This is a genomic window from Cupriavidus sp. 05L310 (assembly GCF_056398185.1).
Genome location: NZ_JBFTOX010000070.1, coordinates 1 through 53,581 on the forward strand (window position 1 = coordinate 1; position 53,581 = coordinate 53,581).

The following is a 53,581-nucleotide window of genomic DNA, read 5'->3' on the forward strand; positions in this document are numbered from 1 at the left end:
GCCGGATGGGGCGACACCCCCTCGGGATCCGGCGAAAAGAGCGGCCGGGACCCAAACTCGCATCGCCTTAAGGCGATACTCAAACATGGGTCCCTCTTTTCCGCTCTTTTCGCCGGATCCCGAGGCGCCCCATACGGCCTGGTACACCTACACGGCTCGCTTCGCATCGCGGGTTGGTGTGGCCCGCCCTTGCGGGCGCTCCACACGGCTATACCGAATCGGTGATCTGACGACAGCGCGTGTCCTTGAAATTTCTCGGCTCTTCGGGGTCTCAAACTCTGTCTCCTGTCTCCTGTCTCCTATCTCCGCTCGCTAGCCGCGGCTGGTGATGCATGGCTTTTCCCTTCCCCAATTTTTGGGTGAAGGGGAAAAAACCGTTGCCAAATAGGCAACAAAATTCCGACAAGCTTACATTGATTCGGGGGGCTGGAATTGCGAATAATGTGCCTGCGGCAAATTCGCCCGGTTGCCAGTCGATACAGCGCGCTGATTTCGATTGCCACGGCAGACCACGTTCCCCTTTCGAGCAAACAAGCATGAAACCCTTCGCTTCAATCCTGGCAGCCGCGACCCTGGGCGTGATCTGCCACCACGCAGCCGCCGCGCCACAGGATCCTTCGTATCCGGCCAAACCCGTCAAGATCGTGGTCGGCTATGCGCCCGGCGGTTCGTCCGATGCCGTGGCCAGGCTGGTGGCTAACCGGCTGTCGGAGAGGCTGGGACAGAGCTTTGTCGTGGAGAACCGGCCCGGCGCTGCCAGCAATATCGCGGCGGCCGGCGTGGCGCGCGCGCCCAACGATGGCTACACGATCCTGCTGGGTTCCAACGCCAGCACCATCAATGTCTCGCTGTACAAGAAGCTGCCTTTCGACTTCCAGAAGGATTTCGCGCCGGTGGTGCTGCTCACGCGCTTCCCCAATATCATGGCGGTGAACCCCTCGGTGCCGGCGACCACGGTGGCGGAGTTCATCAGCTATGCCAAGGCGCACCCGAAGGGGGTGTTCTTCGCTTCGTCCGGCGCGGGATCTTCGACGCGCTTGTCGGCTGAGTTGTTCAAGACCATGGCGGGCATCCAGATGGAGCACGTGCAGTACAAGGGCAGCGCACCGGCGCTGACGGACCTGATGGCGGGCCAGGTGCAGGTGATGTTCGATACGGCGCCATCCGTCATCCCGCTGATCAAGAGCGGAAAGCTGCGCGCGCTGGCCGTCACCAGCGCGAGCCCGCAACCGTTCGCGCCGGAGATCCCTACCGTCGATGCGAGCGGGCTCAAGGGGTATGAGGTCACTTCGTGGTACGCCTTGTTCGTGCCCACCGGCACGCCGGCGGGCATCGTCGATACGCTGAACAAGGAGGTCAACGCGATCATGGGCGAGAAGGACACGCGGGATAAGCTCGCTGCCATGGTGGCCACGCCGGGCGGCGGTACGCCGGAAGCGCTGCGCCAGCACGTCGCGGCGGAAATCACCAAGTGGGGCGCGGTGGTCAAAGCCTCCGGCGCCACCGCGGACTAGGCCGGCGGATCATGCGTGTTTTTACCGGCTCGCTGGCTACCGAGACCAATACTTTCGCCCCCCTGCCCACCTCGCTGGATGCTTTCGTCGACCGGGGTTACTATCCCGCCGGCACGCATCCGCCGGAGATGACCGTATTCAGCGGGCCACTGTGGGCCGCCCGCCAGCGTGGCCGCGAGCGCGGCTGGGCAGTGATCGAGGGCATGGCCGCCGGCGCGCAGCCGGGCGGCATCACCACGCGCCATGCCTATGAAACGCTGCGCGACGAACTGCTTGGCGACCTGCGCCGGGCGCTCCCCGTCGATATGGTGGTGCTGGGGCTGCATGGCGCCATGGTGGCCGATGGCTATGAGGATTGCGAGGGCGACCTGCTGGCCCGCGTGCGCGCGCTGGTTGGCCCCGGCGTGGTGGTCGGCGCCGAACTGGATCCGCATTGCCATCTGTCTGATGCCATGGTGGCGAACACCGACATGCTGGTGGCCTACAAGGAATATCCGCACACCGATATCCGCGAGCGCGCGCTGGAGCTGGTGGATTTTTGCGCGGCGCAGGCCGAGGGACGCATCGCCCCCGTGGCGGCGGTGGTGGACTGCGAGATGGTCGTCACCATCCGGACCAACCAGGAGCCGGCCAGGAGCTATGTCGACCGGTTGATGGCGCTGGAGGGCCGCGACGGCATCCTGTCCATCTCCGTGGCGCATGGTTTCCCGTGGGGCGATGTGCCCGACATGGGCACCAGGCTGCTCGTGTACGCGGACGGCGACGCGGGTGCCGCACAACGGCTGGCGCGGCGCCTCGCCGACGAGCTGATTGGCATGCGAGCGCAGCTGACGCCAGCCTGCCCCGGACCGGACGAGGCCATCGACCAGGCGCTGGCTTACGGCGACGCGCCCGTGGTCATCGCGGACGCGGCCGACAACCCCGGCGGCGGTGCCGCGGGAGATGCCACATTCATGCTGCATCGCCTGCGCCAGCGCGGAGTCCGCAACGTGGCGGTGGGCCCCCTGTGGGATCCCGTCGCCGTGCGCATTGCCTTTAGCGCCGGCGTGGGCGCGCGCCTGCCGCTGCGCATCGGCGGCAAGGTCAGCCCGATGTCGGGCGAGCCCATCGACCTGGTGTGCACTGTAAAGGCGCTGGTCCCGGACATGGTCATGACAGGGCTGTCAGGGGCGCCGGCCGCGGTGGGAAACGCGGCGCTGGTGGAAGCGGAGGGCATCGAGATCGTGCTGATCACGCTGCGCGCCCAGGCGCTGGATACCGATGTGTTCACGCAGCTTGGCTGCCGGCTGGAGGACAAGACGCTGATCGTGGTCAAGTCCGCGCAGCACTTCCACACCGCGTTCTCGCGGATCGCCCGCCATGTCATCTATGCGGACGCGCCGGGCTCGGTATCGCTCAACCTGAGCGCACTGCCCTATCGCCGCGCGCGCCGTCCCAAGTGGCCAATCGACGGATAAATGAGCGCTCGAACAGCCGCGCGAATGGCCGCTTGGATGTACGCTTGACCGGACACGCAGACGCACGCCTGGATAAAAGAAAACGGCGGACGCACCCAGACCGCGCGCCCGCCGCTTTCACCGTATCAGGCCGCTATCAAGCCTTCTTTACCCAAGCGCTGCACCAGCCTTTGGTGGCAACCTGCTTGCCCGCGAAGAGCGGGCAGCCGCCGCTGGCATCGGTCGCCTTGCCCTGGAAGAGCTGGCAGTTGCCGCAGTGCTGGGTGGCGTCATGCTTGGGATATTTGGCTTTATCGACTTTGGTGGTATCCGCCTTGTAGCCAAGGCCGACCGCCTGCGGGTCTTTTTCATCGACCATCGGGCCGCCGCCCTGGGCCCGGGACGCCAGGGAAACACCCAGGGCGCCTGCGGCCGCAATAATGGGAATGCCTTTCAGGAAATGACGACGAGTTGACATCTTTCTATCCTTTTTGTGGGGGACAAACTGGGCGGGACACGCGCCGCGCGCAACAACGCAAGGCATCGGCCCCAGCCATCGGCGCACCCATGAAGGCGCGCGCCGGATACCGGCCCGGACGCAGCCACATCACAGCAAGGAAACAAGGTGTCGGACACGTTGGCTCGAGGCTCGCATGGCTCGCACCAGCAGCCGCCGTCCTGGCCGGCTCCTGGCCTGTATCCCGATTGAGTTTAGACGACGGCGATTACATGGACATTGCGCGTAGTCATGAACGCTGAGGATCGGTGGCGCATGCGCCCTGCGCGGATGCCCTGGGTCAAGCGGGCAAAAACGCCGGCAGAAACACCCTAGCTGCCGCCGCCTACCTCGACGATCGAGCCATTGGGCGCGACGAGGTAGAAGTTCGCGCCCACCCCGACCCAGTGACGGCCTTTGGTTGGCTGCGGCAAGTCGTACTGACGCCAGTCATCCACCACATATTGGCGATCGCGGTACTCGGCGGGAAGCTTGTCGCCCTTTTTCCATTGGCTCGGCACGCTGCGCGTGTTGTTGCCGGCCGGAGCCATGCCCGCATCCTTGGATGACGGCGACTGGTATTGATACCCACCGCCGGCGCCGGAGGCCGGCTGCGCAAAACAAGAGGCCGAGACCAGGAACCCGCCGGCAAGCAATACGCCCGGCAGCAGTCTGCTTCTCATGGTTTTCTTCATTGAGCACTCCTTTTTATTGGCCGCAATGGCCCTGACAGGTCATCTCCTACCGGGCGATGCCACAGGCAGCCCACGCGATCGGTGTGTCGCGAAACAGGGGCCCGCAACTTCAATGCCCGGATTAAGGATAGTGGCTATGGGGGCGGATGGGGACGGCAAGCGCCGGAACAGACGCCCGCCAGCCGTGCGCAGGCTTGCAGGGACAGGCTGGAGAAGGGCTGCGGGAAAGCGAAACGGGGAAATACCTGCCGGGAATGTAAAGATTTCTGCCAGGATGGAAATGCAAAGGAGCGCCGGCATCACAAAAAAATGACGCCTGAGGCGTCATCATCGGCGCGTGGCGGAAGGCTGCGGGAAGCGGCGGGAAGCGGCGGGAAGACACGAACATGCCCTGCACCCCCGCTCCACGCGCAGCAAATACTACAACGGCCTTGCCTACGCGTGTGCGCCCCGTGGCACGCCGGCAAAACGGGCTTGCGCGGATGCCATGTCGTCTGGCGTGGCGTCCAGCTTGAACTCGTCCACCGCGGCCTGCAACTGGTGGGCCTGGTCCGCCAGGGCCGACGAGGCAGCAGCGGCCTGCTCCACCAGCGCGGCGTTCTGCTGCGTCACCGCGTCCATTTGCATCACGGCTTGATTGACCTGTTCGATGCCATCGCTCTGCTGCCCCGACGCCACCGCGATCTCGCCGAGGATGGTGGTGACCTGCCGGGAGGCGGTCACGATCTCGCGCATCGTCTGGCCAGCGTGCTCCACCCGCGCCGCGCCGTTGCGCACCTGCTCCGCGGAGTCGCCGATCAGCCCGCGGATTTCCTTGGCCGCCGCGGCGCTGCGCTGCGCCAGGGTACGTACCTCGCCCGCCACCACCGCAAAGCCCCGCCCCTGCTCGCCCGCGCGCGCCGCTTCCACGGCGGCGTTGAGCGCCAGGATGTTGGTCTGGAACGCGATGCCTTCGATCACATCGATGATGTCGACCACCTTCTTGGAGCTGGCGCTGATCGCCTGCATGGTGTCCACCACCTCCCCGACCACGGTGCCGCCGCGTTGCGCGATATCCGAGGCATTGGCCGCCAGTTCGTTGGCCGCGTGCGCGCGCTCGGTATTCTGTTTGACCATGGCCGTCAGTTCGCCCATGCTCGACGCGGTTTCCTGCAGCGCCGCGGCCTGTTCCTCGGTGCGCTGGGACAGGTCGGTGTTGCCGGCCGCGATCTGCTTCGAGGCATCCGTGATCGAATCCGTCGAGTCCTTGATCCGGCTCACCAGGTCGGTGAGCATGTCTTCCATCTCGCCCATGCCGCGCAGCAGACGGCCGAACTCGCCCTGGCGCTCGGTTTCGAATTCCTTGCTGAGGTCGCCGGAGGCCACGGTTTCGGCGATATAGACGGCCTCGCCCAGCGGTTGCTCGATGCTTCGCGCAATGCCGTGGGTACAGGCGGCGCCGACCAGCAGCGCGGCCAGCCAGAGCCCGAACATCCAGGCGCGGGCGGAGTCGGCGCCCTGCCCGACATTCCCGGCCGCCGCGTCCGGCGGGGCATTGAGCCCCATCGCGATCGCCGCCGCCATCAATATCAACACCACCGCGAAACCAGCGCCAAGGCGCATACGGGTGCTCAGGTTGGCCAGTGCCATCATTGCTGCATCTCCCCTTTTTAGTAGACTTCGCCTGCCTCGTCGTCTGGGTAACGGCGACGCGCGGAGAAACTTTAGGGGAATTCCCAGATGCCGCCTTCCAGTGGCATTCAGGCGGGACGCCGCTCCGGCGCCATCCCGCCATCCGCCCGGCTACCGGCGGGGAAATGCACGCCGGCGCGCTGGGCGGCCCGCACGATGTGATCGGACATGGCGCGCTGCGCGAGGCTGGCGTCGCCCGCCGCCAGGGCGTCGATGATGGCGCAATGCTCGGTGTAGGTGGCGTGGCGGCTGCCGCGCTGGTAGAACGGCAGGCGCTGGCTTTCCTGCATGACGTCGGTGCTGTTGCGCAGGATATCGGCAATCGCGCGGTTGCCGGCGATGGCAATGATGCGCATATGGAATTCGAAATCCAGCCGGGCGGCCTGGGTAAAGTCGGACGCATCGATGCACGCCCGCATGGCTTCGGCGTTCTCGCGCAGGGCGCCGACATCTTCCGGCAACAGCGCCGCCGCGGCCAGCCCCACGGTGAAGCTTTCCAGCGCGAAGCGCAGCTGGTAGATATCGGTCAGCGAATGCGATTTCGAGAAACGCCACTGCGGCGGCGCGCCGTCGGTGGCATCGGCGGCCACATACACGCCTTTACCGGGTCGCGAGACCACCAGCCCCAGGCCCTGCAGGGTGGACAGCGCCTCCCGCAGCGAGGTGCGGCTGATACCGAGTTGCTCGGCCAGGTCGCGTTGTGAGGGCAACAGCGAGCCGGCCGGATACTTGCCGCCTTCGATCCACTCGCGGATGAGGGTCGCGGCGTTGGCGGAGATGGCGGTGGCTGTGACCATGGCGGTGATGGAAACTCCTGCGCTGGATGGTGTTGATGGCAAAGGGCAAGGGAAATTGCCGCGGGCGCCAGCGCTGGCGCCGGATCGACGGCAAATTGTACTCGACCGCTACCTGGAGATCTAACGGCAACCACAACCGCCTGACGTCAGGATCAAAGACCCGAAGGCTGATAGCCAAAGGCAGTGACTACCCTGTTTTCGCAGGATTGCGCATCGCCTCCCCCTGGTCCGTGACAGCCTACAGCGGCGGCACCGCGGAAAGCTTGTCGGGATTGCGCACGACATAGACTGCGGTGATGCGGCCCGCCTCGATGGTGAAGGACTGCGCCGACTCGATCTTGCCATCCACATAGCGAAGGAGCCCAGGCATGCCATTGATCCGGGCCAGCCGGTAGCGTACCTTGCCTGGCTCTGCGTGCCCGAGCGACCAGAAGACGCCGGCGATACGCGCGGCGCCGCGCAGGATGCGCCCGAACGACGGCACCTTGCCGCCACCGTCGCCGATCAGCTCGGCATCCGGGCTGAGCATCGTCTTCATGGCGGTCCGGTCGCCGGTGCTTGCGGCCTGCATGAAGCGGGTCAGCAGTTCGCGATGCTCCTGTGGCGATACGTCGTAGCGCGGGCGGCCTTCCCGCACGCGCTCACCGGCGCGGTGCACGATCTGGCGGCAGGCCGCTTCGGTCTTGCCGAGGATCGAAGCGATTTCCGCATACTCCAGATCGAATGCCTGCCGTAGCAGGAACGCCGCCCGCTCGTCGGGCGAGAGGCGTTCCAGCACCCAAAGGAACGCCACCGACACTTCGCTTGCCAACTCCGCCGCCGCCTCCGGCGTGTCCTCATGCGACTCGACCAGCGGCTCGGGGAGCCACCAGCCGATGTATTTCTCCTGCTCGCTCTTGCGCGCGCGCAGGCGGTCGATCGCGAGCCGCGTCGTGACCGTGACCAGCCACGCTTCCGCCGAGCGCAGCTCGGCCTGGTCTGCCTCGTGCCAGCGCAGCCAGGCGTCCTGGACCACGTCCTCCGCGTCGGAACGCGTACCCAGCATGCGATAGGCAATCCCGAAAAGACGGGGCTTCAGTGCGGTGAAAGGTTCGGCGGAATCCATAAGTCATATGCGAGAAGATCACCCCCAGACGTTCCGGCAACGCGTTTTGTGACATCCAGGCGAATGACTGGTACGGCGCAGGGTTAACACCGGGCGTGAAGAGAACCGGAGAAGATATATAGCAAAAAAATTGCAGCCGCTGTCACAAGCCGGTTGCCGCCGCCGTCTTACGGTCATGGCAGGCGCGCAGGGCGCCTGCCGGACCCGTCGAAACGGATTGAAAGGCAAAAATCATGACTGCTGCACGTATCAACTTTTTCCAACTCGCCCCGGCCAACCTGAAGGCGATGATCAATTTCTCCGCCTCCGTCAAGCAAAGCTCGCTAGGGACCCGGCTGGTGGAGATGGTGAACCTGCGCGTCTCGCAGATCAATGGCTGCGGCGTCTGCATCGACATGCATTGGCGCGACCTGATCAAGCAGGGCGCGGAACCGCGCCACCTGAATGCCATCGCCGGCTGGCGCGAGGCACCGTTCTTCAGCACTCGCGAGCGCGCCGCGCTGGCCTGGGCGGAAGCCGTCAACGCGCTGCCGCACCGCGACGACACGGATGCCGTCTATCCCGAATTGCGCGAGCATTTCAGCGAGAACGAAATCGCCGAGCTGTCCTACGCCATTGCAGCGATTCGCGGCTGGAATGTGATGAACCTGAGCCTGCGCAACCAGATTCCGGAAAATCCGGCTCCGGGCTTCTGATCGCGCTGCCGGTCCACCTTGTGATGGCGCGGCGCCGCCGCGCCTTGCCCGGAGCGCCGCCTGCGCCATGCAGAGCGGAGCCATTGCGTCGCGCAAATGCTCGATCTGCCAGCTCGCCGATGCCTGTGCAAAGCGCTGTGGCCAGCGGCATGGACCGGGCCATGCCGTACCTTACTTGTTAACCAGCCGCGCAGGGACGGTATAGGTGAGCGCCGCGCCACAGAGCAGCACGCCGGCCAGCACGAACATCGCCAGGTTGGTGCTCTGCGTCGCATCCTTGATCAGGCCGATCATGTAAGGGCTGACAAAGCCGGCCAGGTTGGCGAACGAGTTGATCATGGCGATACCGGCAGCGGCCCCCGCGCCGGACAACAGCGCGGTGGGCAGGCTCCAGAACAGCGGCGAGGTGGCCAGGCTGCCGCCGGCCGCCAGCGCCAGGGCCGCGAGCGACAGCGCCACGTTGTCGCTGAAGACCGCACTCAGCGCCAGCCCGGCGGCGCCGCAGCAGAATGGCACGATCAGGTGCCAGCGGCGTTCGCGCATGCGGTCGGAGCTGCGGCTGACCAGGATCATCGAACACACCGCGACGGAAAACGGGATGGCGGTCAGCAAGCCGATATTCAGCGCGCCGGTCACGCCGGACTGCCGGATCAGCGACGGCAGCCAGAAGGTCAGCCCGTACTGCCCCATCACCGTGCAGAAGCAGATGCAGGCCATCTTGATGATGCGGCTGTCCGAAAAAAGCTGCCGCATGGTCATATGGCCACCCTTCGCCGCGTTCTCGCTGGCGATATTGCGCTCCAGCAGTTCCTTCTCGGATTGCGTCAGCCAGCGTGCCGAACGAATATTGTTATCGAGATAGGCCAGTACCGCGAAGCCGACCAGCAAGGAAGGCAGCGCTTCGATCAGGAACATCCACTGCCAGCCGCGCAGCCCCGCGACGCCCTGCATCGACTCCATGATGAACCCCGAGAGCGGGCCGCCGAAAATGCCCGACACCGGGATGGCGCACATGAACAACGCCACCATGCGAGCGCGGCGGTGCGACGGGAACCAGTAGGTCAGGTACAGGATCATGCCGGGATAGAAGCCGGCCTCGGCCGCGCCAAGCAGGAAACGCAGCACATAGAACTGCGTGGTGGTCTGCACGAACACCATCGCCGCCGAAATCAGGCTCCACATGATCATGATGCGCGAGATGGTGGCCTTGGCGCCGATCCGGTGCATCAGGATATTGCTCGGCACTTCGAAGAAGAAGTACCCGATGAAGAACAGCCCGGCGCCCAGCCCGTAGGCGGACTCGCTGAACCGCAGGTCGCCCAGCATGTGCAGCTTGGCAAACCCCACATTGACGCGGTCCAGGTAGGCCACGACATAGCAAAGCATCAGGAAAGGCAACAGGCGCCATGCAACCTTGCGGTAGACGGCGTTTTCCCGCGCCGCCGCCGCWTTGGCGGCGGCCGGCTCGGGGGCTAGCGATGGGGCAGTGGTCAGGGACACAGCAGTTTCCTCCTCGGGTGGCGTGGCACTTCGTTCAACTGGTATTACCAGTATGATTTCTAATGGATGGCGAAGAATACGTCCGCATCGCGCTATGGAAAAGCAGCGTAAACCCGGAATTTAAGTGCCTTGACGCGGGGTCTGGCTAACGCGATACTAGCCCTACTGGTATTACCAGTCGGATAAGCCCATTCGGAAAGCCGCCTTTCACGGCTTCCCCATCACCCTGACCAAGAGGAAAAACGTGTCTGCTCCCGACGAGACGGCGATCGTGCGCCCAACACCCGCCCACGCGCCGGTGCCCTTGCGAGTCGAGCCGCTGACCGCGGCTGCCTTCGCCCCCTTTGGCGACGTCATCGAAAGCGAAGGGCACGTGCCGATGGTCATCAATGGCGGCATGACGCTGCGCTATCACGACCTCGCCGGGATCGACGTCGGCGCGCTGGACGGCCGTGCGCTGATCAACTTCTTCGACGCGCAGCCCTATGCCCTGCCCCTCGCCATCGCATCGATGGAACGGCATCCGCTGGGCAGCCAGGCCTTCGTGCCATTGGACGAAACCGCCTTCCTCGTCGTCGTGGCGCCGGGCGGCGGCCAGCTCGACGAGTCAGCCATCCGCGCCTTTGTCACCAATGGCCGGCAAGGCGTGAACTACAAGCGAGGCGTCTGGCATCACTCGTTGATCGTCACGCGGGGACCGGCGCGATTTCTGGTGGTGGATCGTGGTGGGGAGGGGCACAACTGTGATATCACTGACTTGCTCGGCAAGTATTTGATTGCGGAGTGAGTGGGCTGGAGTGTTGCCATGCAGGGCGGCAATGGCTTGCTTCCGGCACCTCTGGCACGTGAGGGCTACGGCTTAACGTCAAAGTCAGAACCCTAAAGTCAACGGCAGTTTCACCTCCCCTGCGGGGAGGCGACCTACTTTCTTGTCTTGCCAAGAAAGTAGGCAAAGAAGGCGCGCCGGATGGGGCGATACCCCCTCGGGATCCGGCTACCAATCGTTGGTTTGGCAGGCTCGCTCCTGCAAATGGCCGCCCTCCTCCGCAGGCGAGGGAGCAACCCAACGCATAGCAAGTGGCAGCTGGCGCATGGAGACTGGAGACTGGAAGTTTGGCGTCCGAATAGCCGAGAGATTTTGGCGATGCGCGATATCGCCAGACCAGCGATTCGGTGTAGCCGTGTGGAGCGCGCCCAAGGGCGGTCCACACCCCAGCGCGATGCGAAGCGAGCCGTCAAGGTGTACCAGGCCGTATGGGGCGTCCTCGTCGGCAGGTGAAAAGAGCGGAAAAGAGGGGGCCATGTTTGAGCATCGCCTTAAGGCGATGTGAGTTTGGCCCCCGGCCGCTCTTTTCGCCTGCCGACGAGGAGGGTGTCGCCCCATCCGGCGCGCCTTTTTTGCCTACTTTTTTGGCAAGAGAAAAAAGTAGGTCACCTCCCCGAAGGGGAGGTGAAACTGCCTTTGACTTTAAGGTTTTAAGCCTTTGACGTTAAAGCCCCTAACAACAGCCCCCGCCCCCCAAAAAAAACTCACTCCACCCCCCGCCCCTCCCCAAACCCATCCCTCAACTCCCTCTTAAGCACCTTCCCAATCGCACTCCGCGGCAGCCCCTCAACCAACTCCACCACAGCAAGCCGCTGCGTCTTCCCCACCTGCCCATTAGTCCAGGCCATCAAGTCCTCCCCCGACACCCCGGCCCCTTCCCTACGCACCACAAACGCCACCGGCGTCTCCCCCCATCGCTGCGACGGCACCCCTACCACGGCGCAGTCCACCACTTCGGGATGCTGCAGCAGAATGCCTTCGAGATCGCTGGGGTAGATATTGAAGCCGCCGCTGATGATCATGTCCTTCTTGCGGTCCATCAGCGTGAGGAAGCCATCTTCGTCAAAGCGGCCGACATCGCCGGTGCGGATAAAGAGCTTGCCGGTGGCGTCGCGCCATTCCGCGGCCGTGGTCTTTTCCGGCTGCTTGTGATAGCCCGCCATGATGATGTTGGAATGCCCGACAACCTCCCCGATCTCGCCCACGGCAACCTCGACGCCGTTGTCGTCGATCAGCCGGATGTCGTGCCCTTCCATCGGCTTGCCGACGGTATGGAGCTTGTTCGGGAATTCGTGCGCCGCCAGCACGCAACTGCCGCCGCCTTCGGTCATGCCGTAGTACTCCACCAGGCCGCCCGGCCAGCGCTTGAGGATCTCGCCCTTCAGCGCGGCCGCGAGCGGTGCGCTGGTGGAGAACTTCATCTTGAATGCCGACAGGTCGTATTCGCCGAAATCGCCGCGGGCCATCAGGCGCTGGTATTGCACCGGCACCAGCATGGTGTGCGTGACGCGATGCCGCGCCGCCAGTTCGAGATAGCGTTTCGCATCGAACTTTGGCATCAGCACCGCGGTGCCGCCCAGCGCCAGCGTGGGGATGAAACTCACCAGCGTGGTGTTGGAGTAAAGCGGCGTGGAGATCAGCGTGACCGCCTCGCGCCCGTAGCCGCCGCTTTCCTGGACACGGCGAATCTGGTTCCAGCGCAGGGCGTGGCCGTGCACGATGCCTTTTGGCGTTCCCGTCGTGCCCGACGAGTAGATGATGTTGAACACTTGCTCCGGCCTGACGGGATGCTCCCGCGGGCGGCTGCCTTGCGGCGCCAGCCAGGCTTCGAAGGACAGCCCGGCGGGCGCGCCGCCCAGGCCGACGAGCCGGGCCTGGATGTCGTCCCTGACCGGCGCGATCTCGCGCAGGACATCCGCATCGGCGAAGAGCAGCCGTGCATCGGAGTCCTGCACCATGCCCGCCAGGCTGGCCGGCGTGGAGGACGGCGCGAGCGGCACCAGGGCGACGCCGGCGCGCAGGCCGCCGATCAGGATCGCCGCGTACTCGACGGAAGCTGCCGCGCACACGGCAAGCGCAGCGCCGGGCTCCAGGCCGTCACGCTGCAATGCGGCCGCAACGCGGTCAACCAGTTCGTCGAATTCGGCATAGGTGAGCGAACGGCGGTCGTCGACCACCGCAACATGCCCGGGTTGCTCGACCGCGTGCAGCCGGACGCAGCCGGCCAGGTTGCCAATCGGCTGCGCCAGAAGTTCTGTGATGCCCATGGGAATTTCCTGTCTCCACTTGACGTCGCGACCGGCCGTTCTGGATGAGCGGCCGGTCGCGCGCAGATTTATTGTCCTGAACGGCCGGGCACCCGGCGTTCATCCATGTGCCCGCCGGTTTTACGGCTGGCCGGGGAGAATTCTCGCATGGACGCGGCAAGGCTGCCGCGGGTGATGCCCGGCGCGCGGCGGGACCGGGCGCATCCCCCGCACGCTTGCAGGAAAACAGGAACCTGTCGCGGCGCCTGATGCGCGGCGTTTAGAGCGGGCCACTATCCCCGATCCAGTATGGCGCGCGCCCATAGTACTCGTGCAGCGTGGCGCCCCACTGCGGGTCGGCCATGGACGGCCAGTTGTCCTTGTCGAAGCCCGGCGCGTCCTTGATCCGTTGCGCGGTCACGCCGATGCGGAAGCACTTCTCGTCGGCGTCCAGGGTGAGCGCGCCCCAGGGAATGGCGTGGAGGGTGTCGCCCATCCCGAGAAACCCGCCGCTGGTCAGCACCGCGTAGGCAATGCGGCCGCCACGTACGTCGAGCATGATCTCCGAAATCTTGCCGACATGCTCGCCGTCGGAGGAATAGACTTTGTCGCCTTCCAGCGTCGAGGCCGCCATGACGTCCGGGCCGGGGCCGTCGCCGATCCCGCCTCCGACAATGGCCGCGCCACGGCCGGCGGCGGTCGCGCCACGATTGAGTGCATTGCGATCGAGTTCATTCATGTTCGTCTCCTGATAAGGGTCGTGCCGAAGTGCGCGCAACGAACATGCCAGGACGGCGTTGCCGGCGGCATCGCCTTTCCGGCCTCCGGGTCACGGGAAGAATTACAAAGCCGGTAATTTTCCATGCCTTGCGCCGGCCCGGCGGCATGGCTGCCCACCGGCCTTGCCGGCGGCACGCGCGCCGCGTCACCAAGGCTGGCGCATGGCACGGAACATGCGCCGAGCATATGACCTCGCTTGCGCCGACCCAGGACGCGCAGGCGAATGAGCCGCCAGGTCCACGCTGCGTGCAGCGCACGCGGCACCCTCGCCCGAACGCCCCCCCTCTCAGGAGCACCACGAATGGAAACCCAAGGCAATACCCAATTCCCCGCCCAAAACGATTCGCCGGGTTTCGCCGGCAAGGTAGGCGCGGCAACCGCAAACGTCATGGACGCGGCTAAAGACGCCGGCAAACAGGTCGGCACGGTCGCACGGACCGAAGCCTACGGCCTGAAGCGGGAGCTCGATGACCTGATTGCCCGTATCCCCACCTTGTCGGGGGCTGCGCTGGATCAGGCCAAGGAAGAGTTCCTGAACAAGATGAACGCTACCCGGGACGCCGCGAAAGGCATTTCCGATAACGTGCGCCAGCAACTCTCCCAGCGCGCCGAAGACACCGCCGCCTACGTCAAGGCGCAACCCCTGCGCTCGATGGGCATAGCGGTCGGGGCCGGCATCATCCTGGGCCTGTGGATGTCCAACCGGAGCGGCCGCGCCACAGGCTGAAACCCGGACCACGCCCGCTTGCGCCCGGCCGGGCATCCCGTGCCGGGCGCCATCATGCGGACGCTTCGTAGTCCACCTGGTGCCGCGCGATGCGCAGGTCGCCAAGCTCGGCCTTCACGCGCAGGTGCTCCGGATGGCTGGCGTAGCCTTCCAGCGCCGATTGCGACTCGAACTCGGAGTACAGGACCACGTCGCAGGCGTAGTTGACCCTGCTGGCGTCCACGCCGACCTCCAGGTGGCGCAGTCCCGGGATCCGGCCGCGCAGCCCTTCGAAGGCAAGCTTCAGCCGGGCCACGCCGTCCTGCTTGTCCACTTCGGTTTCCCCGCGCAGGTTCCACATCACGATGTGTTTGACAATGGGCACGTCTCCTCCTTTCCGGATCTCAGGCCGGCGGAAAACCGGCCTTCTGCGGCCACAGGTTGGCAAAGGCATGGACGGTCGACTGCCCATACACACCGGCCTTGGTAAAGGGCTCGGCTTCCAGCCACGCCTGCGCTTCCGCCCGCGAGGCAAAGTCGATCACCAGCAGGCTGCCGACCATGGTGGCGCCGTCGTCGCCCAGCAGCGGGCCCGCAAAGGCGACGCTGCCCGCCCTGGCGCCCAGATAGGCCTTGTGCTCCGGGCGCACCCGGGCGCGCAGTTCGCCGGTGCCGGGCTTGTCGAGAAGATGGAATACAAACAACATGCGGGCTTACCTCCGTGTTGACGATGACGTTGACGATGAAGCCGGCGCCGACGGCGCCGGGTTGAGGATGAAATCGAAGTCCAGCGTGTAGAACGGCCTGGCGGATGCCGTACCGTCGGGCGCGATGCCGGGCTCATGCCGCACCCAGTCTCCGATCAGGGAACTGCGCACACCGAAGACCGCATCCGAATCCAGGTACTCGCCGCCCTCGCGGAACACATGGGTGATGAGCGTCTCGTACCCCGGTGCGGTGATCATGAAGTGCAGGTGGGCCGGGCGCCACGGGTGGCGGCCCATGGCGTCGAGCATGCGCCCCACCGGCCCGTCGTGCGGGATCGGATAGCACTCCGCGACGATCGACTTGAAGTGAAAGCCGCCGTTGGCGTCGGCGGTCAGCGCGCCGCGCCCCTGGTGGCCGTCGCGCCCGGCCTGCTGCACGTCGTAGAAGCCATCCGAATCCGCCTGCCACACTTCCAGCCTGGCATGGGGCACCGCCTCGCCCGTCACGCTCCTGACCTGGCCGCTGACGTAACACGGCTCGCCGGTCATGCCGTTGCCCACATCGCCGCCCAGTTCATACTCCGGCGCGCCATCCACATAGAAGGGCCCGAACACCGTGGCCTCGGTGCAGCCGCGCGGCTTCTTGTGGTTCTGCGCCGTGACCAGCGTGGACAGGCCCAGCGTGTCGGACAGCAGGATGAACTCCTGCCGGCTGTCGGTGCAGGTATGGCCGATTTCGGTCAGGAACCTGATCCCTTCGGCCCATTCGGCCTCGGTGAGACGCACCTCGCGGGCAAAGGCGTGCAGATGCTGGACCAGGCTGGTCATGATCTCCTTGAGCCGCCCGTCCGGCATATCGGCGTGCCGCGCCAGCACCGCCTGGGTAATGGTTTCTTCGTCTAGATTGCGCATGGTGTCTGTTCTCTGGTTGTCGATCTGTCGATCGTCCCGGCGCCGGGCTGTGAATCTCAGGCCTTGGCCGCATCCTCCCAGCGCGGGCAGCTGCGCTTGCTCGCCGGGACATCGATCGATTGGTAGTTCGTCTTGTCCACCACCGTGGCCGGCAGCACGATGCTCTGGATGACCGGCATGCCGCGCAGCTTGCGAATGGCGGCCATCGTGCCCAGGCAGCCCTGGGCAAATCCATTGTAGTCACCGGTCGCGAGCAAGGTACCCGCCTTGATGGCATCGATCGCCTCCTGGGTGCCGTTGATGCCGGACACCAGTGCCTTGCGGTTGGCGCCCTGCAGCGCCTCGATGGCGCCGATGGCCATGGCGTCGTTGGCGGCGAAGATGCCGTCGATCTGCGGGTACGACTGCATCAGGTTTTCCATCACCTGCAGCGCCTGCAGGCGCTGGTAGTTGGCCGGCTGCGACGCCAGCAGCTTGACGCCGGGGAACGCCTTGAGCGCGTCCTGCATGCCCCTGACGCGGTCGATATTGGTCAGCGAGCCCTTGATGCCCTCGAGCAGGATAACGTTGCCTTTGCCGCCCATGGCCTTGAACAGGTGGGAGGCGGTCTTCAGGCCGAGGTCGTAGTCGCTCGCGCCCACGAAGGAGACGAAGTTGCCGACCTCGCTCTTGTCGGTGACGTTGACCACCGGGATGTTCGCCGCGTTGATCTTCTTCACGCCCGGCCCCATCGCCTTGTAGTCCACCGGAACGAAGACGATGGCGTCGGCCTTCTTGACGATCACGTCTTCGACCTGGCTCATCTGTTCCGGGATGCTGTCCGGCTTGGTCGGGATGTAGTGGGTGACGCGGGCGTTCATGCTCTTGGCCGCCGCGTCCGCGCCCTGGCGCACCACCTGGAAGAACGGATTGGTCTGGTTCTTGGTGAATACCGCGATGCGCTCGCCGTCCGCGTGGGCCGGCGCCGCCAGCATGCCGAGGGCCAGCACGCCTGCCAGTTGTTTCAGGTTACGTAGGTTCATGTTGTCTCCTTGGTTTTTGATGAAGGGCCATGCGCGGCGGCGCCCGCCGCCGCGCCGGCAGGATTGCGGCCTGACTTACGGCCTGACACCCAGCCGCTTGCGCGACAGCGTGTCCAGGAATACCGCCAGCACGACGATCACGCCGGTCACCAGGGGCTGCCAGTTGGCGCTCACGGTCAGCAGGTTCATGCCGTTGAGCACCAGCGTCAGGATGATGGCGCCGACCAGCGTGCCGGATACGCGGCCCACGCCGCCGAACAGCGAGGTGCCGCCGATCAGCACCGCGGCAATGGCGGGCAGCGTCAAGGCCTCGCCGATGTCGCCCTCGGCCGAGTTGAGCCGGGCCAGGAACACCAGGCTGGCGATGCCGGCCATCGCGCCGCTCACCAGATACACCAGCACCAGCCGCCGCTTCACCGGAACGCCCGAAAGCCGGGCTGCCACGGGATTCGCGCCGATGGCGTAGATCTCCTGCCCGTAGACGGTCTTCTGCGACATGGCGGTGCCGGCCACCAGGAACAGCAGCATCAGGTAGACCGGGACCGGCACACCCAGCAAGTAGCCGCTGCCGATGGCGCGGAACGCCGGCGGAAAGCCATGGATGGTCTCGCCCGCCATGAACCAGTAGGTAACGCCGTGCAGCACCCACAACATGCCGTAGGTGGCAATGAAGGGCGGGATGCGCAGCATGGCCACCAGCAGCCCGTTGGCCAGGCCGATCAGCGCGCCGGTGCCAAGCCCCGCGCCCACGCCGAGCGTGGTCGATCCCGTGGCCTTCATCACGGTGGCCGCCACGCAGGCCGACATCGCCACATTGGCGCCCACCGACAGGTCCAGTCCGCCGGTGAGGATCACCAGCGTCACGCCGGATGCCAGCAGGAACAGCAGGCTGGCCTGGCGCAGCACATTGAGGATATTGCTCAGCGTCAGGAATGCGTCGGACGCCACGGCAAGCAGCAGGCACAGCAAACCGAGCGCAAACAGCCGGTAGGCAAACGAGCGGGCATCCGCCGAGAGTGGCGGGAACAGAGTCGCCGTGTTCATGCTTTCCCCTTGAAGGATTCGATCAGCAGCACCACCAGCACCAGCACGCCGATCGCCGCCACCTGCACCGACGACTGCACGCCGACGAGGTTGAGCCCGTTGCGCAGCACGCCCACCGCCAGCACGCCCACCACCGTGCCGGGCAGCCAGCCGTTGCCGCGGTCGAAGGTGGTGCCGCCCACCGCCACCGCGGCGATGGCATCGAACTCCAGCCCGATGGCCGCCGTGGGATGCCCCGCGTTCATGCGTGCGGTGAGCAGCAGCGCGGCCACGCCGGCCATCAGCCCGCCCAGCACATACACCGCGATGAGACAGACATTGATGCGCACGCCGGAGAACTTGAGCGCCTCGCGGTTGCCGCCCAGCGCGAACACATAGGCGCCGAAGCGGGTGCGGTACAGCAGCCAGTGGAACAGGCCGTAGAACGCCACGGCGATCCAGATGGGAAAGGGAATGCCCAGCAGTTGCCCGGAATAGATCAGCGGGATGGTGTCGCCGATGCCCACCACGCTCTGGCCATCGGTGGCCACCAGCGCCAGGCCCTGCGCGGCGCCGAGCGTGCCGAGCGTCGCCACGAAGGGCGGAATCTCCAGCCACGACACCAGCGCGCCGTTGAGCAGCCCGAACGCCAGCCCGGTCAGGAGCGCCGCGCCCAGCGCGAGCGGCAGCGATCCGGTGGACACCATCACCATGGCCAGCACCACGCCGCACAGCGTCAGCACGGCGCCCATCGACAGGTCCAGGCCTTCGGTCATGATGATCAGCGTCATCGGCAAGGCGATCAGCAGCAGGATGGTGGATTGCGTGCCGATGTTCAGCAGGTTGTCCACGCTCAGGAAGCCCGAGCCCGTGGCGCTGAATACCAGCGAAAGCAGCAGCAGCACCCAGACCGAGCCGGGCAGCTTGCCGAACGGCCGGCCCGGCTGCCGCGGTAGTGCGTTGGTATCAAGCATCGTTCATCCCCAGTTGCAGAATGCGTTCTTCGGTCATCTCGCCATGCGCGACCTCGCCGGCGATGCGGCCGCCGCGCATGACGTAGGTGCGGTCGCAGACATTGATGATTTCCGGCAGTTCGGAACTGATCAGCAGCACGCCCGCGCCCTGCCTGACCAGGCTGTCGATCAGCGCAAAGATCTCCGCCTTGGCGCCCACGTCGATGCCGCGCGTGGGCTCGTCGAAGATGAACAGCCTGGCTTGCGCCACCAGCCACTTGCCGATCACGATCTTCTGCTGGTTGCCGCCCGAGAGGAATTGCGCAAGCTGGTCGCCATCGGGCGTGGCGATGCGCAGCCGCGCGATCTCGCGCGCGGCCAGCGCCTCGGCCTTGTCGGCGCGATACCAGCGCGAGGGAAACGCGCGCCGCAGGCCGGCCAGCAGCAGGTTGTCCCGCACCGTGCGGATCAGCGCCAGCCCTTCGGACTTGCGGCTTTCCGGGATCAGCGCGGCGCCCAGTTCGCGGGCGCGGTCCGGCCCCCCGGCGAGCCGCTGGCCGAAAATCCTGATTTCGCCCTGCCGGATCGGGTCGGCGCCAAACACGGCGCGCGCCACTTCGCTGCGCCCCGATCCCACCAGCCCCGCCAGGCCGACGATCTCGCCGGCGCGCACTTGCAGGTTGATCTCCGTGATGCCGCTGTCAGCGCTGACGTTGCGCACATCGAGCGCCACCTCGCCCGGCTGCGCGCCGCGCTCGCGGCTATAGCTCATATCGACCTTGCGGCCCACCATGCGCGCCACCAGCTCGTCCGGCGAGGCGTCGCCGGGCAGGCAGGCGCCCACCTTGCGGCCGTCGCGCAGGATGGTGATGCGGTCGCCGAGTGCGAAGACCTCGGCCATGCGGTGCGAGATGTAGATCATCGAGACGCCATCCGCCTTCAGCCGTGCGATCACCGCGAACAGCTTCTCGGTCTCGCGGTCGGACAGCGCGGCGGTGGGTTCGTCCAGCACCAGGATGCGGGCGTTCTGCGACAGCGCCTTGGCGATCTCCACCATCTGCTGCTGCGCCACGCCCAGTTCATGCACCGGCGTGCGCGTGCTCACCTCCATGCCGAGGATGTCGAGGATGCGGCGCGCTTCGGCGTGCATTGCGGCGGTGTCGACGGAGCCGGGAATGCGGCCTGCGGGCTCGCGGCCGAGGAAGATGTTCTGCGCGATGTCCAGGTAGGGCACCAGCGAGAATTCCTGGAAAATCACCGCAATGCCGAGCCGCATGGTGTCGGCCGGGCTGGCGATCGTCACGGGGTTGCCCTCGTGATAGAACTCGCCGGCATCGGCCACATAGACGCCGCACAGGACTTTCATCAGCGATGACTTGCCGGCGCCGTTCTCGCCCAGCAGCATATGCACTTCGCCGGGATAGATGCTGAACGACACGTCGTCCAGCGCCTTCACGCCCGGAAAGTGCTTGCTGATTCCACGCATCTCGAACAGCGGCGTGATTTCCGTGATGGCGTTCATGATGCGAGCCTGTGGATCGCGCCGGCGCCGATGCCGCGCGTGGCAGGTTGTCGATGCATGGTCTCCTCCTTTTCTGGTTGGTGGTTCTTCAGGCGCTGGTGGCGGATTGATGCGGCCGCCGTCCCTTTCGCCCCGGGACATCCCTTGTTCCCTACCGCCCCGCCGCCAGCCGTTCGCCGGACTCGCGCAGCCTCTCAAGCTTGCCCGCCAGCCCGTCCACCAGCAGCCGCCCGTGGCGCTTGCGCGCCCGGCCCGCCACGAACACGCTGTCGATGTTGGCCAGGCTCGCCTGCATCACGATGGCGCTGACGGGGTCGTGCAGCGGCATCATGTTGAGCTTGCGCGCGTCGATCAGGACCACGTCGGCCTGCTTGCCCACGGCCAGCGAGCCGATGCGGTCTTCCATGCCGAGCATTCGCGCGCCGGCCAGCGTGATCCAGTCCAGCGCGTCGCGGCAGCTCGCCGCATGGGTGGGGCCGATGTCACCGTGCTGTTGCCGGTAGGCGGCATGGTCCAGCGCACGCTGTACGCCCAGCGCAATCCGCGCGGCAATGAACATCTCGCCGGACAGACCCGATTCCAGGTCCACGCCAAGCGACGGCGCCGCGCCCAGCCGCATCAGCCGGCCGGTGATCGGGAAGCCATGGCCCTGCGTCAGTTCGTTCTCCGGCGTCACGGAGAAACTCATCCCCAGGCCGACGAAACGGGCAAGCTGTTCGTCCGTCAGGTTGTTGCCGTGCACGATATTGATATGCGGCCCGAGCAGCCCCGCCCGCTCCAGCCGCTCCCACCCATCCGGCGTGCGCGCGCTGCCGCCGCCCTGGTGCAGGCTGGCCAGCAGGCCGAACTCGCGCGCCAGGGCAAAGTCGTGCAGCGCCACGTCCAGCGTCGAGTAGTGCGGGCCCAGGATGGCCAGGCCGAGGCTAAGCAAGGACGAGCCTTGCAGCCGCTTTGACAAGCGCTCCACCTCGCTGCGCGGGTGCGGCATTTCCCAGAACGGCATGGCGCCGGGCTTGGGGTCGGGCTTGGGCGAGCCGTGCAGGAAGGCCGCGCGGATGCCGGACTGCGCCAGCGCGTCCAGCGCGGCATCGCTATGCGCCGGGGTGGGATTGTTATGGCACCAGTCCACCAGCGTGGTGGTGCCGCAGTCCAGCTGGTTCCAGGCGCCGGCGAGCGTGGCGATGCCAATGTCTTCCGGTGTGAAGCGCGTGGCCAGCCCCGCGTGCATCTGCCGGAAATACCCGGTCAGCGTCCAGCCGGAAGCCACCCCGCGCAGCGCGGTCTGCCAGGTGTGCATATGCGCGTTGACGAAGCCGGGCGCCGCGATAAAGCCGCGCGCGTCGATCCGTTCCGCGTCACCCGCGTCGATGCGCGGCGCGATCGCGGCGATGCGCTCGCCTTCGATCAGCAGGTCGCCGGTGAACTCGCCAAGGGTGGGCTCCATCGTGACCAGGGTCGCCCCGCTTACCAGGATGCGTGACATGAGCGCTGTCCTCCTTAACGCGAAAGGCAAACAAGACGCGGGGGACAAGCGAAGCGGAATGCGAGCATGGAATGGTCTCCTTGGCGCGGCGGCGCTGCCGGTATCCGGCGCGCCACTCTGGCTTTCTTCGGGTGGGCTGTCGTGCCGTGCGCATTCGCCGCCAGCGGCGGAATCAAGCACCTGACATCCGTTGGAACAAACTCTATACTCCCGGAAAACGGAAAAAAACGACGGATCAGGAAATCTTCTTTCCACCTGGCGAGGGAATCCGGCCAGGACAAGGGAGGAGAAGCCGCACACGGGGAGACGCAAGATGGACCGCTGGACCGAATTCGAACTGTTCGTTCAGATCGCCGAACTGGGCAGCATCACCAAGGCTGCCGAGAGCCTGGACATTTCCAATGCGGCGGCAAGCCGCTACCTCGCTTCGCTTGAGGAGCGCCTCTCGGCGCGGCTGATCGAGCGCAACACGCGGCGGCTGTACCTGACCGACGTGGGGCACGAGTTTTTCCGGCGCTGCAAGGGTGTGCTGGCGGAAATGAAAGAAGCGGAGGCGGCCGTGAACGCCAATGTGCTGGAGCCGGGCGGCACGCTGACCATCACCGCCTCGCTGTCGTTTTCCATGAAACACCTGGCGCCGCTGCTGCCCGACTTCACCGCGCTCTATCCGAAGGTGGACGTCAATATCCTCGCGGCCAACCGCTACTACGACATCATGGACAGCGGCATCGACCTGGCCATCCGCACCCGCGAGTTCGAGCCCGACTCCGGCCTCACGGTGCGCCGGCTGGCGGAGACGCGTCGCATCCTGGCCGCTTCGCCGCGCTACCTGGGCCGCATGGGCACGCCGCGCGAGGTCGAGGACCTGCTGCGCCACCAGATGCTGATCTACTCCTACGCGAACCGGCCGCACGAGATGACCTTCACCCGCAACGGCGAGGAGAAATCAGTCACGGTGCGCAGCAAGCTGGAGTCCAACGACGGCCAGGTGATACGCGCCGCCGCGCTGGAAGGCCTGGGCATCCTGGTGCAGCCCAAGTACATCGTCTATGACGATATCGTTGCCGGCCGGCTGATCCCGGTGCTGGACGACTGGGACCTGCCCCGGCTCACCATCAATATCGCCTTCCAGAGCCGACGCTACCTGGCCGCCAAGGTGCGCTTGTTCATCGATTTCCTGGTGGCGCACTTCGAGCGCATGGACTACGAGCGCAAATGGACGTCGTGAGGCCGCCGCGCGCTAGGCACTCACCGCCGGCAGGCCGGCGGTGAGCCGCGCCGACTTGATCACCGCCGCGTAGTCGTCGGCGGCCATGCCCTGCGCCGCCGCGCCCTGCAGCATCTGGCCGAGCAGCGCCGTGAGCGACAACGGCACGCGCAAGCTGGCGCCGGCGTCCAGGATCAGCCCAACATCCTTGAGCATCTGGTCCACGGTGAACGTCGGCGTGTAGTCGTTCTCCACCAGTTGCGCCGACTTGGCCTTGACGATAGGCGCGGCCACCGCGCTGGCGGTGATCACGGACCACATGTCCTGCCATTTGAGGCCGCCCTTGGCGCCCAGCGCCAGCGCTTCGGCAAGCATGCCGGAGGTCAGGCCGATCATCAGGTTCACCACCAGCTTCATCAGGCGAGCTTCCTCGGCTTCGCCGAGGTAGAACTGCGTCGGCCCGAGGGCCGCCAGCAACGGGCGCGCTATCTCGTACGCCGCCGCCGGACCGGAGACCAGCGCCGTCAGTTGCGCGGCTTCCGCCATCTTGTTGTTGCCCGATACCGTCACGCGCAGGTATTGGATGTTCCGCTGCGCCAGCATGGCGGCAACGCGGGCGGACGCTTGCGGCGACACCGTGCTGGTATCGATATACAGCGTGCCCGGCGCGGCCAGTTCAGCCAGCCGGGCACCGACCGCCTCGAAGGCCGCGTCGTGCGGCAGGGAGCTGATTACGACATCCTTGCCGGCGATTGCCTCCGCCAGCGAGCCTGCCACCCCGAGCCCTGCCTGACGGGCAGCTTCCAGCACCGCGGGGGACTGGTCGAAGCCTTCGACCGAGTGGCCGGCCGCGGCCAGGTGGCGTCCCATGGGCAAGCCCATCTTGCCGGTTCCGATGAAGCCGATCTGCATGGTTTGTCTCCAGTTCGTTGTGTGCTTGGCGTGATTGCGCGGCGGTTGCGCGCCGGTTGCGTCTCAGTCCGGGCGCAGGCCTTCAAAGGCAGCCTGCAGCAATTCGCGAATCGGCGCGCTTTCGATGGGGCGCGGATTCCAGTAGGGGTTGGCCAGCGCGATTTCGGCGGCACGGTCCAGGTCCTCTCGTTTCATGCCGATATCGCGCAGCGCGGTGGCCGCGCCGTGGCGGGCAGCCAGGTCATGGAGCCCGCGCGCCGCTGAAATGTGCTCGCTGCCAAGGGCACGCCGGATCCTCGCCATCGCTTCCGGGGCGGCACCGGCGTTGTAGGCTATGGCGTGCGGCAGCACGACCGTATGGGTTTCGGCATGCGGCAGATTGAAGCTGCCGCCCAGCGTATGGCACAGCTTGTGGTGCAGCGCCATGCCGACGCTGCCCAGCACCGAGCCGCAGAGCCACGCGCCATAGAGGCAATCGGCGCGGGCGTCGAGATCGGACGGGACCTCGCAGATACGGGGGATCGCGCTGGCCAGCGCCCGGATTCCCTCCTCGGCCATCAGCGACGTCACCGGGTTGGCATCTTCGGCATACAGGCCTTCCGCCGCATGGGCGATGGCGTTCAGCGCGCTGGTCACGCTCATGGCAACCGGCAGGCCGACGGTAAGTTCGGGATCGTAGATCACGGTGCGGGGCAGGACGCGCGGGTCGCGGCCGGTCTTCTTCAGGCCGGCATCGGTGATGCCGTAGATCGGCGTCATCTCCGAGCCCGCGTAGGTGGTGGGAATCGCCAGGATGGGCAGCCCGGAGGTCAGCGCGATCGCCTTGCCCAGCCCCGTGGTCGAGCCGCCGCCGATGGCGATCGCGCAATCCGCGCCCAACGCCTGCGCGTGCCTGGCAGCCGCGCGCGCGGTCTCGAGAGGCACGTGCATGATGGCGCCGGCGTAGATGCCGGCCGAGAGCGGCCCCAGCAATTCCGCAACGCGCAGCGCCTCCTCCGTCTGGTTCGGCGTGCACAGCACCAGCGCGCGTTGCGCACCCATGCGCTCCACCTCCTGCGCAACCTGGCTCAAGGTGCCCGCGCCGAACAGGACGCGCATGGGCTGGGCCGTATAGACAAACGACTTTGGCATAGGCTTGGTCTTCCTTCGGATCGGTCTGGATCTGCGCCCGCTCCGCGGGTCTTGCCCGCGCCGGGACCTGCAAGCGGGCAGGCGGCGCGCGCGGACTCCGCAGACTCGTTACGCACGTTAGCCTTCCGCGTGGCGGAAAGAAATGCCGGGAAGGGAAAACAGTCTTGACGGGAAAGGAAGAATCGCGGACACACGGCGCAGTTGCCAGGGATTGCGCGGGGACCGCATGGCCAGCGCGTTCGCCAATGCCGAGCGCACCAGAGCGCACCAGAGCGCACCCGAACGCACATGACAGCCCGCGCCGCCGCTGCTCCGTGCCGAACGCGCACCAACTGATCCTGTTCGGCCCGCATCAGGGGCGCTAGCCTGATGGCTACCCACAAGCCCCTCGCCGGCGGCGGCGACATTGCCCGTTTCCCGCACGGCAAACCTGGAAGTGCCCCATGTACTTATATGATGAGATCGACCAGCAACTGGTCGACCAGCGCGTTACGCAATTCGCCGGCCAGACCGAACGTTTCCTCAGCGGCCAGCTCACCGAAGACGAGTTCCGCGTGCTGCGCCTGCAGAATGGCCTCTATATCCAGCGGCATGCGCCCATGCTGCGCGTGGCGATTCCCTACGGCATGCTGGTGTCCCGGCAACTGCGCAAGCTGGCCGAGATCTCGCGCCGCTGGGATCGCGGCTACGGGCACTTCAGCACACGCCAGAACATGCAGTTCAACTGGCCGCGCCTGGAAGACGCGCCCGCCATCCTGGCGGAGCTGGCCACCGTGCAGATGCATGCGATCCAGACCAGCGGCAATTGCATCCGCAACACCACCACCGATCATTTCGCGGGCCTGGCGCCGGACGAGGTCGTGAACCCGCTGGTGTGGTGCGAGATCATCCGCCAGTGGTCCATGCTGCATCCGGAGTTCGCCTTCCTGCCGCGCAAGTTCAAGATCGCCGTGAGCGGCGCCACCACGGACCGGGCCGCGGTCGGCGTGCACGACATCGGCCTGCAGGCGGTGGAGCGCGACGGCGAACTGGGTTTCCGGGTCTGGGTGGGCGGCGGCATGGGCCGCACGCCGATGGTCGGCAAGCTGATCAACGCCTTCGTGCACTGGTCCGATCTGCTGACCTACCTGCAGGCCACGCTGCGCGTCTACAACCTGCACGGGCGGCGCGACAACAAGTACAAGGCGCGCATCAAGATCCTGGTGAAAGACCTGACGCCCGGCGTGTTCGCGCAGCAGGTTGACGAGCAATGGCAGCGCATTCGCGGCGGCCCGGATACGGTCAGCACGGACTTCGTGAAAGGCGTGGCCAGCCGCTTCACCACGCCGGATTACGATCCCGGCGCGGCGGACGAGCCCGGCCCCGGCCCTGCCCTGACGGCGGCCCAGCCCCGCTTCGCCCGCTGGCTGCGCAGCAATGTGCATGCGCACCGCGTGCCCGGCTACGCCGCCGTGACCGTGTCGCTGAAAGCCACCGGCGCGCCCCCCGGCGACATCACCGCGGACCAGATGGATGCGGTGGCGGATATGGCGGACCGCTACGGCTTTGGCGAGCTGCGCGTCTCGCATGAGCAGAACCTGATCCTGGCCGACGTGCGCCGCAGCCAGCTGTACGCGCTATGGCTGGAATTGGATGCCTTGCGCCTGGCCACCGCGAATATCGGCATGCTCACCAATATCATCGCCTGCCCGGGCGGGGATTTCTGCTCGCTGGCGAACGCCGTGTCGATTCCGCTGGCGGAGGCCATCCAGCGCCGCTTCGACGACCTGGACTACCTGTTCGAAATCGGCGAGCTGGACCTGAACATCTCCGGCTGCATCAACTCCTGCGGGCACCATCACGTCGGCCATATCGGCATCCTCGGCGTCGACAAGGCCGGCGAGGAGTGGTACCAGGTCACCGTCGGCGGGCGCCAGAACGGCGCCGCCGGCCATGCCCTGCTTGACCAGCACAAGGGCGGGGGCGCGGCCATTGGCCGCATCATCGGCCCGTCCTTCGCGCGCGATGAAATCCCCGACGTGGTCGCGCTGCTGATCGACACCTACCTGTCCCTGCGCGACAGCGAGGCGGAGCGGTTTATCGACGTGGTCGAGCGCGTCGGCGTGGATCCCTTCAAGCAGGCGGTCTACCAGGACCCGCGGATCGTCGCGCGGCGGCAGCAGGCGGAGGTGGCCCGTGCCTGAAACCCAATACCTGCCACAGTCCGACAAATTGAACAATGTGATCCGCAACGGCCGGCTCGAAGCCGACATCTGGCGCGCCTTCGTGGCGGACGAGAGCGTGGCCGGCTCGACCATGCCGCCCGACGAAGATGGCTGGCTGGTCACGCTTGACACCTGGCGGGCCACCCGCGTCGCCTTGCGCGCGCGCCGCCATCCGGTGGCCGTGTACCTGGCGCCGGATGCGGAGCCGGAAGACTTGCTGGACGCGGGCGCCACTGTCATCGATGCGACCGGCATCGCGCACCTGGCGATCGACTTCCCGGTCTATACCGACGGGCGCGGCTATTCGCTGGCCCAGTTGCTGCGCACGCAATACGGCTGGCGTGGCGAGCTGCGCGCGGTGGGCGACGTGATGATCGATACGGTGCACTACATGGCCCGCTGCGGCTTCGATGCGTTCGCCGTCAAGCCGAGCCACGACCCGCAGGCCGCCCTCGCCGCGCTGGGCACGTTCACGGTGCATTACCAGAAGACGTACGCATCCACGTCCACCCTGGCGGCATAGGCGCGGGACGCTATCTTGCCAGCCACCCGCCCAGCAGCGCGTTGACTGGCTCGTGCGCCTCGTACTGGACCCAGTGCCCCGCATCCGGGATGATGCGGCCCTGCCGCTGCACGCTGCCCTGAGTCATGGCCGCCACCGCCGCGGCCGGGTCGGCCGTCACATCGTGCTCGCCCCATGCAAGCAGCACTTCGCCGCCGAAGCGGTCCAGCGCGTCGCGCAGGCCGCCCGCGCGCGAGATGTTCTTGCTGCGAAAGCGTGTATGCCGGCATGACTCGGTGTGCGCGTACAGGGCCATGGCATCGACCCTGGCCGGGTCCGCGATCATGAACGCCTCCAGGTTGTAGCGCATCGCCTGCGCCAGCGCCGCGCCGTCCGCCGCCTTGCGCCAGTCCACCAGCGCGCGCTGCTGCCGGCGAATGCCGCCGTGCCCGGCCGAACCCAGCAGGGCAAGCCGGCGCACCGTGCCAAGCGCGGCGGCCACGTTCGCTGCGACCAGCCCGCCGAACGAGAAGCCGGCGAGGTCGATTTCGTCCGCGCAGCCGGGCAACTGTCGGATCGCCGCCGCGAGCGTGCCGGCCATGACGGACAGATCGCTGACGATGTCATCCGACTCGCCAAAGCCGGGCATGTCCGGCGCCCAGACCGTGCGTTGCGCAGCCAGCGCCTCGATATTGCGCACCCAGTGCAGCCAGCTGCCATGTCCGCCATGCAAGAGGATGACCGGGCGCCCTTCGCCGAAGCGGCGCCAGACCACCCGGCAGCCGCCGGCACCGGTCACGATCCGTTCCGCCCGATGCGCCAGGGCGGCCGCCTCCGCCCGAGGCTGTTCCGGGTTGACAGGGGTATTGCTGCTTATCTGGGTCATGGGCATGGGCGCGCGCCGGCTTGCCTCCCGGCGCGGCCGATTGCCTTGGCGAACGTGGAGAAGCCGGCCGCGCGAGAAACGGTTCCGATCCCGGATCATAGCGAATTCCGGATGTACCCTCCCCGGCCAGGCGAAGCGACATCCGGGCAACCGGGCAACCGGGCAGGGCCAGCGTGCGGTCAGGAACGCGCGAGGGCTGCGTCGCCCCGGGCGGCGGGCCGCGCCGGCTTCGGGATATGCCCCTTGACCGCAAGCAGCGCCACCAGCACCGCGGCCATCGCCGCGCCAAGCATGCCGAGATAGGACGACGCGCCGCCTGCGGTGATCACCGCCGCGCCCGCGAACGCGCTCAGGATCGCCCCGAGGCGGCCGAAGGCCAGCGCCGATGCGGTGCCCGTGGCGCGCACCGCGGTGGGGTACACGAAGGCGCACAGCGCGTACATGGTCGACTGGACCGCATTGACGAACATGCCGTGCACGCCCAGGCCAAAGATCAGCAATCCCGTACTGTGGCGCACGTCCACGCCTTGCAGCAGCAGCGCGCTGGCCGCCCCGCCGGCGCAGCAGATCGCCAGCGGCCAGCGCGAGCCGAAGCGGGTGATGGCCACCGCGCAGCACAGCGCGCCGATGACGCCGCCGAGGTTGTAGGCCGTCAGGCCGGAACCCGCGACCGCCACGTTCAGTCCCTCCGAGGCCAGCATGGTCGGCAGCCAGCTAAAGGCGCTGTAGACCGCCAGCAGGCACATGAAGAAGGCGCACCAGATCGCCAGCGTATCGCGCGCCTGCCCAGGCGCGAACAGCGCGCCGAAGCCCTTGCGGCGCTCCGCATCGCGCTCGGCCAGGTCGGTGAAGACGGCGTCCGCCGGCAGCGGCCTGGACATGCGGCCGAGCAGCCGGCGCAGCTCATCCCAGCGGGCGGGACGGCGCACCAGGAAACGCGGCGACTCGGGCAGCACCAGCATCAGCAGCACGCCCAGGCCCAGCGGCAGGGCGCCGCCGATAAAAAACAAGCCGCGCCAGCCATAGGCCGGCAGGACAACGCTGGCGAACAGGCCGGCCAGCATGCCGCCAAGCGGCACGCAGACGATGGTGGCCGTCACCGCCAGCGTGCGGCTGCGCGCCGGGGTGAATTCGGCCGTCATGGTGGTGGAGCTTGGCAACGCGCCGCCGATGCCAAGCCCGGCGATCAGGCGCAGCACGGCAATCGTCGTGGTGTCCGGGGCAAAACCGATGGCGCAGGTGGCCGTGCCAAACAGGAAGACGCTGCCGATCACGGCCCACCTGCGGCCAAAGCGGTCCGCGAACAGGCCGGCGCAGGCGCTGCCGATGCCCATGCCCACCAGCCCCGCCGCCACCGCGGGTGCGAAGGCGCTGCGCGTGATGCCCCATTCCTTGATCAGCACGGGAATGGCGAAACCGATCAACTGGCCATCGAAGCCGTCCATCACGATGGACAGCGCCGCCAGCACCACGACGATCTTCTGCATGGTGGTGTAAGGGCCGTCGTCTAGTACGCGTCCCACATCGATCGACGCGCCGGCTTGGGTATGCATGGGTGTCTCCTGTCGATTGGCGTCCTGGCGGGCGCCAGCGCCTTTTGCTCTTGTATCGGGTTTCAAGAGTGGCGTGCCGCCACTCAGTGCAGGACCGGACTGGCATCCAGCCCGTGGCCGCCCGCCCGGGTCTCGATCAGCCGGACGAGTTGCATCAGGGCTTCGGTGCACGGAACGGGCACCCCGTGCCGCTGCGCCGCGGCCACGACGGCGCCGTTGATCGCATCGATCTCCGTGCGGCGGGCGGCAAGGATGTCCTGCAGCATGGATGGCTTGTGGCCGATGTGGTACTCGATGGCGTGCAGCACGCTGGCACCGACCTTATCCGCATCGACAGCCACGCCATGGCTCCTGGCCACGGCCAGCACCTCGCCCACCACCGCGAAGGCGAGCGCCGGACCATCCGGGATGCTGCCCAGCTGGTCCACCGTGCTGCCGGTGACCGCGCACAGGGGATTCAGCGCGGCATTGAACGCCACCTTTTCCCAGATCGCGGCCCACACGTCGGTATCGGCCTTGCAATGCATGCCGGCGCGATCCAGTGCCGCTACGGTCCCCGCCACGACGGACCGGTCCACGCCATCGGCGCTCATCATCCGGATCACGCCCTCGCCATGCGACTGCACGTGCCCGGGGCCAACCAGGTCGGCCGGCCATGTGGTGATGCCAATCAGCACCCGCTGCACGGACACGAACCCGCAAATCGTCTCGACGCTACCCAGGCCATTCTGCAGTGTCAGCACAATCGTCTCCGGCCCCAGCAGGTGACGCACGCCCGCCATCGCGGCGCGCGTGTGCATGGCTTTGGTGAAGACGATCAGCAGGTCGGGAATGGCGCCGGTCTGCTCCGGGCGCACGGCCTGCATGCCGTGCACCCGCCGGTCCGCCTCATCGGTCTGCAGGCGCAGGCCGTGGCGGCGGATCGCGTCGAGATGCGCGGCGTTGATATCGAGCAAGGTAACGTCATGGCCCGCTTCGGCCAGGCGTGCGCCAAACAGCGAGCCCATGGCCCCTGCCCCGAGGATTGCGATCTTGATCATTGGCTTGGCGGCCGCGGCGCGGCGCTGGTTGCATGGATGCGTTCGTGCGAGGCGGCAAGCCCCGCTGCCTGGAGACTAGAACGGGTAGTGGCGCGGCGTCGTCTGCACCGTGACCCAGCGCAGGTCGGTGAACTCGGCGATGCCGGCCTGCCCGCCAAAGTGGCCAAACCCGCTGCCCTTCACGCCGCCGAAGGGCATCTGCGCCTCGTCGTGCACCGTCGGGCCATTGACATGGCAGATGCCGGACTGGATACGCCGGGCCACATTCATGGCCCGCGCCACGTCGCGGCTGAACACGGCCGACGACAGCCCGTACTCGTTATCGTTGGCGCAGGCAATGGCCTCGGCTTCGCCGTTGACGCGCACGATGGCCTTGACCGGGCCGAACGACTCTTCCGCGTAGATCCGCATTCGCGGCGTGACGTGATCGAGCAGCGTCGCCGGCATCAGGGTGTTGTCCGCCTTGCCGCCGCACAGCAGCTTCGCCCCTTTGGCGAGGGCGTCGTCGATCAGGGCATTGCAGCGCTCCACGGTGCTCATGTCCACCACGGAGCCCAGCACGGCCGGTCCCTTGCGCGGATCGCCCAGCGGCAGCGCGCTGGCCTTGGCCGCCAGTTGCGCGACAAAGGCGTCGGCAATCTTGTTGTCGACGATGATGCGCTCGGTCGACATGCAGATCTGGCCGGAATTGGCGAACGCGCCAAAGGCGGCGGCGGCCACGGCGGCATCGATATCGGCATCGTCCAGCACCAGCAGCGGAGCCTTGCCGCCCAGTTCAAGCACCACCGGCTTCAAATGCCTGGCGCAGCTTGCGGCGATGACCTTACCCACCCGGGTGGAACCGGTGAAGTTCACGCGGCGCACCGCGGGATGGGCGATCATGGCTTCCACCAGTTCGCCCGCATCGGCCGGCGCATTGGTGACGAAGTTCACCACGCCCTTGGGCAAACCCGCTTCCCGCATGGCTTCGATGATCAGCCCGTGCGTCGCGGGACAGATCTCCGACCCCTTCAGCACCACGGTATTGCCGCAGGCCAGCGGCAACGCGATGGCACGCACGGCCAGGATCACCGGCGCGTTCCACGGCGCCATGCCCAGCACCACGCCGGCCGGCTGGCGCACGCCCATGGCCAGGCTGCCCGGCACGTCGGACGGAATGACCTCGCCGTGGATCTGCGTGGTCAGGCAAGCCGCTTCGAGCAAGCCGGCCGCGGCCAGGTGCACGTTGAAGCCGGCCCACATGGCGGATGCGCCGGTCTCGGCGGCCATCGCGGCGGCAAAGGCTTCGCCCCGGGCTTCCAGCGCGTGCGCGGCCTTGGTCAGCAACGCGCGGCGCTCGCCCGGGCCGGTGGCGGCCCAGGCGTCGAAGGCCGCGGCGGCGGCGTCCACCGCCGACAACGCATCGGCTACCGTGGCGGCCGGGGCAACGGTGGCCACCTTGCCGTCCAGCGGATTGCGGCGCGCGAAGGTGGCGCCATTGGCCGCCTGGCGTGGTTGGCCGTCGATCAGCAACGAAATCGTCTGCATCCTTGTCTCCTTTGTTTGTTTTCTTGCGGCTTGCTTTCCTGCGGGTCAGGTTTGTGTTTCAGGCAACCTCGACTTCAACCAGCTTCGGTACCGGCGAGCGCAGCCCGTCGGCCAGCGCGTCGCGCAGCAGCGCAGCGTCCCGCACGCGTACGCCTTCGCAGCCCATGCCTTTCGCCAGCGCCACGAAATCGATCCCCGGCAGGTCCGTGCCCTGCACCGGATCAGTCGGTGCAAAACCAAACTCCGGCGCGAAATCCTGCAGCGCGGCGTAGCGCGCGTTGTTGAGGATCACGAAGGTGATCGGCAGCTTGAGCCGGACCGCGCTCCAGATGGCCTGGATCGAGTACATGCTGGAGCCGTCGCCGATCAGCGCGACGACACGCGCCCCCGGCCGCGCCAGCGCCACGCCAACGGCGGCGGGCATGCCGTAGCCCAGGCCCCCGCTGTCCATGGTGTAGAAGGTGCCGCTCTGCGTGAAGGACAGGTAGCCCTGCATGACGGGACGCGCGCTGGGCGCTTCCTCCACCACGATGTCGGCGGCATCGCGCACCTCGGCCAGGGTCTGGAGCACGTAGGCGGTGGACATCAGCCGCGTAGGTTCGGCACGCGGACGAGGCTGGCGCGGGGCGGGCAACGGGCGCGCCCCGGGCGCGGGACGCGCCAGCAGGTCGAGCACGCCGAGCCGGATATTGCCCACCACCGAGCTGCCCACCGGTGTCCAGGCCGCGATGGCGGGATCGTCGATCAGCTGGTACAGCGTTGCGCCGGCCGGTACATGGGGACCGGCGCCTTCCACATGGTAGGTAAAGGCCGGCGCGCCCAGTACCAGGATCAGGTCGTGCCCGCCCAGCTGGCCGACGATCTTCTCGCGCATGGCAGGCAGGAAGCCGCCGAACAGGCGATGGTCTTCAGGGAAGCCGCAGCGCCCGGACATCGGCGCCACATAGACGCGCGCGTTGTGCGTCTCGGCCAGGCGCACCACCTCGTCCCAGGCGCCGGCACGGTCGACTGCGCCGCCGACGACAAAGGCCGGACACTCACAGGCATCCAGCTGGGCGCCGATGCGCCCGATCGCCACCGGGTCCGGCCGCACCTCGGCGCTGACCGCGCGCGCAGCCACCAGCTCGGCCGGCTGGTCCCAGTCGTCCACCGGGATCGACACCAGCACCGGGCCGCGCGGCTCCTGCATCGCCACGTAATAGGCCCGCGCCATGGCCAGCGGCACATCCGCGGCGCGTGCCGGCTCGATGCTCCATTTGACGTACGGCCTGGCCAGCTCGGTGGCTTGCGTGGACGACAGGAAGGGATCGAACGGCAGGATCGAGCGCGCCTGCTGGCCCGCCGTGACAATCATCGGCGTGCGGTTCTTGAACGCGGTGAAGATGTTGCCCATCGCATTGCCGACGCCCGCCGCCGAATGCAGGTTCACCAGCGACGCGTTCCGGCTGGCCTGCGCAAAACCGTCGGCCATGCCCACCACCACCGCCTCCTGCAGGCCGAGCACATAGCGGAAGTCGGCGGGGAAATCCCGGAACATCGGCAGTTCGGTCGAGCCGGGATTGGCGAACACCGAGGTGATGCCGAACTGGCGCAGCAGGTCGATCACGGCGTCGCGCACGGTGATGGCCGCGGAACCTGCAACGGAGTTGGTACTACCGGTCATGCCTTCTCCCAATGAAGCGGTTGAGTCGATTGAACGATTCGCAAAGTATCGGCGCCCCACCCTTACTTGAATATTGCCTTTTCCATAAAAAGGCATTACGTTTGCGCATGACTTTCGATCTGCGACAACTGAAGGCCTTCACCACCATCGTCGCCAGCGGCAGCCTGGGCCGCGCGGCCGAAGCGCTGCATGTCACCCAGCCCGCGCTGAGCCGCGCGATCAAGCGCCTGGAAGACGAACTGGGCGCCCCGCTGTTCGAGCGGCACTCCAAAGGCATGCAGCTCACGGCGGTAGGTAGCGCGCTGCTGCCGCATGCCACCTTGCTGCAGCGCGAGGCCGAGCATGCGCGCGAGGAGATCGATGCCATGCGGGGGCTGGCCAAGGGGACCATCAAGGTGGGCGCGGTGGGCAGCATTGCGAGCCTGGTGCTGCCGCTGGCGGTCGGCCGGGTGACCAAAGCGTGGCCAAACCTGCGGGTGGAGATTACGGAAGGCGTGTGGGACCGCCTGGCGGAGGGCCTGATCCGGCATGAGATCGATCTCGCGCTGAGCATCCGCGCGCCCGATACTGACGAAATCGAGGCCATCGCCGATTGCCGCTGGGAGGACAGCAGCTACGTGGTGGCGGCGCCGGACCATCCGCTGCGGCGCAAGCCGGGACTATGCCTGGCCGACACGCTCGAACAGCAGTGGGCCATCCCGCCCAGGGGCACCGGGCCGTTCGAGCATATGCGGGACGTGTTTGCAGCCCAGGGGCTGGGCCTGCCGAATATCGTGGTGGAAACGCGCTCCGTTACCGCATTGAAGAGCCTGGTTGCACGCTCGGGATTCCTGAGCTGGATGGCCGAGCCGATGGTCGACGCCGAGCGCAAGGCCGGCGTGATCGATATCCTGGACATTCCGGGCGGGGTCGGCAAGCGCACGCTGACGGCGTTCCGCCGGCGTCAGGGCATCTTGCCAGGCCCAGCGGTCAAGCTGCTGGAAGCGCTGCGCCAGCTGACCGCGGCCTGACCGGCCTGCGCCTGAATCGACCTGGCCATATCGCCGGCCATGATCAGGCCGCTGCCCGCCCGGAGCTGCCGCCAAAGCAGAGCGCCACACAGCTCGCTCATCTCACGCCCCTTCAACTCCCGGCCGAGCCGGGCGCCCCAGTCCCTCCATGTGCGGTCGACGGCGCTAGAGCGCATGCGCTCGCCTAATTTATCTTAGATCTCGAATAATTCTTGACAAGACGCAGGCAACCGCTAGTATTACGCCATGTACTTCGATCTCTAAGATTTCTGGGTACAGCAACCACCTTTAGGAGCCTTTACATGTACGACATCTTTGCCACTGACAAGCTGATCGACCTCTGGCTGACCGAAGACATCGGGATCTGCGATTTGACGGTCCAGACCATGATCGAACCGGGAGAGACCGGCACCTTCTGCATGAACGCCCGCGAACCGATGATCATCGCTGGTATCGGCGTGGCAGCACGAATCTTCGCCCGTTACGATCCCACGCTGGCTATCGATGTGCGGGTCGCCGATGGCGACAAGGTTGAGAAAGGCGCGGTGCTCATCAATGTGAGCGGGAATGCGCGAAGCGTCCTGACCGCTGAGCGCACCGCTCTGAACATCATGCAGCGGCTGTGCGGCATCGCCAACCACACGGCAACATATGCCCAGGCCATCGCGCATACCAAGGCTCGCCTGATCGACAGCCGCAAGACCACGCCGGGCCTGCGCGCACTGGAAAAGCACGCGGTTACCTGCGGCGGTGGACTGAACCACCGGCTTAGCCTGGACAACGGCGTGATGATCAAGGACAACCACATCGCCGTGTGTGGCAGCATTGCTGCCGCCGTGGCACGCGTGCGCCGGAAGCTCCCCGTGCTGACCAAGCTGGAAGTGGAATGCGATCGGCTGGAACAGGTGCACGAGGCACTGGCAGCCGGTGTCGACGTGATCATGCTGGACAACATGTCGGTGCCCGACATGAAGGAAGCCGTGCAGATTGTCAATGGCCGCACCAAGGTCGAGGCTTCGGGCGGCATCCGCCTGGAAACGATCCGAGCCGTGGCGGAAACAGGCGTGGACTACATTTCCACGAGCAAGATTACACAGTCAGCCCCTGCCGTTGATATCGGTCTCGACGAAGCCTGACACCTGCGGAGCCCGGCTCCCACATAACGATTCGCACCCTCTACCGAGTGCTTCACACTCGCCGGCCGGCCCGGCGAGTTTTTTTGCATAAGGGTGCCGTCTACAGATCCGAGAGCAGCCGCCCCACTTCCTGCGTAGAGGGAACGCGCCGGCCATGCTCGGCCGAGGCGACTTCGTCAGCCACCAATCGCTCCGCGATCGTAATCAGCACGCGGCGCGTGGTCCGCACGTCGTCTTCACTCACACCCTCCACGCTAAGTTCATTCACCTCCGTAGCCAGCGGCTCCAGCTTGCGGCGCAGAGCGCTTCCGGTCTTGCTCAGGAACACGTGCACCTTTCTCTTGTTACCAGGGAGATGCGTACGTTCTACGTAGCCCAGCGCCTCCAGCGCCTTGACTGCCGCAAACGTGGTCGGCTCGGTCACACCGGCCCGTTCGCTCAACTCTCGTTGCGACAGGCCATCGTGACGCCAAAGGATGCGCAGGATGGTCCAGTGGCCGTACGACACAGAATGTTCCGCCAGGCGCAGTTGTAGCGCCCGGATATAGGCGCGGGCAGCGTCCTTCACCAAGTGGGCGAGCCGTTCTTCATCGGCCTCATCCGAAGGGCTGATTGTGACCGGAGTACCCAGCTTTCTTGTAGCCATAGTCTTGACCGAAAATGAAACGTATACATACGACACCGGCGAATCGGTGCGAGCGACAGCGCACATGATAGCGCCTCTGGCGATCGCACGCCCGACACTCCGTCCCTGGCTTCCCGGCATCTCCATGTAGCGTTCACTACATTAGTGCACCATGCGCTCAATCACTGCATGGGGCACCACCACCGCGCACACCGTTTGTCCGTGTTTTCCCCTACAAGCACACGAATCCCGCGTACACACTGGATTTGCGGGCGTTGGCCCATTGCTTGCATTAGCTTAGACATCGAACATCTCTTGACACCCTTATGGCCGGTGCTAGCATAACCGTATAACTTCGACATCTAAGGTAATTATGAAAGCGACCGGCACATTCTTTTTTGTTGTAGGGCCCAGTGGCGCTGGCAAGGACTCCCTGATCGACGGTGCACGTGCAACGCTCGGTGACGACTATGTTTTTGCACGGCGCGTTATCACGCGTCCTGGCGGGTCAGCGGGCGAAGAGCACGAGGGCGTCTCCGATACCGAGTTCACACGACGTGAGCGAAGCGGCGAGTTTTTGGCAACTTGGGATGCGCACGGTCTCCGCTATGGCTTGCCCATGTCGCTGCTGCTCGAGCTCGACCGCGGGCGGAATGTCGTGGCCAATGGCTCGCGCGGCGTCATCGCGGAGCTTGCCGCCCGATTACCACGTTTCGTGGTCGTCCTGGTAACGGCACCGCATGGTGTGCTTGCACAGCGCATTGCAGCGCGCGGGCGCGAGTCGGGCGACCAGGTTGCCAAACGCGTTGCACGAACGGGAGCACCGGTGCCACCAGGCGTTTCGTGTATCACGGTGTCAAATGACAGCACGCTGGAGGTGGGAATGGCACGCTTTGTCGGCGCTCTGCGAAATAGCACCGAGGCATCCTCCGCCGAACAGCCGGCCAGCCGCGCCAACCTGATGGCCAAGCTGCGCGGTCAGCCGCTCGACGAAGCTGCCTACGCCGCTGTGCTGCAAGATGCAATTGCCGGACGGTACACCGAGGCAGAGCTGACAGAGTTCCTCATTGCCGCAACCCAGACGCTGACGGACGACGAAGTGGTGGCACTGGCACGCGCACGTACGGCCTTCACACCCCGTATCGACTGGGACGAGCCGCTTGTCGTCGATAAGCATTCGATGGGTGGCGTTCCCGGCAGCCGCATCACGCTGATTGTGGTGCCGATAGTCGCGGCCTACGGTCTGGCGATGCCCAAGACATCGTCGCGCGCAATCACCTCTGCCGCCGGCACTGCCGATGCAATGGAAACTGTCGCACGTGTAGACCTGACGCAGGAGGATGTGCGCCGGTGCATAGCTCAGGCACGCGCATGCATTGCGTGGAACGGACATCTGAACCATTCCGTGATCGACGATGTCATGAACGCAATCACCCGGCCACTTCGCCTTGATTCGCGCCGATGGTCCGTAGCGTCGATCCTGTCGAAAAAATACACTGCCGGCGCTACCCACGTCATCGTCGACCTGCCCTACGGGCCGGAGACCAAGCTGGCAACACGCGCCGACGCCGAAGCGCTTGGCGCACTGTTCGAACGCGTCGGCAAGGGACTGGGCCTGCACGTACGCGCGCTGGTCACGGACGGCAGCCGCCCGATCGGCCGTGGCATTGGCCCCGCACTGGAAGTGCGCGACGTCCGCCTGGTGCTCGACAACGATCCCGATGCGCCCGCAGATTTGCGCGAGAAGGCCCTGCGCTTTGCCGGCGAAATCATCGCATTCGATCCCCGCGTGGGCTCGCCCGAACAAGGCATGCGAATTGCAACAGCACTTCTGAACGAAGGCAAGGCGAAGGCCGCATTCGATCGCATCGCCGCCGCGCAGGGCGTTCGCCCCGATCCAGTGGTGCCGGGTGCGCATACGCAGGTAGTGGCTGCCACGACGCAGGGACAGGTGACGGCCATAGAAGGCTTGCAAATTTCCGGTGTGGCGCGTGCTGCCGGGGCACCGCGCGATGCCGGTGCAGGCATCGACCTGCTGTGCACGATCAGCGCACAAGTGGCGCCGGGGCAGCCCCTCTACCGCATCCACGCCGACTCGGCTGAAGCACTTAGGGCGGCCGCGGCACTAGTCCGCGTCGGTGGCGAGTGCCACCAGGCAGTGCGTATAGACCCCGATTGACCAACCCTTCCCTTTCCCTCACCCTAACCGACAAGGCATATCCATGAGACACCTATCCGTCGTCAGCAGTCTGGCATCGCTTCTGTTTGTCGCAGGCAGCCTGAGCACCCTGCCCGGGCGCGCCGAGGCCAATATCGCGAGTACCTTCCCGCAAAAGCCCATCCGTATGGTGGTGACGTTTCCGGCCGGAGGCGGGACCGATACACTCGCGCGCCTGATCGGCACCGACATGAGCAAGTCGCTGGGCCAACCGGTGGTAGTCGACAACCGGCCCGGCGCCAGCGGCAATATTGGCGCCGAGTTCGTGGCCAAGAGCCCTGCCGATGGCTACACGCTGCTAATCGTCAATAGCAGCTTCGCCATCAACCCGAGCATCTTCAAGAAGCTGCAGTTCAATCCGAAGTCCGATTTCAGCGCGGTCATCACATTCGCTTCGGTGCCTTCGGTGATCTCCGTGCCATCGCAATCGCATATCCGCACGTTTAACGACTTGCTGGCGGCGGGCAGGAGTGCCTCGCCGCCAAGCTATGCGTCGTGCGGTAACGGCACGCCGCAGCATCTGGCCGGAGAATTGCTGAAGGTCTCGGCAAAAATCGAGATGCTTCATGTGCCGTATAAAGGTTGCGCGCCCGCCATCGCCGACGTGCTTGGCAACCAGGCCGACGTCAGCGTCAACACGCTGACCAACACGATGCCTTACCTGAAGAGCAACAAGCTACGTGCGCTGGCCGTCACGTCAAAGGCGCGCTCACCGTTCCTGCCCGACGTGCCGAGTGTGAGCGAGCTTGGCGTCCCCGGCTATGACGTAGAACAGTGGTTCGGCATCCTCGCCCCGGCGCATACGCCGCCCGAGATCGTGCAAAAGCTGAACACGGAAATCGCCAAGGCCATCGCCAAGCCCGAGATCAAGGCTTCGCTGGCACAACTCGGCTTTGCCTCGACCACGAGTACGCCTGCCGAATTCCAGAAGCTGGTCACCACCGACATCGATCGCTGGCAGAAATTCGCGACAAAGATCAATCTGCTCGTGGACTGATCGTCCGGGGAACCGGCCAAAGCAGGCAGCTCCCCCCATTCCCCGTTTTACATCGTTGCCACACGGGCGCAAGCCAGCCCTCGTGAGAGCGCGTTCGTCCCTGCGTCCTGAAGCCATCCGTGATGACGTTGGCCGCCCGCGCTGATCGAAACGCTTCGTAGAACCACGTTCACTCGCTGCTCGTGTGATTGAGCGACGGGGCAGACGGGGGCAAAGCGAGACCAGGCGTGCTGCCGATCAGGCGCCCCTTGATTCCGGCGTTGAACGACCGGCATCAAGGGGATACATCAAGGAGATCGTCACGTGCGCAGGCAAGTGCGCAGGCGGGTTCAGCCGTTCCTGAACGGGAAGCTATAAGCACTCAGCGCCGGGGCGCCGCCCAGGTGGGCGTAGAGCACCTTGGAGCCTTCCGGGAATTCGCCGCGGCGGACCATGTCGATCATGCCCTGCATCGATTTCCCTTCATAGACCGGGTCGGTCATCATGCCCTCGAACCTGGCGCTCAGCCGGATGGCTTCGAGCGTATCCTCGGACGGCAAGCCATACTCCGGCCCGCCGTAGCGCGTGTCGAGCACCACGTCTTCGCCGGTGATATCCCGGCCGAGGTCGACCAGATGCGCGGTGTTCTTCGCAATGCGCAGGATCTGCGCACGGGTCTGCTCCGGCTTGGCCGATGCGTCGATACCGATCACGCGGTTGGCCCGGCCATCGGCCGCGAAGCCGACCACCATGCCAGCCTGCGTGCTGCCGGTGACCGAGCAGACCACGATGTAGTCGAACTTGAAGCCGAGTTCGGCCTCCTGTGCGCGCACTTCTTCGGCAAAGCCGACAAAACCCAGGCCGCCCAGCGGATGTTCGGAGCACCCTGCCGGAATCGGGTAGGGCTTGCCGCCGGCCTGGCGCACGCTTTCCATGGCATCTTCCCAGCTCTTGCGGATCCCGATATCGAAACCATCGCTGACCAGGCGCACGTCGGCGCCCATGATCCGCGACATCTGGATATTGCCAACGCGGTCATAGACGGCGTCCGAGTAGTTCACCCAGTTCTCCTGCACGAGCACGCACTTCAGGCCGAGATGCGCCGCCACGGCGGCGACCTGGCGAGTCTGGTTCGACTGGATGCCACCGATGGAGACGAGCGTGTCGCACCCCTGGGCGAGCGCGTCCGGAATGATGTATTCGAGCTTGCGCGTCTTGTTGCCGCCGAACGCCAGGCCGCTGTTGCAGTCCTCGCGCTTGGCATAGAGGTCGACCTTGCCGCCGAGATGTGCGCCGAGTCGTTTCAGCGGCTGGATGGGCGTGGGTCCGAACGTCAGTTGGTGGCGGGGAAAGCGTTTGAGATTCATGCTGGCGACTCCTGGGTTGAGGGCGGGGATCCAGGCATCAAGACTGGCGAAGAACACTGGCATGTGGAACCGCCTTTCGTTGATGCTGCATGGCCTCAATCCTAGAAAAAAATGCGCGAAACATGGTTGCAAATATCGTTCTGTTTATGCACTATAAAAAATATCGATCCAATTTTTTGACCCGTTTATTTTTTAGAAATAGCCACGGACGAAACAAAATTGCGCACCAAATCAGAGCATTCCGCGCCACTTTCCGAGGCATTGGACCGCACCGATAAAACCATCCTGCGCGCGCTTCAGCGCGACGCGTCCGTCTCTAATGTGGCGCTGGCAGCCAAGGTCAGCCTGAGCCCGCCAGCGTGCCTGCGGCGCGTGGAGCGGCTGAAGGAACTCGGACTGATTCGTGGCATCGTGGCGCTGCTGAACCCCGCCGCGCTCGACGCGGGGATGCTGGTGATGATCGGCGTGGTGCTGGACAGGTCCACGCCGGAATCCTTCTCGGAGTTCGAGAAGGCCGCCCAGAAGGTCTCCGGATGCATGGAGTGCCACGTGGTGACGGGCGAATTCGACTACTTCATGATGCTGCGGACCAAGGACAGCGAGAGCTTCAATCGCCTCCATGCGGAGCAACTGCTGTACCTGCCGGGGGTCCGGCAGATACGCTCGTTCATGGTACTCAAGCAGGTGCTGTCGACGACGCAGTTTCCGATCTGAAGCGCCGCGGGGTGGGCTACTCCGCGCGGATCTTCGCTTCCGCGACGATCTTGGCGGAACGGGCCATATCTTCCTTTTCAAACCGCGCAAAGTCTTCCGGCGTGCCGGGCGACAACAGGTAGCCCTGTTCGGCCAGCCTGGTGCGCAGGTCCGAAGCCAATGCCTTGTTGACCTCGGCGTTGATCCGCTTGATCACTTCCGGCGGAAGCTTGGCCGGGCCCCACAGCCCGTACCACGAGTAGAACTCGTAGCCCGGCACGGTCTCGGCAACGGTTGGCACATCGGGCATGGAGGGCAGCCGCTCCTTGGAAGTCACCGCGACCACCCGTACCATGCCGCTCTTGTGGTACGTCAGGGCGCCAAGCACCGGATCGATAAAGCCGTCGATGGCGCCACCGATCAGGTCCTGGTAGGCAGGCGCCGAGCCCTTGTACGGCACCACCAGGTAATCGATCTTGCTCGTGCGCTTGAGCAGTTCCGTCGACAAATGCCCGGCGGAGGCCTGCGAGCCGATCGCGAACGACATCTTGCCCGGGTGCGCCTGTGCGTAGGCGATCAGTTCCTTGATGTTCTTGATGGGCAGGTTCTTGTTGACCGACACGGCCAGCGGGCCCTTGCCGACCAGCGCGATCGGCACGAAATCCTTCGTCACGTCGTAGGGAGACGATTTCAGTGTCATCGGCGTGGTGGTGAAGGTGGAGGCGCTGAACAGCAGCGTGTAGCCATCGGCGGCCCCCTTGGCCACCGCATCGGCGCCAATGATGCCCTGGCCGCCGGGCCGGTTGTCGACGATAAAACTCTGCCCGGTCTGCTCGGACAGCTTTTGCGCCAGCATGCGGCCAACGGTGTCGGTGGGCCCGCCGGGCGGGAACGGGATGATGACGCGCACGGCCTTGTTCGGGTAGGTCTGCGCGGAAGCGGCGGCGGCGCACAGCAGCAGCGCGCCCGCGGCACAGCGGAAGAATCGATGGAACAGCATTGTTTGTCTCCTGTCTCGACTGCAGGTCCGCCCCTTGAGGGCGGTTCTTTGTCCGGGTGCACGGTTCAGGTTTGCTCCCTCTCCCCCTGAGGGGGAGAGGGAGCAACCGCCGCCGTCATTTCAAACGGCTCTGGCGCATCTTCAAGGCTGCGCCAGCGCCGCCATCTCCGCATAGAGATCCGCCTTGCCCTCGAAACCAATGCCCGGCAACTCCGGCATGGTGATGTGCCCGTCGATCACCTTGACGCCATCGGGGAAGCCGCCATAGGGCTGGAACAGGTCGGGATAGCTTTCGTTGCCGCCCAGACCCAGGCCGGCTGCGATATTGAGCGACATCTGGTGGCCGCCATGCGGAATGCAGCGGCTGGGCGACCAGCCGAAAGTCTTCAGCACTTCCAGCGTGCGTTCGTACTCGACGAGGCCGTAGGACAGCGCGCAATCGAACTGCAGGTAATCGCGGTCGGCGCGCATGGCGCCATAGCGGATCAGGTTGCGCGCGTCCTGGTGGCTGAACAGGTTCTCGCCCGTGGCCATGGCGCCGGGGTAATACTCGGCCAGCGTGGCCTGCAGGTGGTAGTCCAGCGGGTCGCCAGCCTCCTCGTACCAGAACAGCGGATAGTCGCGCAGCATCTTGGCGTAGGCGATGGCGGTATCCAGGTCGAAGCGGCCATTGGCATCGACCGCGAGCTGCGCGTCGGTGCCGATCTCCTGCAGCACGGCCTCGATGCGCGCGCTGTCTTCTTCCAGGCTGGCGCCGCCGATCTTCATCTTGACCACGTTGTAGCCGCGCTCGAGGTAGGAGCGCATCTCGGCGCGCAACGCGGACAGGTCCTTGCCGGGGTAGTAATAACCACCTGCGGCATAGACGAAGACACGCGGGTTGGCCTTGACGCCGTGGCGCTCCGCCAGCAACTGGAACAGCGGCTTGCTGGCGATCTTGGCCACCGCATCCCACACCGCCATGTCGATGGTGCCGACCGCCACCGAGCGTTCGCCGTGGCCGCCGGGCTTCTCGTTGGACATGGTGGCTGCCCACACGCGATTGGGATCGAGGTTGGTACCTACGTCGTCCAGCAGCGAAGCCGGATCGGCCGCCAGGATGCGCGGCGCGAAACGCTCGCGGATCAGCCCGCCCTGGCCGTAGCGGCCGTTGGAGTTGAAGCCATAGCCGATCACTCGCTTGCCGTCGCGGAAGGCGTCGGTCACCACGGCGACGAGACTGCTCGTCATCTTCGAGAAATCGATATAGGCATTGCGGATGGGCGACGAAATCGGTTTCGTCACTTCGCGGACGTCAATGATGCGGACGGACATTGCTTGTCTCCAGTGTCTTTGGTGTTCGGTGTTCGGTGTCTTTGGTGTCTTGAATGCTTCGGTAATTCGATATATCGGCCGGGCGCCCTACAGCGAGCCGCCGCCACAGATCACGATCTGCTGGCCGGTGATGGCCCCGGCATCCGGGCCGAGCAGGAAGCTCACCATCCCGGCCACTTCGCCGGGCTGGATAAAGCGCCCGATGGGCGGGGTGCGCGGCGGCGTGCCCTTGCGGCCGGGATCGTTAAGCATGGGGGTCTCGGTGGCGCCCGGCGCCACCACATTGACCGTGATGCCGCGCGGCGCCAGTTCCGCCGCCCATGAGCGCGCCATGCCCACCAGCGCGGCCTTGGTCGCTGCGTACTGGCTGCGCCCCGGCGCGCCCGCCGCCGTGCGGCTGCCGATCAGCACGATGCGGGCGCCATCCGGCAATGTCGGCACCAGCGCGTTAGCCAGCACGGCGGCGGCTTCCACATGGATGCGCCACATGCCCTCCCCGTCCCCGGCCTTCAGTTCGCCGAGAACCGCCGTGCGCATATAACCGGCGGCATGGACGATGGCGTCGACACGCGGCAGGGCGGCCACGGCGGCGGCGAGTTTCACCGCGTCCGTCAGGTCTACCTCGATCGCGCTGAAGCGCTCGGCGCTCTCCGCCGGCGCGCGGTCAAGACCGGTCACCCGCCAGCCCGCGGACAGCAAGCGCCGGGCGATGGCGGCGCCGATGCCGGAACTGGCGCCCGTGACAAGAGCATGCCTTGCGAGTGGCGCGTCGGCTTGCATGGATTGGCTCATCGAAGCCCCTTTGACATGCAGTTGCTGGCGGCCCGGCCTCGCGCGCTGGTTGCGCGGCGCGAGGCCGGACCCGTTCAGGATCAGGCTGCGGCCTTCTGGGTGATGCCGGCCTGTTCCAGCGCGGCCTTGATGGCGGCCAGTTCCGCGGCCGACGGGGCATGGGTCGGCGGGCGCACGGTGCCATCGCTCAGGATGCCGGCCAGCGCCATGGCGGCCTTCATGCGGCCGTGCGCTTCGCCCGTGGGTTCACCGGCGCCATACACCGCGTCCTTGAGCGGATTGATCAGGGCCTGCACGCGCATCGCTTCATGCAGGTCGCCAGCCTTGACCGCCTTGAGCAGATCGTTGATCAGGCCGGGAATCAGCGAGGCAAAGCCGACCAGCGCGCCGTCGAGACCCTGCACCAGCGACGCCAGCAGGTATTCGTCATGGCAGGTCATCAGCACCTTGGTGGGATCGGCGGCGCGGATTTCCTTGATATCGCGCGCGTACTTGTTCATCTCGCGCTCGCCCATCTTGAAGGCCTTCACATAAGGCAGCTTTGCCAGTTCGGCGAGCAGTTCGGACGAGTAGGAGCCGCGCGTCCAGGCGGGGTAGATATGCACCACCAGGGGCAGCCCGCTGGCCTTGCCGATGGCGTTGAAGTAATCGAGGCAGTGTTCCGGCTTGAAGCCAAAGCGCAGCCAGTGATGCGGCGGCATGATATCGAGTCCGGCGGCCCCGGCTTCCCTGGCCCAGCCCGCCTGCTCCACGGCATCGTTGATGCCTTCGCAGACCACCGACGAGATCACCGGGCAAATGCCCTTGGTGGCGTCGGCGGTGATGCGGGTCACTTCGGCGCGCTCGCGCGGGGTCAGCGAGAAGACTTCACCGGTATGGCCATTGGTCATCAGGGCGGTCACGCCCTCCTGCCCGCCCAGCCACCTGGAGAAGCGGCGCAGCTCCGGTTCGTTGATGCTGTAGTCCGCATTGAAGGGGACTGCAATGGCGGGAATGATGCCGCGGAAATTGATATCAGACACGTTCGTCTCCTGGTAAGGCTTGCGCTATCTGCGCAATACGGTGGTGGTCAGGGTGGGAGGAATGAATCCTCCGGAGGGTTGCAACGCACGGGCCAGTTCGGTGGCCGCATGCACTACCGCCGGGGCCGTGGTCGATTCGAAATCTTCAAGCGAGGTGTTCATCGCCGGCGCCGCCACGCTCAGGCCCGCAACCGGCACGCCGTCGACATCCAGCACCGGGGCGGCGACCACGTAGAGGCCCGATACAGTCTCCTGGTCCGACAGCGCATAACCCTTGGCGCGCACGGTCTTCAGGCGTTCAAGAATGGTGCCGAGATCGGTCAGCGTGTGGTCGGTCAGCTTTTGCCGCGGCTGGGCATCCAGCACGCGGGCCTGCATGTCCTCGGGCAGCCAGGCCAGGATGGCGTAACCAACAGCGGTGGAATAAGCCGGCACCCGGCTGCCGATGCGGATATCCACGCCGAGCCGCGTCAGGCCCGCCTGGATACGCTCGGCGTACAACACATCCGGGCCATCCAGCACGCCGATGGAAGCGGCTTCGTTGATCTCCCCCACCAGCGCGCGCAGGATCGGCCTTGCCCGCGTGCGCAGGTCGGAATGGGCGATGGCGTCGAAGCCAAGGTCCAGCACCTTCAGCGACAGCCTGAACAAGCGCGTGTCCGGCACGCGCTGCACATAACCGATATCCACCAGCGTGTTGAGGAAGCGGAAGGCGGTCGCGTTGTCCAGCCCGGAGCGCCGCGCCACTTCCGCCATGGTGAGTTCGGGCTCCTGGGCCGAGAACGCTTCGAGAATGCGGAAGCCCTTCGCCAGCGACTGCACCGTGTTCTTGGATGCGTCGCCCGCGCTGCTTGCTTTCGATGCGGAACGGACAGGGTTCTCGGTAGCCATTTCAATCTCCACGGTTAGTTCAGGTGCGAACCCGGCTTGAGTTCGGATTCCGAATTTTAATTCGCTGAACTGACAGAGGAAAGCCCTCGCTCATGACTGGTGGATGAACGCCGGCATCGCGGCCGGCCCTTTGGAATTCGGATTGCGAATTTTTATTCGCAACTTAAATCTGAAACAAGGCGCCGCATCACGGCACCTCTTGTTCCTGTCCGGGTCTTGGGGACCCTTGTTGTTTATTCGGATTGCGAACTTGTATTCGCTATATGAAATAGTTTAGACCTCGCTTCCGTGCATGAGCAAGCCCGATTTTCCTAGGGTTTTCACCAGGAACAGATCTTGGAGGTAAGACAGGTCAGGCTGCAAGCTACCGGACGTTACCCCACATTGCCGCACTCCCCTCAATCGCCCCAACCACTGCAATAGGATTACACTGAAAACGAGACAACCCTCCGGAGTGGCATGATGGACGGCATTGACCCTCAACGCACCTTCCGTGGTCTTCCCCTGACCCCGGAACAGGATGCGGAAGTCAGGCACTACATCAAGAAGCAAAAACAACGTAGTGCGCCATGGGATACACCTGAGCTGGCCGCGATGCTCGCGGATATGCTGCGGCCGCCGAGCAACGAGGACGAGGACTTCGAGCCCGACGACGGTGAAGGGAAAGCGGCCGCCGAGCGCGCGGCGGGTGCGGTCGACGACGAGATGGATCCGATCGAGGCCGGCGAGGAGCGGATCGCGGCCATGGAAGCCGAGGCGATGAAAGGCCCCAAACACTGAATCGCAGTTGGAGCATGCGCATCGTGGCTCGTGGCCGGGACGCGCACCGGAAGAAGACAGCCCCCAGTGCAACCACTGGAACACAAGAACAAAGGGCATGCCATGGCGACCGTCGCGACATTCGAAATCGGGTACACGCAGTTTCTCGACCCACAAGGTGAGCCGACCCAGGCGCTACCGGCCTTTGCGCTCGATCCCGAGGCGCTGGTGCCGCTGTACCGGGCCATGGTGCTGACGCGCCAGTTCGACCTGAAGGCCATTGCACTGCAGCGCACCGGCCAGATCGGTACGTTTGCCTCCGCGCTGGGCCAGGAGGCAGTCGGCGTCGGCGTGGCCAGCGCGATGCGGCCGGAGGACGTGCTGGTGCCGTCCTACCGCGATCATGCCGCGCAGTTCCAGCGCGGCGTCTCGATGACCGAGAGCCTGCTGTACTGGGGCGGCGACGAGCGCGGCAATTTCTTTGCGGCGGCGCCGCATGACTTCCCCAACTGCGTGCCCATCGCCAACCAGGTCTGCCATGCCGCTGGCATCGCCTATGCCATGAAGCTGCGCGCGGAGCCGCGCGCAGCGGTCTGCCTGCTCGGCGACGGCGGCACCTCGAAAGGCGATTTCTACGAAGGCATGAATATGGCCGGTGCCTGGCACGCGCCGCTGGTGCTGGTGGTCAACAATAACCAGTGGGCCATCTCCATGCCCCGCAGCCAGCAGACCGCCGCGCAAACGCTGGCGCAAAAGGCCATCGCGGCCGGCATCCCCGGCCTGCAGGTGGATGGCAACGACGTCGTCGCAGTGCGCCAGATGACACTGGAAGCGCTCGAACGGGCGCGCGCCGGCGGCGGGGCCACGCTGATCGAGGCGATCACCTACCGGCTCGGCGACCACACCACGGCGGACGATGCCTCGCGTTACCGCGACAGCGATCAGGTCAGGCAGCACTGGCTGCTCGAACCGGTTGCCAGGCTGCGCAACTACCTGTTGCGGCTGGGCGCCTGGGACGCGGCGCGCGAAGAGCAGCTAGCCAAGGCTTGCGCGGGCGAGGTTGCCGCCGCGGTGGAGGCCTACCTGGCGATCCCCCCGCCGGACACGGCAGCAATGTTCGATTACCTCTATGCCAGCCTGCCCGAAGCGCTGGATACGCAAGTGGACACGGCGCGGCGCTTCGCACCGAACGCGCCGGCAAGCGAGAGCGATCATGGCTGAAATCCATCTTGTCGAAGCCGTCAACCATGCGCTGGCCTATGAACTGGAGCACAACCCGCGCGTGGTGCTCCTGGGCGAGGACATCGGCGTCAACGGGGGCGTGTTCCGCGCGACGGCCGGGCTGCAGGCGCGCTTCGGCGCGCAGCGCGTAATCGACACGCCGCTGGCCGAGTCCGCCATCGCCGGCGCCGCCGTCGGCATGGCGGCGATGGGCCTGGCGCCGGTGGCGGAGATCCAGTTCACCGGCTTTATCTACCCCGCCATCGACCACATCATCAACCACGCGGGCCGCCTGCGCCACCGCACGCGCGGCAGGCTGAGCTGCCCGATGGTGCTGCGTTCGCCTTTCGGGGCTGGCATCCACGCGCCGGAGCATCACTCGGAGAGTCCCGAGGCGATGTTCGCGCATATGCCGGGCCTGCGGGTGGTGATCCCGTCATCGCCGGCGCGTGCCTACGGCCTGCTGCTGGCGGCCATGCGCGACCCCGACCCGGTGGTGTTCCTCGAACCGACCCGGCTCTACCGGCTGTTCCGCCAGGAGGTGCAGGACAACGGCGAGGCGCTGCCGCTCGATGTCTGCTTCACGCTGCGCGACGGCGACGACATCACGCTGGTGAGCTGGGGCGCGATGCTGCAGGAGACGCAGGCCGCCGCCGACCTGCTGCTGGACGAAGGCATCTCCGCCGCCGTCATCGACGTCGCCACGCTCAAGCCGCTCGACATGGGCACCATCCTGGAGTCGGTCGGCAAAACGGGCCGCTGCGTCATCGTCCACGAAGCGCCGCGCAGCGCCGGCTTTGGCGCCGAGATCGCGGCGAACCTGGCCGACGCCGGGCTGTATTCGCTGTCCGCGCCGGTGCAGCGCGTCACCGGCTACGACACGGTAGTGCCGATGGCCAGGCTCGAATACCAGTACCTGCCCAGCGTGGCGCGGATTGCCGACGCGGCGCGCAGGGCCATGGCCGCCTGAAGTCGTTCCTGGGAGCTTCGATGAAAATCTTCAAGTTGCCCGACCTGGGCGAAGGCCTGCAGGAAGCCGAGATCACCGAGTGGCACGTCAAGCCCGGCGACACGGTGGCGGCCGACCAGCCGCTGGTGTCGGTCGAGACCGCCAAGGCCATCGTCGAGATTCCCTCGCCCTACGCCGGACAGGTCGCCAGGCTGTTTGCCGCGGCCGGCGAGATCGTGTATCTCGGCGCGCCGCTGGCCGGCTTCGAAGGCGCGGGCGAGCCGGAGGATGCGGGCGCGGTGGTGGGCGACGTCAAGGTGGGCACGCAGGTGGTCGCGGAAGCGCCCGCCGCCCTGGGCCGCGGCGGCGGCGCGGTGCGGGCAGTGCCCGCCGTGCGCGCCCTGGCGCGGCAACTCGACGTGGACCTGGCGATGGTCACCCCTTCCGGCGCGGATGGCGTCATCACCGCCGCCGACGTGCGGCGCGTGGCCGCGACGCTGGCGGACCTGGGGCCGCCGGAAGTCTTGCGCGGCGTGCGGCGCGCGATGGCGCAGAACATGGCGCGCGCGCAAAGCGAGGTCGCGGCGGCGACCGTGATCGACGATGCCGACATCCACGCCTGGGCGCCCGGCACCGACACCACGATCCGGCTGGTGCGCGCGCTGGTCGCCGGATGCCGCGCCGAACCCGGCCTCAATGCCTGGTACGAAAGCCAGACCGGCCGCCGCCATGTCCCGAAGCGGATCGACGTAGGCATCGCGGTAGACCTGCCCGAAGGCCTGTTCGTGCCGGTGCTGCGCGACACCGGCAACCGCGACGCGGCCGACCTGCGGCGCGGCCTGGACCGCATGCGCGCGGACGTGCGCGCGCGCAAGATCGCGCCCGAGGAAATGCGCGGCAACACCATCACGCTGTCCAACTTCGGCATGATCGCCGGCAAGTACGCGGCGCCCATCGTGGTGCCGCCAACGGTGGCCATTCTTGGCGCCGGCCGCATCCACGACGCGGTGGTGGCATCCGGCGGCGTGCCTGCGGTGCACCGCATCCTGCCGCTCAGCCTTACCTTCGATCACCGGGTGGTCACGGGCGGCGAAGCCGCGCGCTTCCTGGCCGCGGTGATTGCCGACCTGGCCTTGCCGGTATAGGCCAGAACACATCTTGCAGGCCGAGGCCCGGCAGCTTGCCGGCCTGGCCGCGGAGCGACCATGTCCGATGCTTCTTTCATCCATGCTCACGCAGCCCATGACGACTGGCGAGAGGCGCTGGCCCAGTGCCGGACGCAACTTGACGCGCAACTGGCGGCCCGCCAGGCAGCGCCGGGCGGCGGCGCCGCGCTCACGCTCGGGTGGTGTTACCTCAGCGACTATTACGCGCCGTCGGCCGAGGACATACTCACCGCGCTGCGGGAACACTGGCCAGGCGTGGCCTGGGTAGGTACGGCCGGCGTGGGCGTCTGCGCGGGCGGCGTCGAGTACATCGACGAGCCCGCCATGGTGCTGATGGCGGCCTCGTTGCCGCCCACCGCGTTCAGGCTGTTCTCCGGGCTGCAGCCGCTGCCCCCCGCCTCCTCCGCCTTCGTGCCCCATACCGCGCTGGTGCATGCCGAAGGCAGCACGCCGGATGTCCAGGACCTGCTGCACGAACTGAGCGAGCGCACCGCCACCGGCTACCTGTTTGGCGGCCTGTCATCGGCGCGCAACCGCACCCTGCACATCGCCGACGGTGTCTTCTCCGGCGGGTTGTCGGGTGTGCTGTTCGACGCCGGGATCGGCCTGATCTCGCGGGTGACGCAGGGCTGCAAGCCGATCGGGCCGGTGCGTATCGTCACCCGTGCCGCGCATAACCTGCTGTTCGAACTGGACGGCGAACCCGCGCTCGACTGCGTCCTGAAAGACCTGGGGCTGGGCGGCGATGTGCCGGAGGAAACCTTGTCCAGCGTACTGTCCGCCACGCTGGTGGGCCTGAGCACCGGGGGCGACGATGCACCCAGCGTGCCCGGCAGGTTCGGCGTGGAAACGCTGGTGCGGCATGTGCTCGGCGTGGACATGCAGCATGGGGTGCTGGCGCTGGCGGATGTGGTGGAGGACGGAATGCGGCTGGCGTTCTGCACGCGCAATCCCGCCGCGGCGCGGGCGGATCTGGTGCGCGTGGCTACCGAGATACGGGCTGAACTGGAGAGCGGCGCGGCTGGCCATGCCCTGGGGGCGCTGTATATCAGTTGCTCGGGGAGGGGCGGGCCGCATTTTGGGGCGCCGGGGGCGGAGTTGAAGATGGTGCGGGAGGCGTTGGGGGATTTGCCCTTGGCGGGGTTTTTTGCCGGGGGGGAGATTGCTCGGGATCGGCTTTATGGATATACGGGGGTGTTGACGGTTTTTACTGGGCGGTGAGGGGGCGTTGGGGGTTTTGTGGGGCAGCTTTTGAGGCTTTGGGCTACCGGTTATGTGGGTGGGCGGTATTTTGGCGCTTCTAGCTGCTGGCGCGGCTGTACGGGGTTGGCCGTTTACGCACACGGAGGTGTTACTTTTCTTTACTCGTAAAGAAAAGTAACCAAAAGAAAGCGATCCTTGCAGGAGGCTGGCTTGTCGGGCTTGCGCAGCCCATTGGTTTCGTCGTCAGGCCCCGGGTTCTAATAGCCTCATGCCGTTACCGGTTTGAATGACCACGATCCTGCCAATGGCGCTGGTTCCGTAGTGAGGCCCCCGGTAGCGGCTCCCTGCCCATTCGCCCATCTGCCGGTACCGGCACGGAGCATCACGATCTATCACGCCGTGATGGTTTCGTGGTGGGGTGGGCGCGGTGAAGAAGGTCCTGGTCCTAGCAATCCGGTGCCACCGCGCCCACGACGGAAACGGGGCGCTTGCAACTTCGTGGCCGTCCGCGCCGCGAGCGACAGA

49 protein-coding genes and 1 pseudogene are annotated in these 53,581 nt (G+C 66.1%); 19 read left to right on the forward strand and 31 right to left on the reverse strand.

Features of this window, described 5'->3' with window-relative positions:
- Positions 1 to 536 precede the first annotated feature (536 nt).
- Both AC1DS6_RS36050 and AC1DS6_RS36055 read left to right on the forward strand, forming a co-directional pair.
- Entirely contained in the window at positions 537 to 1,514 is a 978-nt protein-coding gene (locus AC1DS6_RS36050; RefSeq protein WP_276291153.1) for a tripartite tricarboxylate transporter substrate binding protein, read from the forward strand.
- A gap of 11 nt (positions 1,515 to 1,525) precedes the next feature.
- Positions 1,526 to 2,971 (forward strand): M81 family metallopeptidase, encoded by a 1,446-nt coding sequence (locus AC1DS6_RS36055; RefSeq protein WP_477104289.1) that lies wholly within the window; start codon positions 1,526 to 1,528, stop codon positions 2,969 to 2,971.
- Positions 2,972 to 3,107: 136 nt separating this feature from the next.
- On the opposite strand, the gene AC1DS6_RS36060 is transcribed toward AC1DS6_RS36055, so the two are convergent.
- The 4 genes from AC1DS6_RS36060 to AC1DS6_RS36075 all read right to left on the reverse strand — a co-directional run bounded on the left by AC1DS6_RS36060 (position 3,108) and on the right by AC1DS6_RS36075 (position 6,609).
- Positions 3,108 to 3,428: a high-potential iron-sulfur protein gene (locus tag AC1DS6_RS36060; RefSeq protein WP_035860975.1), complete on the reverse strand. Its 321-nt coding sequence runs from the start codon at positions 3,426 to 3,428 to the stop codon at positions 3,108 to 3,110.
- A gap of 350 nt (positions 3,429 to 3,778) precedes the next feature.
- Positions 3,779 to 4,141, reverse strand: coding sequence for an RcnB family protein (locus tag AC1DS6_RS36065; protein WP_441636979.1), 363 nt, complete (start codon positions 4,139 to 4,141; stop codon positions 3,779 to 3,781).
- Between the two features lie 435 nt (positions 4,142 to 4,576).
- Complete coding sequence (locus AC1DS6_RS36070; RefSeq protein ID WP_477104290.1) at positions 4,577 to 5,773, reverse strand: methyl-accepting chemotaxis protein; 1,197 nt, start codon at positions 5,771 to 5,773, stop codon at positions 4,577 to 4,579.
- A gap of 107 nt (positions 5,774 to 5,880) precedes the next feature.
- Complete coding sequence (locus AC1DS6_RS36075; protein ID WP_441636983.1) at positions 5,881 to 6,609, reverse strand: FadR/GntR family transcriptional regulator; 729 nt, start codon at positions 6,607 to 6,609, stop codon at positions 5,881 to 5,883.
- On the opposite strand from AC1DS6_RS36075, the gene AC1DS6_RS36080 reads away from it, so the two are divergent.
- The gene (locus AC1DS6_RS36080) at positions 6,596 to 6,733 is read left to right on the forward strand and encodes a hypothetical protein (RefSeq protein WP_441636985.1); all 138 of its coding nucleotides are present in this window, start codon (positions 6,596 to 6,598) and stop codon (positions 6,731 to 6,733) included. The two genes, AC1DS6_RS36075 and AC1DS6_RS36080, sit on opposite strands and share 14 nt — an antisense overlap.
- 114 nt (positions 6,734 to 6,847) lie before the next feature.
- Here AC1DS6_RS36080 and AC1DS6_RS36085 read toward each other — a convergent pair whose 3' ends face one another.
- Positions 6,848 to 7,714 (reverse strand): RNA polymerase sigma-70 factor, encoded by an 867-nt coding sequence (locus AC1DS6_RS36085; protein WP_477104291.1) that lies wholly within the window; start codon positions 7,712 to 7,714, stop codon positions 6,848 to 6,850.
- A gap of 230 nt (positions 7,715 to 7,944) precedes the next feature.
- Here AC1DS6_RS36085 and AC1DS6_RS36090 point away from each other — a divergent pair, with 230 nt between their 5' ends.
- Positions 7,945 to 8,409, forward strand: coding sequence for a carboxymuconolactone decarboxylase family protein (locus tag AC1DS6_RS36090; RefSeq protein ID WP_441636991.1), 465 nt, complete (start codon positions 7,945 to 7,947; stop codon positions 8,407 to 8,409).
- A 171-nt stretch (positions 8,410 to 8,580) separates the two neighbouring features.
- Here AC1DS6_RS36090 and AC1DS6_RS36095 read toward each other — a convergent pair whose 3' ends face one another.
- Positions 8,581 to 9,903, reverse strand: coding sequence for an MFS transporter (locus tag AC1DS6_RS36095; RefSeq protein WP_477104309.1), 1,323 nt, complete (start codon positions 9,901 to 9,903; stop codon positions 8,581 to 8,583).
- A gap of 250 nt (positions 9,904 to 10,153) precedes the next feature.
- On the opposite strand from AC1DS6_RS36095, the gene AC1DS6_RS36100 reads away from it, so the two are divergent.
- Positions 10,154 to 10,696 (forward strand): ureidoglycolate lyase, encoded by a 543-nt coding sequence (locus tag AC1DS6_RS36100; protein WP_441636989.1) that lies wholly within the window; start codon positions 10,154 to 10,156, stop codon positions 10,694 to 10,696.
- A 743-nt stretch (positions 10,697 to 11,439) separates the two neighbouring features.
- Here AC1DS6_RS36100 and AC1DS6_RS36105 read toward each other — a convergent pair.
- Both AC1DS6_RS36105 and AC1DS6_RS36110 read right to left on the reverse strand, forming a co-directional pair.
- A complete protein-coding gene (locus AC1DS6_RS36105; protein ID WP_477104292.1) occupies positions 11,440 to 13,002 on the reverse strand; it encodes a class I adenylate-forming enzyme family protein in 1,563 nt (520 codons plus the stop codon).
- Between the two features lie 259 nt (positions 13,003 to 13,261).
- Positions 13,262 to 13,720 (reverse strand): PRC-barrel domain-containing protein, encoded by a 459-nt coding sequence (locus AC1DS6_RS36110; protein WP_428179531.1) that lies wholly within the window; start codon positions 13,718 to 13,720, stop codon positions 13,262 to 13,264.
- A gap of 342 nt (positions 13,721 to 14,062) precedes the next feature.
- On the opposite strand from AC1DS6_RS36110, the gene AC1DS6_RS36115 reads away from it, so the two are divergent.
- Positions 14,063 to 14,488: an ElaB/YgaM/YqjD family protein gene (locus AC1DS6_RS36115; protein ID WP_441633126.1), complete on the forward strand. Its 426-nt coding sequence runs from the start codon at positions 14,063 to 14,065 to the stop codon at positions 14,486 to 14,488.
- Between the two features lie 52 nt (positions 14,489 to 14,540).
- On the opposite strand, the gene AC1DS6_RS36120 is transcribed toward AC1DS6_RS36115, so the two are convergent.
- The 8 genes from AC1DS6_RS36120 to AC1DS6_RS36155 form a co-directional block, all read right to left on the reverse strand.
- On the reverse strand, positions 14,541 to 14,852 hold the full coding sequence (locus AC1DS6_RS36120) for a Dabb family protein (RefSeq protein ID WP_045236571.1): 312 nt from the start codon (positions 14,850 to 14,852) through the stop codon (positions 14,541 to 14,543).
- A 19-nt stretch (positions 14,853 to 14,871) separates the two neighbouring features.
- On the reverse strand, positions 14,872 to 15,174 hold the full coding sequence (locus AC1DS6_RS36125) for a YciI family protein (protein WP_441633128.1): 303 nt from the start codon (positions 15,172 to 15,174) through the stop codon (positions 14,872 to 14,874).
- Positions 15,175 to 15,180: 6 nt separating this feature from the next.
- The gene (locus AC1DS6_RS36130) at positions 15,181 to 16,086 is read right to left on the reverse strand and encodes an intradiol ring-cleavage dioxygenase (protein ID WP_477104293.1); all 906 of its coding nucleotides are present in this window, start codon (positions 16,084 to 16,086) and stop codon (positions 15,181 to 15,183) included.
- A gap of 56 nt (positions 16,087 to 16,142) precedes the next feature.
- Positions 16,143 to 17,108: a sugar ABC transporter substrate-binding protein gene (locus tag AC1DS6_RS36135; RefSeq protein WP_441633132.1), complete on the reverse strand. Its 966-nt coding sequence runs from the start codon at positions 17,106 to 17,108 to the stop codon at positions 16,143 to 16,145.
- Positions 17,109 to 17,183: 75 nt separating this feature from the next.
- Positions 17,184 to 18,152, reverse strand: a complete 969-nt coding sequence (locus AC1DS6_RS36140; RefSeq protein ID WP_477104294.1) for an ABC transporter permease — start codon at positions 18,150 to 18,152, stop codon at positions 17,184 to 17,186.
- Positions 18,149 to 19,105 (reverse strand): ABC transporter permease, encoded by a 957-nt coding sequence (locus AC1DS6_RS36145; protein ID WP_477104295.1) that lies wholly within the window; start codon positions 19,103 to 19,105, stop codon positions 18,149 to 18,151. Before AC1DS6_RS36145 ends, AC1DS6_RS36140 begins: the two co-directional genes overlap by 4 nt.
- Positions 19,098 to 20,606, reverse strand: coding sequence for a sugar ABC transporter ATP-binding protein (locus AC1DS6_RS36150; protein ID WP_477104296.1), 1,509 nt, complete (start codon positions 20,604 to 20,606; stop codon positions 19,098 to 19,100). The genes AC1DS6_RS36145 and AC1DS6_RS36150 overlap by 8 nt, the downstream gene beginning before the upstream one ends.
- A 151-nt stretch (positions 20,607 to 20,757) precedes the next feature.
- Complete coding sequence (locus tag AC1DS6_RS36155) at positions 20,758 to 22,089, reverse strand: amidohydrolase family protein (protein ID WP_477104297.1); 1,332 nt, start codon at positions 22,087 to 22,089, stop codon at positions 20,758 to 20,760.
- Positions 22,090 to 22,402: 313 nt separating this feature from the next.
- On the opposite strand from AC1DS6_RS36155, the gene AC1DS6_RS36160 reads away from it, so the two are divergent.
- Positions 22,403 to 23,317 (forward strand): LysR family transcriptional regulator, encoded by a 915-nt coding sequence (locus AC1DS6_RS36160; RefSeq protein WP_045236578.1) that lies wholly within the window; start codon positions 22,403 to 22,405, stop codon positions 23,315 to 23,317.
- A gap of 12 nt (positions 23,318 to 23,329) precedes the next feature.
- Here the strand turns inward: AC1DS6_RS36160 and AC1DS6_RS36165 are convergent, their stop codons facing one another.
- The 3 genes and pseudogenes from AC1DS6_RS36165 to AC1DS6_RS36175 form a co-directional block, all read right to left on the reverse strand.
- A complete protein-coding gene (locus AC1DS6_RS36165; protein WP_441633177.1) occupies positions 23,330 to 23,713 on the reverse strand; it encodes an NAD-binding protein in 384 nt (127 codons plus the stop codon).
- 33 nt (positions 23,714 to 23,746) lie between these two features.
- Positions 23,747 to 24,220: pseudogene (locus AC1DS6_RS36170) on the reverse strand (NAD(P)-dependent oxidoreductase); the annotation flags it as partial.
- Positions 24,221 to 24,271: 51 nt separating this feature from the next.
- Positions 24,272 to 25,339: a maleylacetate reductase gene (locus tag AC1DS6_RS36175; protein WP_477104298.1), complete on the reverse strand. Its 1,068-nt coding sequence runs from the start codon at positions 25,337 to 25,339 to the stop codon at positions 24,272 to 24,274.
- Between the two features lie 443 nt (positions 25,340 to 25,782).
- Between AC1DS6_RS36175 and AC1DS6_RS36180 the strand changes: the two genes are divergently transcribed.
- Positions 25,783 to 27,522 (forward strand): nitrite/sulfite reductase, encoded by a 1,740-nt coding sequence (locus AC1DS6_RS36180; protein WP_441633143.1) that lies wholly within the window; start codon positions 25,783 to 25,785, stop codon positions 27,520 to 27,522.
- The gene (locus AC1DS6_RS36185; RefSeq protein WP_477104299.1) at positions 27,515 to 28,066 is read left to right on the forward strand and encodes a DUF934 domain-containing protein; all 552 of its coding nucleotides are present in this window, start codon (positions 27,515 to 27,517) and stop codon (positions 28,064 to 28,066) included. The genes AC1DS6_RS36180 and AC1DS6_RS36185 overlap by 8 nt, the downstream gene beginning before the upstream one ends.
- Positions 28,067 to 28,076: 10 nt before the next feature.
- Here the strand turns inward: AC1DS6_RS36185 and AC1DS6_RS36190 are convergent, their stop codons facing one another.
- From AC1DS6_RS36190 to mdlC, 5 genes are all read right to left on the reverse strand, one after another.
- Positions 28,077 to 28,931 (reverse strand): alpha/beta fold hydrolase, encoded by an 855-nt coding sequence (locus AC1DS6_RS36190; protein WP_477104300.1) that lies wholly within the window; start codon positions 28,929 to 28,931, stop codon positions 28,077 to 28,079.
- 179 nt (positions 28,932 to 29,110) lie between these two features.
- Positions 29,111 to 30,484: an MFS transporter gene (locus tag AC1DS6_RS36195; RefSeq protein ID WP_477104301.1), complete on the reverse strand. Its 1,374-nt coding sequence runs from the start codon at positions 30,482 to 30,484 to the stop codon at positions 29,111 to 29,113.
- Between the two features lie 83 nt (positions 30,485 to 30,567).
- Positions 30,568 to 31,521, reverse strand: a complete 954-nt coding sequence (locus AC1DS6_RS36200) for a ketopantoate reductase family protein (protein WP_477104310.1) — start codon at positions 31,519 to 31,521, stop codon at positions 30,568 to 30,570.
- 78 nt (positions 31,522 to 31,599) lie between these two features.
- Positions 31,600 to 33,051, reverse strand: a complete 1,452-nt coding sequence (locus tag AC1DS6_RS36205; protein WP_477104302.1) for an aldehyde dehydrogenase — start codon at positions 33,049 to 33,051, stop codon at positions 31,600 to 31,602.
- 58 nt (positions 33,052 to 33,109) lie between these two features.
- Positions 33,110 to 34,714: a benzoylformate decarboxylase gene (mdlC, locus tag AC1DS6_RS36210; protein ID WP_477104303.1), complete on the reverse strand. Its 1,605-nt coding sequence runs from the start codon at positions 34,712 to 34,714 to the stop codon at positions 33,110 to 33,112.
- Positions 34,715 to 34,821: 107 nt separating this feature from the next.
- Between mdlC and AC1DS6_RS36215 the strand changes: the two genes are divergently transcribed.
- Entirely contained in the window at positions 34,822 to 35,724 is a 903-nt protein-coding gene (locus AC1DS6_RS36215) for a LysR family transcriptional regulator (protein WP_477104304.1), read from the forward strand.
- A gap of 302 nt (positions 35,725 to 36,026) precedes the next feature.
- Positions 36,027 to 36,860: a carboxylating nicotinate-nucleotide diphosphorylase gene (nadC, locus tag AC1DS6_RS36220; protein ID WP_441633157.1), complete on the forward strand. Its 834-nt coding sequence runs from the start codon at positions 36,027 to 36,029 to the stop codon at positions 36,858 to 36,860.
- A 100-nt stretch (positions 36,861 to 36,960) separates the two neighbouring features.
- Here the strand turns inward: nadC and AC1DS6_RS36225 are convergent, their stop codons facing one another.
- Positions 36,961 to 37,506, reverse strand: coding sequence for a MarR family winged helix-turn-helix transcriptional regulator (locus AC1DS6_RS36225; protein ID WP_441633181.1), 546 nt, complete (start codon positions 37,504 to 37,506; stop codon positions 36,961 to 36,963).
- Positions 37,507 to 37,858: 352 nt separating this feature from the next.
- Between AC1DS6_RS36225 and phnN the strand changes: the two genes are divergently transcribed.
- Positions 37,859 to 39,664 carry a phosphonate metabolism protein/1,5-bisphosphokinase (PRPP-forming) PhnN gene (gene phnN, locus AC1DS6_RS36230; protein WP_477104305.1) on the forward strand — a complete coding sequence of 602 codons (1,806 nt, stop codon included), beginning with the start codon at positions 37,859 to 37,861 and terminating at the stop codon, positions 39,662 to 39,664.
- A gap of 43 nt (positions 39,665 to 39,707) precedes the next feature.
- A complete protein-coding gene (locus tag AC1DS6_RS36235; RefSeq protein WP_441633161.1) occupies positions 39,708 to 40,700 on the forward strand; it encodes a tripartite tricarboxylate transporter substrate binding protein in 993 nt (330 codons plus the stop codon).
- Between the two features lie 329 nt (positions 40,701 to 41,029).
- Here the strand turns inward: AC1DS6_RS36235 and AC1DS6_RS36240 are convergent, their stop codons facing one another.
- The gene (locus AC1DS6_RS36240) at positions 41,030 to 42,046 is read right to left on the reverse strand and encodes a 1-aminocyclopropane-1-carboxylate deaminase (protein ID WP_441633163.1); all 1,017 of its coding nucleotides are present in this window, start codon (positions 42,044 to 42,046) and stop codon (positions 41,030 to 41,032) included.
- Positions 42,047 to 42,244: 198 nt separating this feature from the next.
- On the opposite strand from AC1DS6_RS36240, the gene AC1DS6_RS36245 reads away from it, so the two are divergent.
- On the forward strand, positions 42,245 to 42,760 hold the full coding sequence (locus tag AC1DS6_RS36245) for an Lrp/AsnC family transcriptional regulator (protein ID WP_477104311.1): 516 nt from the start codon (positions 42,245 to 42,247) through the stop codon (positions 42,758 to 42,760).
- A gap of 16 nt (positions 42,761 to 42,776) precedes the next feature.
- Here AC1DS6_RS36245 and AC1DS6_RS36250 read toward each other — a convergent pair whose 3' ends face one another.
- From AC1DS6_RS36250 to AC1DS6_RS36270, 5 genes are all read right to left on the reverse strand, one after another.
- Complete coding sequence (locus tag AC1DS6_RS36250; RefSeq protein WP_276290955.1) at positions 42,777 to 43,739, reverse strand: Bug family tripartite tricarboxylate transporter substrate binding protein; 963 nt, start codon at positions 43,737 to 43,739, stop codon at positions 42,777 to 42,779.
- 141 nt (positions 43,740 to 43,880) lie between these two features.
- Positions 43,881 to 45,053, reverse strand: coding sequence for a mandelate racemase/muconate lactonizing enzyme family protein (locus AC1DS6_RS36255; RefSeq protein WP_477104306.1), 1,173 nt, complete (start codon positions 45,051 to 45,053; stop codon positions 43,881 to 43,883).
- Between the two features lie 87 nt (positions 45,054 to 45,140).
- The gene (locus AC1DS6_RS36260; protein WP_441633167.1) at positions 45,141 to 45,845 is read right to left on the reverse strand and encodes an SDR family NAD(P)-dependent oxidoreductase; all 705 of its coding nucleotides are present in this window, start codon (positions 45,843 to 45,845) and stop codon (positions 45,141 to 45,143) included.
- Positions 45,846 to 45,925: 80 nt separating this feature from the next.
- On the reverse strand, positions 45,926 to 46,867 hold the full coding sequence (locus tag AC1DS6_RS36265) for a dihydrodipicolinate synthase family protein (RefSeq protein WP_276290958.1): 942 nt from the start codon (positions 46,865 to 46,867) through the stop codon (positions 45,926 to 45,928).
- Between the two features lie 24 nt (positions 46,868 to 46,891).
- Entirely contained in the window at positions 46,892 to 47,758 is an 867-nt protein-coding gene (locus AC1DS6_RS36270) for an IclR family transcriptional regulator (protein ID WP_051648864.1), read from the reverse strand.
- A 462-nt stretch (positions 47,759 to 48,220) separates the two neighbouring features.
- On the opposite strand from AC1DS6_RS36270, the gene AC1DS6_RS36275 reads away from it, so the two are divergent.
- The 5 genes from AC1DS6_RS36275 to AC1DS6_RS36295 all read left to right on the forward strand — a co-directional run bounded on the left by AC1DS6_RS36275 (position 48,221) and on the right by AC1DS6_RS36295 (position 53,074).
- Positions 48,221 to 48,538: a hypothetical protein gene (locus AC1DS6_RS36275; RefSeq protein WP_441633183.1), complete on the forward strand. Its 318-nt coding sequence runs from the start codon at positions 48,221 to 48,223 to the stop codon at positions 48,536 to 48,538.
- A gap of 102 nt (positions 48,539 to 48,640) precedes the next feature.
- Complete coding sequence (gene pdhA, locus AC1DS6_RS36280) at positions 48,641 to 49,738, forward strand: pyruvate dehydrogenase (acetyl-transferring) E1 component subunit alpha (protein WP_477104312.1); 1,098 nt, start codon at positions 48,641 to 48,643, stop codon at positions 49,736 to 49,738.
- Entirely contained in the window at positions 49,731 to 50,708 is a 978-nt protein-coding gene (locus AC1DS6_RS36285) for an alpha-ketoacid dehydrogenase subunit beta (RefSeq protein ID WP_477104307.1), read from the forward strand. Before pdhA ends, AC1DS6_RS36285 begins: the two co-directional genes overlap by 8 nt.
- Positions 50,709 to 50,728: 20 nt before the next feature.
- Positions 50,729 to 51,832, forward strand: coding sequence for a dihydrolipoamide acetyltransferase family protein (locus tag AC1DS6_RS36290; protein ID WP_477104308.1), 1,104 nt, complete (start codon positions 50,729 to 50,731; stop codon positions 51,830 to 51,832).
- A gap of 60 nt (positions 51,833 to 51,892) precedes the next feature.
- Positions 51,893 to 53,074, forward strand: a complete 1,182-nt coding sequence (locus tag AC1DS6_RS36295; protein ID WP_441633175.1) for an FIST signal transduction protein — start codon at positions 51,893 to 51,895, stop codon at positions 53,072 to 53,074.
- The last annotated feature ends 507 nt before the right edge of the window (positions 53,075 to 53,581 follow it).

Coding starts and splice junctions, on each gene's coding strand:
- AC1DS6_RS36195 (WP_477104301.1), bottom strand. CDS start 30,484: ATGCATACCCAAGCCGGCGCGTCGATCGATGTGGGACGCGTACTAGAC.
- AC1DS6_RS36295 (WP_441633175.1), top strand. CDS start 51,893: ATGTCCGATGCTTCTTTCATCCATGCTCACGCAGCCCATGACGACTGG.
- AC1DS6_RS36065 (WP_441636979.1), bottom strand. CDS start 4,141: ATGAAGAAAACCATGAGAAGCAGACTGCTGCCGGGCGTATTGCTTGCC.
- mdlC (WP_477104303.1), bottom strand. CDS start 34,714: ATGACCGGTAGTACCAACTCCGTTGCAGGTTCCGCGGCCATCACCGTG.
- AC1DS6_RS36190 (WP_477104300.1), bottom strand. CDS start 28,931: ATGACCCAGATAAGCAGCAATACCCCTGTCAACCCGGAACAGCCTCGG.
- AC1DS6_RS36175 (WP_477104298.1), bottom strand. CDS start 25,339: ATGCCAAAGTCGTTTGTCTATACGGCCCAGCCCATGCGCGTCCTGTTC.
- AC1DS6_RS36115 (WP_441633126.1), top strand. CDS start 14,063: ATGGAAACCCAAGGCAATACCCAATTCCCCGCCCAAAACGATTCGCCG.
- AC1DS6_RS36060 (WP_035860975.1), bottom strand. CDS start 3,428: ATGTCAACTCGTCGTCATTTCCTGAAAGGCATTCCCATTATTGCGGCC.
- AC1DS6_RS36085 (WP_477104291.1), bottom strand. CDS start 7,714: ATGGATTCCGCCGAACCTTTCACCGCACTGAAGCCCCGTCTTTTCGGG.
- AC1DS6_RS36130 (WP_477104293.1), bottom strand. CDS start 16,086: ATGCGCAATCTAGACGAAGAAACCATTACCCAGGCGGTGCTGGCGCGG.
- AC1DS6_RS36050 (WP_276291153.1), top strand. CDS start 537: ATGAAACCCTTCGCTTCAATCCTGGCAGCCGCGACCCTGGGCGTGATC.
- AC1DS6_RS36110 (WP_428179531.1), bottom strand. CDS start 13,720: ATGAATGAACTCGATCGCAATGCACTCAATCGTGGCGCGACCGCCGCC.
- phnN (WP_477104305.1), top strand. CDS start 37,859: ATGAAAGCGACCGGCACATTCTTTTTTGTTGTAGGGCCCAGTGGCGCT.
- AC1DS6_RS36225 (WP_441633181.1), bottom strand. CDS start 37,506: ATGGCTACAAGAAAGCTGGGTACTCCGGTCACAATCAGCCCTTCGGAT.
- AC1DS6_RS36150 (WP_477104296.1), bottom strand. CDS start 20,606: ATGAACGCCATCACGGAAATCACGCCGCTGTTCGAGATGCGTGGAATC.
- AC1DS6_RS36275 (WP_441633183.1), top strand. CDS start 48,221: ATGGACGGCATTGACCCTCAACGCACCTTCCGTGGTCTTCCCCTGACC.
- AC1DS6_RS36140 (WP_477104294.1), bottom strand. CDS start 18,152: ATGAACACGGCGACTCTGTTCCCGCCACTCTCGGCGGATGCCCGCTCG.
- AC1DS6_RS36135 (WP_441633132.1), bottom strand. CDS start 17,108: ATGAACCTACGTAACCTGAAACAACTGGCAGGCGTGCTGGCCCTCGGC.
- AC1DS6_RS36270 (WP_051648864.1), bottom strand. CDS start 47,758: ATGGCTACCGAGAACCCTGTCCGTTCCGCATCGAAAGCAAGCAGCGCG.
- AC1DS6_RS36180 (WP_441633143.1), top strand. CDS start 25,783: ATGTACTTATATGATGAGATCGACCAGCAACTGGTCGACCAGCGCGTT.
- AC1DS6_RS36105 (WP_477104292.1), bottom strand. CDS start 13,002: ATGGGCATCACAGAACTTCTGGCGCAGCCGATTGGCAACCTGGCCGGC.
- AC1DS6_RS36160 (WP_045236578.1), top strand. CDS start 22,403: ATGGACCGCTGGACCGAATTCGAACTGTTCGTTCAGATCGCCGAACTG.
- AC1DS6_RS36290 (WP_477104308.1), top strand. CDS start 50,729: ATGAAAATCTTCAAGTTGCCCGACCTGGGCGAAGGCCTGCAGGAAGCC.
- AC1DS6_RS36285 (WP_477104307.1), top strand. CDS start 49,731: ATGGCTGAAATCCATCTTGTCGAAGCCGTCAACCATGCGCTGGCCTAT.
- AC1DS6_RS36235 (WP_441633161.1), top strand. CDS start 39,708: ATGAGACACCTATCCGTCGTCAGCAGTCTGGCATCGCTTCTGTTTGTC.
- AC1DS6_RS36070 (WP_477104290.1), bottom strand. CDS start 5,773: ATGATGGCACTGGCCAACCTGAGCACCCGTATGCGCCTTGGCGCTGGT.
- AC1DS6_RS36255 (WP_477104306.1), bottom strand. CDS start 45,053: ATGTCCGTCCGCATCATTGACGTCCGCGAAGTGACGAAACCGATTTCG.
- AC1DS6_RS36055 (WP_477104289.1), top strand. CDS start 1,526: ATGCGTGTTTTTACCGGCTCGCTGGCTACCGAGACCAATACTTTCGCC.
- AC1DS6_RS36145 (WP_477104295.1), bottom strand. CDS start 19,105: ATGCTTGATACCAACGCACTACCGCGGCAGCCGGGCCGGCCGTTCGGC.
- AC1DS6_RS36075 (WP_441636983.1), bottom strand. CDS start 6,609: ATGGTCACAGCCACCGCCATCTCCGCCAACGCCGCGACCCTCATCCGC.
- AC1DS6_RS36260 (WP_441633167.1), bottom strand. CDS start 45,845: ATGAGCCAATCCATGCAAGCCGACGCGCCACTCGCAAGGCATGCTCTT.
- AC1DS6_RS36215 (WP_477104304.1), top strand. CDS start 34,822: ATGACTTTCGATCTGCGACAACTGAAGGCCTTCACCACCATCGTCGCC.
- pdhA (WP_477104312.1), top strand. CDS start 48,641: ATGGCGACCGTCGCGACATTCGAAATCGGGTACACGCAGTTTCTCGAC.
- nadC (WP_441633157.1), top strand. CDS start 36,027: ATGTACGACATCTTTGCCACTGACAAGCTGATCGACCTCTGGCTGACC.
- AC1DS6_RS36240 (WP_441633163.1), bottom strand. CDS start 42,046: ATGAATCTCAAACGCTTTCCCCGCCACCAACTGACGTTCGGACCCACG.
- AC1DS6_RS36125 (WP_441633128.1), bottom strand. CDS start 15,174: ATGTTGTTTGTATTCCATCTTCTCGACAAGCCCGGCACCGGCGAACTG.
- AC1DS6_RS36155 (WP_477104297.1), bottom strand. CDS start 22,089: ATGTCACGCATCCTGGTAAGCGGGGCGACCCTGGTCACGATGGAGCCC.
- AC1DS6_RS36165 (WP_441633177.1), bottom strand. CDS start 23,713: ATGAAGCTGGTGGTGAACCTGATGATCGGCCTGACCTCCGGCATGCTT.
- AC1DS6_RS36205 (WP_477104302.1), bottom strand. CDS start 33,051: ATGCAGACGATTTCGTTGCTGATCGACGGCCAACCACGCCAGGCGGCC.
- AC1DS6_RS36250 (WP_276290955.1), bottom strand. CDS start 43,739: ATGCTGTTCCATCGATTCTTCCGCTGTGCCGCGGGCGCGCTGCTGCTG.